We start from the raw sequence: 54248 nt of genomic DNA on the forward strand, positions 1-54248 counted from the left end.
ATGAATAGTGCTGCGGGCCAGGCACGCGGGGCAGCGCAAAAAAGGCCACGCCCGTGAAACACGGACGTGGCCTGCCGCTTGTGCTTGCGCTTGTGGCGCCAGTACGGTTTACTGCGGCACGGTCACCCTCGCGAAGGTGTCCAGCCCCGCGCCTGCCGCGCGCGAGAACAGACGCCCTTCCACCAAGGTCGGTTCCAGGCTGGTGCCGCCCAGAACCTGCACGGCGGCGCCATTGGCAATGACGGTGCCCTTGAAGGTGGAGCTCACGCCCAGCGTGGCCGCGCTGCCGGCCATCCACCACACATTCTTGGCCTGCGCACCACCGGCCAGCACCACCGCGCTGCGGGTGCCGGTGGTGATGGCGGCGCCGGTCTGGAAGATGAAGACCGCATCCGGATTGCCTTTCGCATCCAGGGTGATGGTGAAGTTGCTGCCTACCCCGATCGGGCTGGCGGTGCGATAGAGACCTGGTGCATACACAGGTCCGTTGGTCACGCCAGCGCAGGCGGCCTGCGCATTGGCAAGTTCGCCATCGACGATGGCACACGCATTAGTGGCGCGGTTGGCCGCGTCCACATAGGCGGCGCCAAAAGCAGCTTGCGCGTCGATGGCCGCCTGGTCGCCGTTGTGCACCACGCCGTTCAGAACCGTGACGCCGACCACGCAGTTGTTGCAGGCACCGGCCGGGTTCAAACCGACATCGCCTGTGACCGAGGAGTCCACGGCGAGCGTGACAGCTGCATTGCTGGCAAAGACGCCGTAGGTGGCCGCCGCCCCCAGGGTGGGAGAGGCGCCTGCCGGTCCGGCGCCAGATGTGGCACTGCCGCTCGAGCTGCTCCCGCCGCAGCCGGCCAGCACGGCGGCGGCCAAGAGGGCCGTGAGCCAGAGGCGGGCGGGCAGGTTGGCATGGTTGGATCTGTTCATTTTCTTCCCCTGGTGGGTTGAACCGGAAAGTCCCGGTAGACGGCGCGGTGGCATCCCGGGCTTGCTTGTCCAGGGTGCGTCCGGATGAACTGGGAACAAACCATTCATCGATAGCCCACTGTGCACCGTTTGCAAATGTTGATCTGTGCGCTGTCAAACATATCGCAACGACAGGCATGGCTTTCTTCGCGTCTGTGGTCCGGCAGACAGAGGAAATCCGCAGCATGCGGAAAGATAGACGGGACGCCATGCCATGGCGTTCACCTTGAAATTCTCTTCTCTCTCCAACCGAAAGCTCGACCATGAAACTCACACCCTATCAGACCCACGACACCCCCTCCGTACAGACGGTACAACAGCACCACGTGCAGGCCGCCGATCAACTCGAACAGGCCGCTCGGTGCCACAATGCCGCGGCCCGGCTGATAAGTGCGGGCGATCACAGGGGTGCGCAGGTCCATGCTGAAAGAGCCAAGGCCCATACCGCTCTGGCCAGCGAGCATGTGATCCAGGCCAACAAGAGGGGGGTGGGCCCGACCCAAGTCCCCGCCTGAGGTCCCGCCTGCCCCATGCCCTCAGCCCGGCTGGCGGCATGGCGTCATCGAAAAAAAGAGGGGCGTGAAAACGCTCCTCTTTTTTGTGCGTCGACGATCGACGCGGCAGGGTCCTTGCGATGCTCAGCGATCGACGAACTCGACCGCAGGGCATCCATCTTGCACAGGGATGGCTGTTCACACATCTCTCCTGATCCGGGGCGGATGAACAAGCTGCTGAAACATCGCGCCTAACGCACCCACTGGTTGAGCTGGATGATGGGCAAGAGCACCGCCAGCACGATCAGCATCACGACAGCCCCCATGGTCACGATCAGCAGCGGCTCCAGCAAGGTGGCCAGGTGCATGGCACGGCGCTGCACTTCGGTGCTGAGCTGCCGGGCGGCCCGCCCCAGCATCAGCGGCAACTGGCCGGTCTGCTCACCCAGACGGGCGAACATGGCCAGCAGGCCGGGAAAACGCTTTTTGCGCGCCAGCGCCGTGGCCAGTGGCGCGCCCTCGCGCACCAGCACGATGGCCTCCATCGCATCGGCCCGCATCGCATGGTTGTTCAGCGTGCCGGCTGCCGCCAGCAGCGCCTTGAGAATGGGTACCCCGGCCGCGGTAAGCATCGCCAGCGTGTTGGCAAAACGTGCCGCGTTGTAGCCGCGCGCCAGCCGGCCGATCAGCGGCAATTCGAGCCAGGCCGCATCGAAGGCCTGGCGGAACACCGCCTGGCTCAACAGGTACCGCAGGCCCAGCGCCAACCCTACCAGCAGCAATAGCGCAAGCCAGCCATAACTGCGCACCGCGCTGCTCAGCGCCAGCATGGCCAGTGTGAGCCAGGGCAGCGTGCGGTGGCTGCCGGCAAAGACCGTGGCCACCTGCGGCACCACATAACTCACCAGGAAGAGCACGATCGCGATGGCCACCAGCGTCACGATGAAGGGGTAGAGCGCTGCGCCGATCAGCCGTGAGCGCAAGGTCATGCGCTCTTCCAGATCGTCGGCCAGGCGCTCCAGTACCAGGTCCAGATGGCCGCTCTGCTCGCCGGCGCCGATGACGGCGGTGTAGATGGCGGAGAACTCCCGCGGATGCTGGCCCAGAGCCTTGGCGAAGGTCGCCCCCCCGTTGACCTCGGCGCGCAAGGTGGCCACCAGCCGGCCCTGGGCCGGGTCTTCGGCCTCCTCGCCCAGGGAGGCCAGGGCGCGCTCCAGCGGCAGGCCGGCCGCTACCAATCCGGCGAGCTGGCGCGTCCAGATCGCCAGCTGGGTGGCGCTGAAGACGCGGCCTGCGAAGAGCGCGCGCCGCGCAGGTTGGCCCGGCTGCTGCGCTGCCGATGCGCCCTGCACGGGCTCGACGCGCAAGGGCACCAGCGTCTGCGTGCGCAGCAGGCTGCGTGCGGACTTGGCGCTGTCGGCCTCCATCTGGCCCTTGCGGGTATGGCCCAATGCGTCGAGCGCTTCAAAAAAATAGGCAGCCATGGGTGTGTGACCTAGACGAGGGCGATTCAGTCCCGCGTCACGCGCACGAGCTCGGCGCGCGAGGTGATGCCGCCTTGCACCAGGCGCTCGCCGTCGTCACGCATCAGTACCATGCCGCTGCGCAGCGCCGCTGCGCGGATGTCGGCCTCCGAGGCGCGGTTGTGGATCTGCGCGCGGATGGCGTCGTCGGTCACCAGCAACTCGAACACCCCGGTGCGGCCCTGGTAGCCGGTCTGCCCGCAGTCCGCGCAGCCCTCGCCGCGGCAGGCTGTGCACAGCTTGCGCACCAGGCGCTGCGCCAGCACCCCGAGCAGGCTGGAACTCAGCAGGAAAGGCTCAATGCCCATGTCGATCAGGCGCGTCACCGCGCTGGCGGCATCGTTGGTGTGCAGGGTGGCCAGCACCAGGTGGCCCGTGAGCGAGGCCTGGATGGCAATCTGCGCAGTCTCGAAATCGCGGATCTCGCCGATCATGATGACGTCCGGGTCCTGCCGCAGGATGGCGCGCAGCGCCTTGGCGAAGCTCAGGTCGATCCTGGCGTTGACCTGGGTCTGCCCGATGCCCGGCAGCTCGTACTCGATCGGGTCTTCCACCGTCATGATATTGCAGGCCCCCGCGTCCAGGCGGCTCAGGGCCGCATACAGCGTGGTGGTCTTGCCCGAACCGGTCGGGCCGGTGACGAGGATGATGCCGTGCGGCTGCGCGATCAGCTGCTGCAGGCGCTCCAACGCCCCGCCCTGCAGGCCCACGGCCTCCAGGCTCAGGCGGTTCTCGCCCTTGTCCAGCAGACGCAGCACGGCGCGCTCGCCGTGCGCGCTGGGCAGGGTGCTGACGCGCACGTCCATGGCGCGGGTGCCGATGCGCAGGCTGATGCGGCCATCCTGCGGCAGGCGCTTTTCGGAGATGTCGAGCTCGGCCATGATCTTCAGGCGCGAAATCAGGGCCGCGTGCAGGGCTCGGTTGGGCTGCACCACCTCGCGCAGCGTGCCGTCGACGCGAAAGCGCACGCTGGAGTGGCGCTCGTAGGGTTCGATGTGGATGTCGCTGGCGCCGTCGCGCGCGGCCTGCGTGAGCAAGGCGTTGAGCATGCGGATGATGGGCGCGTCGTCCGAGGTCTCCAGCAGGTCCTCCACGGCCGGCAGCTCCTGCATCATGCGTTGCAGGTCGGCGTGGTTCTCCACCTCTCCCACGATGGTGGCGGCGCTCGATTCACCGAGCGCATAGGCCTCGCTGATGCGCTGCATCAGCGCCTGCGGCGCCTGCAGGGTCACCTGCTGCACCGCATGCCGGCGCATCACCTCGCCGATGCCGCCGCTGGGCGAATCGGGGTGCAGGAACAGCGTGAGCTGCGAACCGTCCTCCTGCAACAGCAGCAGCTGGTTGCGGGCAAAGGCGTAGGGCAAGGGGTAGCGCATGGCAACACCTCAGCGCAATGGCGCGGGAGCGGCCTGCGATTCCCCGGGGTAGGCGTCCGGGTCGTCGCGCGGAGGCAGCACCGGGCTGGCCTGATTCGGCAACACGGCGCTTGCGGCGGGCTGCGCCGCCTGCTGCGCGGCGCGCATCTGCTCATAACGCCCCATGGAGAGGGACTCGGCGGCAGCGGCGTCACGGATCACCACCGGGCGCAGGAAGACCATGAGATTGGTCTTCTTGCGCGCGCGCGTCTCGCTCCTGAACAGGGCACCGATGAGCGGCAGATCGGCCAGGCCCGGCACCCGATCCTGGTTGCCGGCGTATTCGTCCTGGAGCAGGCCGCCGAGTACCACGATGGCGCCGTCGTCGACCAGCACATTCGATTCGATGGAGCGTTTGTTCGTGATCAAGCCGCTGGGCGAATTCAGCGAGCTGGCCTGCACGCTGGAGACCTCCTGGAAGATCGCCAGCTTGATGGTGCCGTTCTCGCTGATCTGCGGCTTCACGCGCAGGGTCAAGCCGACGTCCTTGCGCTCGATGGTCTGGAAGGGATTGACGGTACCGCTCGCGCCGACATTGTTGTTGGTGTACTGGCCGGTGACGAAGGGCACGTTCTGCCCGATCACGATCTTGGCCTCTTCGTTGTCCAGGGTCAGCAGGTTAGGCGTGGACAGGATGTTGCCGTCGCCGTTCTGCTCCAGGAAGCGGGCCAGGAAACCCAGCACGTAGACGCCGTTGTGCTGCTGCGCCACGCCGACGTTGAGGCCCCGGCTGGGCATCACGCCACCGGTGGCAGCCTGGGTGGCCAGGGTGATGATGTTGCTGCCGCCGGCGCCGAAATTGGTACCGATCAGGCCGATGCTGGAGTCGCCGGCGCGCCCGATCGGGCCCTGCCACTGGATGCCGAACTCGGCTGCCTTGTCCGCGTTGACCTCGGCGATCAGGCTTTCCACGAAGACCTGGGCGCGACGCGCGTCGAGCTTGTCGATCACCGCGCGCAGTTGCCGGTACTGTGGCTCCGGCGCGGTGATGATCAGCGAATTGGTGGCCAGATCCGCCTGCACCTGCCCGCCCGTCGCCACACTCGCCTGCGTGGACAGCGGAGAGCCGGCGGGCGCGGCCGACGTGGCACTGGGGGTCGGCGCGCGCACCTCGCCGGCCAGCACTGCGCGCAGGGTCACGGCCAGCTTGCCGGCGTCCGCGTTGCGCAGATAGACCACATAGATGTTGCCGCTGCCGCCATCCTCCTGCTGCGTGGGCTGGTCCAGCTTGTCCACCAGGGCCTTGACCAATTGCACGCGTGCCGGGTTCGCGGCGCGCACGATCAGCGCGTTGCTGCGCGGCTCGGCCAGCACCACGGTCTTGTACAGGGTATCGACCTGACCCTGGCCGGTGGCCGCCACGGTGCCCGGTTCGAGCAGGCGCGTGACCAGCGGCGCCAGGTCGGTGGCGGTGGCGTGGCGCAGCACGATCATCTCGACCTGCGCGGCGCCGGCCACGTCGTTGGCCGCGATGATACGGCCCAGGCGCTGCAGGTTGTCGGCGTAGTCCGTGATGATGAGCGCGTTGGTGCCAGGGTTGACGTTGATCGTGTTGTTGGGGCTGATCAGCGGGCGCAGCACCGGCACCAGGTTGGCGGCCAGTTCATGGTTGAGCCGGAAGATCTGCGTCACGATCTGGTTGCCCGCCGGCGCCACCGGCCCGGCTGCCACCACGCTGCCCTGCAGCTTGGCTTCGGACTCGGGCACCACCTTGTAAAGCCCGGCCGATTCGACCACGGTGTATCCCTGCAGGCGCAAGGTGGCGAGAAACTGGTTGTAGGCCGCCATGGGCGGCAGGGGCACGTCGCTGCTCAGGTTCATGGTGCCCTTGACGCGCGGATCCACCACCAGTTGCCTCCCGGTGATGCTGGCCATGGCGCGCGCCACGGCCTCGATCTCGGCGTTGACGAAGTTCAGCGTGACCGGCGCATCGCGCCCCGCTGCGGGCTGCTGGGCGTGCAGCAGCATGGCGGGCCCACCCAGCCACAGGACCAGGACCAGCACACGGCAGAGACGAAAGACAGGGATGTGATACATGGCCTCAGCCAGCTTTCAGGATGGAACGTGGACCCTCGCGGCGTCCGATGATGTTGAGCAGGTTGGCCAGCTCGGCCTCATGGGCCGGCAGGGCACTGGCCACACCGTCGAAGTGCAGCTGCGAGCCCGTCCAGTGGCCCTGGCCGCTGAGCTGCAGACTGCCGCTCAGCGTTTCCAGTTGCAGGCGTGGGCGGGCGCCGCCATCGAGCGTGACGCGGTAGCTGCCCATGGGCTTGAGCGTGGACAGTGGCGAGTGCAGATCGCGGGCCTCCATCTGCAGCTCACCGTCCACCTGCAGTGGGCCGCCAGCCCACACGGCGCGCAGGCCCCGGCTGCGCAATTGCAACACGCCCTCGAGCTGCACCGTGTTCCAGGGGGTGCCCAGGCCGCTTAAAAGCGCCATGGGCCAGGTCGACTCGCTGTCGTCGACGATGAACTGCAGGCGACGGCCCTGCGGCAGCACGCGCAAGCTCAGGGCCTGCGGCATGCAGCAGTCGGCCTGCAAGGCCATGGTCAGGTGGTCCCAGGCCGCCTGCACACGCCATTGCACCCGGCCCGGCAGGCGCGTGGCGCCCAGGCTGCCCTGCGGGCCGGTCAACACCAGCTCGGCCGAGCCGGTCCAGACCGTGCCCTGCACCTGCCGCAGCTGCAGATGCCCGTCGCTGAACTGCTCCAGTCCCGCCGCGAGCCAGCGGGCCGGCGCCAGCAGCAGCAGAGCCGCGCCGACACCGAAGCACGCGCCCGCGCAGGCCCAAAGCCAGAGACCGCGAGCCGATCGGGTAGGGGGGGCTGTCATGGTGCTCATCCTGCGTCCGGGTCCGGCAGGGGCAGGCGGTAGACCAACACACCGTCCCAGACGGCTGCCGGTCCCTGCCCCTGGCGCGTCAGCCGCGCCTCCACCGCCTCCATGCCGGTCTGCACGCGTGACTCGACCAGCCAGTCCGCCAGCACGCCCGAGGGCACCTGCGTGAGCGTGAGCGTGAGCTGCGCCCCTGTCACACGCAGCTGCACGCCGGGCCCCAGGCTCTTGAGCGTGCCTGCCAGCGCCTGCACCCGCGCCGCAGGACTGGCGCGAGGCTGCGCCCGCAGTTGCACGAGAGTGGTTTGCAGGCGCTGCATTTTTTCCAGCTGACGGTCCAGCACCTGATGCCGGCGCGGCGCGTCCTGCACGGTGCGCCAGGCCGGTGCCAGCAGCAGGAACCCGAGCACGAGCGCGCCCGCCACAAAGACGACCCCACGCAGACGGTTCTTGTCCTGCAGCGCCAGGGCGTGCCAGCGATCCGGCAGCAGAGCATGCAGCGCTGTCATGGCTGGCCCTGCGGCTGGATCACCAGCAGATCGCGCTGCGCACGGGCCAGCCAGCCCTGTGCGGCCAGGCGGCTGGAGAGGGCGGCCACGACTTCGGGCGCGAGCGGCGGGCCTTGCAGGCGGAGTTCACCATCGCTCAGCTCGATGGCTGTCGGCGGCGTGTAGCCCGGGGCGGCCTCGGCGATCGTCATGAAGAGATCCACCAGGCCTGGCCCGCTGGCGAGCCCGGCCGCTTCCTGCAGCAACGCCACGGCGCGCTCCATCTGCCGCGGCGGATCGACGACCACGCTGACCTCGGGCAGGGCGCGGGTGAACATTGCATGTATCCATTGCCTTTTTTCATCCAGCAGGTCCTGTTCCTTCCAGGCCAGGACATTGAGCCCCAGGACCTGTGTCGTCAGCAGCAGGACCAGGCCCCAGCGCAGCGGGCGCCATTGCGGCGCCTGGAGCAGGCTGGCGCCAAGCAGCGCCAGTTCCTTGAGGACCCGATGGCCGCGTGTCGCACTGAAATCGAACTGGGCCAGGTTCCACGGCGAGTGCAGGGTGTGCAGCAGGCGCTGGCCACGTGTCTGCGCACGCACCGGTCGCCCCAGGACCTGCTCGGCCAGCGCGGCGACAGCGGGCTCCGCGTTAATCTCGACCGGCCCGGCCTGCTGCACCCAGGCTGCTGCAGCCGCTCCCAGGGGCAGCAGCGTCACGCCTTGCGGCGTGCACAGCACCAGCTGGGCCGGCGCCCCGTCGGCCGTCACATCGGCCGTGGGCACGCTGTCACCCCCCTGGAGCGGCGCGAACTCGGGAACGATGCGCAGGATGCGCTGCGGCAGCACCTCCAGCGCGCGCAGGGCCTCGATCAGCCAGGCCCGCTGGCAAACCGCCACCCAGACCGGCGCATCCCGTGTAGCACCGGGAAAGACCGCGAAATGCAATTGATCGGGTTCGTCGAGAAGCAACTCTTCCAGCAGGCCGACCAGCACCGCGCGCAAACGCGGCTGGCCCGCGAGCCGGCCGCGCAGGGAGCGAGCCATGGTGCCCGGCAAGGTGACCTGGTGCCAGGACATGGCACGTGCCGGCACGACCGCCACCACCGCGTTGCTGCGCCCCGGGCTGGCAGGCAGCAGGGCGGCCGGCGCATGGCCCTGGGCCGACAGGCTACTGCCGTCCGGCGACAGCACATAGTCGTATCCCGTGGCGGAGGTCGCCGCGGGGAACGCAAGGGTGACGATCAAGGTGGACATGTGGCGGCCCGGCCCCCGTCGCACCGCCATGACCGCACGGTGCAGGAGGCGCTCCCTTATTTCTTGAGCGTCATTTCGTTGGTGACGCTTTGCACGCCTTCGACACTGCGCACGATCGCGAGGACGCGATTGACCTGGTCGGCGCTGTCGATGAAGCCGCTGAGCTGGACCTCACCCTTGCGCGTCACGACGGCGATGTCAAAGCTCTTGACTTCCGGAACGGCAAACAGCGCCGACTTCACGCGTGTCGTGATGACGCTGTCGTCAACCGCATCGCCGAGGGTCGTCTGGCCTTCCTTCAGGGTCATGCCGTTCTCGACCCCCTTGACGCCTTCGACCTGGCGCACCACGGCGATGGCCTTGTCCATGCGTTCACGCGTATCGACGAAGCCGCTGAGCTGGACCTGGCCTTTGCGCGTCTCGACCTTGATGTCGAAACTCTTGACGTCATGGTCGGCCAGCAAGGCGGACTTGACGCGCGTGGTGACGACGCTGTCGTCGATCTGCGTTCCCACCGTGGTGCCACTCACAGGAGTGCTCACCGCATCCTCGCGCCGGTCGCATCCCACGACCCAGAGGGAAAGTGCGAAAACCAGCGCAAGGCCTGGCAGGCCGGGGTGGATGTGGAATTTCATGGCGGCTTTCGTGAGGATGGAATGACATCGAAGGCCAACGCTGTTGCAGCATCGCTTCGTCACAGCCTCACTATCGGACATCTGCGTCGCACAATCTGTACGGTATCGCACATACCCCGTCACCGCTTGTCGCTACGCTGATCCCATGTTGCCCGGCCCCGCCTCTGCGAAGCCGGTCGTGACCCAGGGTCCTGAGTGCCGCGGTGTGATGTCCTCTTGCGCCGGCTCAGCGTCTGCCGACAGGAGCATATTGATGAAGCGACCAGACCACCATCACCGCACGGGGAGTTTCATCTCCAGAGCCAGATCGACCGGCGCCTGCACATCGGCGGCCAGCAGGGCACGCCGCGGTGCCACCGCCTTGAGCACCAGGCCATCTGCGACAGCGCTGCCCACCGCATACGCACGGGCCGGCTTGCCATCCACCGAAATCAGGGCCACACCGCTGCCAGCCGCATTGGCCACCACCCCCGAGAGCACAAGGCGCGCCGCCAGGCCGGCCGGTGCCACGTCCAGCGCACGGCTACCGGCGCCCAGGACCTGCGCCAGCAGCCTGCGCTGTTCGGCCGGCGACACCAACTCGGCGGCGGCCCGGGGCACCTCCTGTGCAGCGCCAGCGTGCGGCTGCGTCACAGGCCAGCGCAGCACCCAGTACACCGCGCTGAAAGCGAGCAGCGCCGCCAGGCCGAAAGCCGTTAGGCGAGGCCACCAGAGGTTCGACGTGTTGGATTCCATGCGGACCATTATCACGTCGTCCCTCTTCAATGGGAAGCCCTCATGCTGATGAACGGTACCCATCCTGTGGCCAGTCATCACCGGCGGGGCTTCACACTGATCGAGCTGATGGTGGTGCTCGCCATCATCGGCGTGCTGGCCGCGTTGATCGTGCCCAATGTGCTGGACCGTGCCGCCGATGCGCGTGTGACGGCGGCGCGCACCGACATCGGCAACCTGGTGCAGGCGCTCAAGCTCTACAGGCTGGACAACCAGCGCTACCCGAGCGCAGCACAGGGCTTGTCGGCGCTGGTGGTCAAACCCGGCACGCCGCCGCCGGCCTTCAACTGGCGACCCTATCTGGACAAGCTGCCCAACGACCCCTGGGGCCAGCCTTACCAGTACCTCAACCCGGGCCTGCAGGGTGAGATCGATGTGCTCTCGTTCGGCGCTGATGGCAAGCCTGGCGGCGAGGGAAGGGACGCCGATGTGGGCAGTTGGCAATAGACAGGGATACGCCCCGGCACGACGCCCGCGGGGCCTGACCCTGCTGGAGCTGCTGGTCGTGGTGGCCATCATTGCGATGGCCACCGTCAGCGTCGCCATGAGCATGCGCGACAACTCGCAGGTGCAACTCGAACGCGAAGCGCAGCGGCTGGCCGCCCTGCTGGAATCGGCGCGCAGCATCTCGCGTGCGCACGGCGTGCCGGTGCGCTGGCAAGCCACGGCGCTAGGCTTCCGTTTCGAAGGGCTGCCCGGCAGCGCGCTGCCCGAACACTGGCTCGATGCCGACACCGCGGTCAGCGGCCACGCTGCGCTGAGCCTGGGGCCTGAGCCGCTGATCGAGCGCCAGAGCGTCACCTTGGTTTCCCGGCGACAAGCCGGCCAGAGCTGGCGCATCCTCACCGACGGCTTGCGTCCCTTTGCCGTGGAACCCGCCCGGCTTGCCGCGGGAAGCTGATGGGCTGCCGTCACCGCAAGGCCAGGGGCTTCACCCTGATCGAGGTGCTGGTGGCGCTGGCCATCGTCGCGCTGGCGCTGCTGACGGGTTTGCGTGCCATGGCCGCCCTGAGCCAACTGGCCCAGCGCCAGTCCGATGTGATGCTGGCGCAGCTCTGCGCCGAGAACGCGCTGATCCGCCTGCGCCTGGCGCGCCAGATGCCCGGCACCGGCGACGAGCAGTTCGCCTGCGAGCAGGGGGGGCAGCAGTTTGAGGTGCAGTTGTCGACACGTCCCACCCCCAATCCCAATTTCCTTCGCGTCGAGGCCCGGATCGACAAGCAGGGTGTCCCCATGCTGCAGCTCATCACCGTGCTGGGGCGTTACTGATGCGCCGCCGACACGCCACCGGTTTCACGCTGGTCGAACTGCTGGTGGCCCTCTCGATCATGGCCCTGATGACCGTGCTGAGCTGGCGCGGTCTCGACGGCATGTGGCGCGTGCAGAATCAGACCCGCGAACGTTCCGACGAACTGCTGGCGCTGCAGACCGGATTGGCGCAGTGGAGCGCCGACCTGGATGCCCTGGCCAACCTGCCCGTAGCGCAAGCAGCCTTGGTCGATGCGCCCCGGCCGCTGGACTGGAACGGCCAGGTTCTGCGCATGACGCGTTACAGCGCGGCCCCGGCGCCATCGGGCTGGCGGGTGGTGGCCTGGACCCGGCGTGAGCAGGCCGGCGCCGGTCACTGGCTGCGCTGGCAGTCGGCCGTGCTGCGCACCCAAGGGGAATGGCAGACGGCCTGGGAACAGGCCGGGCGCTGGGCTCAGAGTCCGGGTGACGAAGAAAGAAAAAACGAGGTGCTCATCACACCGCTGACCCGCTGGCAGATCTACTTCTACCGGGACAACAGCTGGAGCCACCCTTTGTCCAGCGCGACCGCCATCACCGGCGCCGCCGGAGCCAACCCGGCGATACCTGCACCAGGCAGCACCCTCCCCGATGGCGTGCGCCTTGTGCTGAGCCTGCCCCCCGGCCCGTCGGTGACGGGGGATGTCACGCGCGACTGGCTGCGTCCGACCCTGGCGGGCAATAAATCATGAGACGACGTCCAACACAACAAGGCGCGGCTCTGCTCACGGCCATGCTGACCGTCACGCTGGTGGCGACTTATGCGGCCGCATCGCTGTGGCAGCAATCGCGCGGCCTGGAGGTGGAAGCCGCCGAGCGCGCGCGCTCGCAACAGGCCTGGGTGCTCATTGGTGCGCTGGACTGGGCCCGGCTCATCCTGCGGGAAGACGCACGCAGCGGCTCGATCGATCACCTGTCCGAACCCTGGGCGCTGCCGCTGCAGGAGTCGCGCCTCTCCAGCTTCCTGTCGCTCGACAGCGGCGAGGCGGAACAGGCGGACGAGGTCTATCTCTCGGGGCAGATCAGCGATCTGCAGGCGCGCCTGAACGTCAACAACCTGGTGCTTGGCAGACAGATCTCGGAAGCGGACCTGCAGGCCTGGCGCCGGCTGTATGTCCAGCTGAACCTGCCCGAAGCCGAACTGAGCGCCTTCGCCGCCAATCTGCTGCGCGCCAGTGACACGGAGCACGCCGCGGCCGCGTCGCCCCTGCCGGCACAACGTGTCGAGCATCTGGTCTGGCTGGGCCTGTCCGCTCGCAGCCTCGCCATCCTCAAGCCCTACATCACGCTGCTGCCCGTGCGCACGGCGGTGAACCTGAACACTGCCAGTGCCGAAGTCATCCATGCCAGCCTGCCGCGCCTGGACATGACTCAGGCCCGGCGTCTGGTCGAGCTGCGCGGCACGGCGGCCTTTCGCAGCGTGGCCGATGCCCTGCGCGAGACCGGCCAACCCTCCGACCGATTGCCGGTCGGCGCGTTAGGGGTCGCCTCACGCTACTTCGAGATCCAGGGTCGCCTGCGCCTGGGCTCGACAACGGTGCGCGAACTCAGTCTGGTGGAACGCCAGGAGCAGGAGGTCCGCGTGCTGTGGCGTCAACGCGAAGTCATCGAAGCAACGGCGTCGACCCTGGTGAGGACCGACGCCGTGCCGATGCGTTAGGACCTGTTCACACCCATCTCTCAAGTGCGAACAAAGGCCTTAGGCCCTGGTTTTAGCGCGTGCCGTTCACCTCGATGTCGACGCGGCGATCCGGCTGCAGACAATAGATCATCTTGGCCGTGGCGCGCTCGCCTACGCAATCGCTCGGCACAGTACGGTGATCCGATTCGCCGGCACCGGTGGCCACGATCTTGCTGGCCGGAACGGCACCGCTCACGATCAGGTAGTTTTTGACCGTTTCGGCGCGACGCTCCGAGAGCTTCATGTTGTAGGACTCGGTGCCGAAGCGGTCGGTGTTGCCGATGACGGTGATGCGCTCGTACTGCAGGCCTTTGAGGTCTCTCGCAAAGCCGTCCAGCGTGCGCTTGCCGGAGGCGCTCAGGCTCACCTTGTCGAAGTCGAAGTCGTTGTCCACGGCGATCACCACACGCTTGAGAACGCGCGGCGGCGGTACAGGAACGGGCACCGGGGCTGCTACCGGTTGAGGCTGGGCGGCCACGGCCACCGGTGCCGGCGCGGGTGCAGGTGGCGCGGGCTCCTGCTGTTTTCCGCCGAAGCGGAACAGGAGGCCGACGGTGAGCAGATCGATATCCCCCCGGTTGCCCACCGCGTCGTTGATGCGGTAACGCTCGGCCTCAAGGCGTAGTGCCAAGGCCTGGGTCAGTTCGTACTGGAGCCCGAGCCCGACCTTGTAGCTACCCTCGCGCTTGCTGGGGCTGGGGTCTGCCACCGTGACGGCTCCGGTGCTGCTGAACCGGTCCACCGTGTCCACATAGGTCAGGCCCGCGCGGCCGATGGCGGAAAACCGCTCGGTGAAGGGCAGCCGGCCGACGACATCCATGTTCAGGCCCTTGAGCCGGATATCACCGCGCAGCGTCCCCGCAGGCGTCGTGGTCGCGTTGAAACTGAAACGCCCCAGGTCGAAGTAACCGCCCTCGACCGAGAAATGGGGGCCGAACTGGTAACCGCCGTACAGCTTGTAACCGATGTCGTTGTTATCCTCTTCGAGGGCTGTTGTCGTCAGGCCAGCACCGAGCAGGGTGCTGGTGATGCTTGTGCCATCGATGTTCGATCGTGTCGGGCCCACGCCCAAACCACCGTACCAGCCTGGCGCCGGCATCGGTGCCTGCGCCTGCGCCATGGCAAGCGGACTGACGGCGAGGACTAAGGTCAGCAGGCTGTATCGGCCCGTAGCTCTTGCAAGTTTCATCATGTTCTCCAGTGAGATGGGTGGGGGGCGTGGCAGGCGGGTTCAATGCAGGCACGCATCAGGTGCAACCGGGAGGCGCACTGGAATGGCCCGGCACGGACACCACATTGCTGTCGAAGATGAAGGCACCGCTGGCGGTCACGGCACCGGCCAGCAAGCGGCCGCAGGAGGTGGCGTTGGTGCCCAGGGAGATGGTGGTGTCGGCCAGGATGTTGCCCTTGAAGTCGGCGTAGGTCCCCACCGTGGCGCTGCTACCGACCTGCCACCAGACGTTGGAGGCCTTGGCGCCATTGGTCAGTACGATCTGACTGCCCGGCACGCCCGGAGCGCCCGCGGCAGTGGTCAGCGTCGAAGGCGCCTGGAAGACGAAGCGGGCGTTGGCGTCGCCCCCACCGTCCAGCGTGAGCACACCCGTCACGCCGATCGACGAGGAGGTGGCCGAGATGTAGACGCCCGGCCGCAGCGTGGCATTGCCGGCACAGCCGACGCCGGCACCAGCACCGCCACCGGTGCCGATGGTCCCGCAGCCCAGCACGGTGGCGCCGGGCAGGTTGGCCGGCGTCAGGCTGGTGTAGGTGGCATTCAGGTCCGACTTGATCGCGCCGGAAGTCACGCCGGCATCCGGGAACAGCGGGCTGCTCACGGTGCCGGTCAAGGTGGGCGCGAAGCCGCCGCAGGCCCCGAAGTCCCCGGCTGCGCCGATGGACGCGGCATTGCAGGTCGCGGTCGGGTCCAGCACGGCATCGCCGTTGAGGTGTGTCAGGGGCAGGGTCGCCGTGTTGCTGACCCCGGCGGCCGAGGCGATCGCCAGTGGTGTGGCCAGGCCAAGGTTGACGGGTCCGACACCGGAGGAGGCCGGAGTGGACGTCTTGAAGTTCCAGGCATAGCTGCAGGCCGGCGGCACACCGCCGGCTGCGGTCTGGACGCCAACGGTGATCACGGCCGTGTAGGACGTATCGGGCAGCAGTGCGGCACTGGTGGTCAGTGTGGCCACGCGGGTGGAGCTGTTGTAGGTCACCGAGGCTGGCGTCAGCGCCATGCCGCCCACCGGCGTGAGCGTGAACGTGGTCGCGTTGATCGTGCCCGCGTTCATGGGCAGGCTGAAGGTCGCCGTCACCCGCTTGCCGCCGCCGGCCACACCGGTGGTGCTGGTCGGCACGAACTGGTTCCCGTTGGTGGGGTCCGAGGCGGTGACCGTGGGGATGGTCGGACCTGCACCCTGCGTACAGGTCGCGCCCGGAAGGATGGCCCCCGGAGGAGCACCGGGAATGCCGCCCCCCCCGATCCCGCCACTGCCAAAAATGGAGTCGCGCCCGCCGTCACCACCGCCGCAGGCGGCCAAGAGGATGGCCAGCACGGGCGCGAGGAGCCAATGGGTCGCGCGATAATTACCGTCAAGTATCTTCATGAACTCACCTCTTAGTCTGATCTCAACAAGCATCGAAGTCAGCAGACCCTGCGTTGACGCAGGTTCCGCTGACGTTGCGCACCCGCTTGTATGTGCGGTGCATTACATCGTCAGTGTTGGCCAGCGCAGCCGCGGGGTCTGTTCGCTGCCACACAAAGATGCGGCGATATGTGCGCTTGAATACAGATGTGTGCCAAGGTGGGTGCGCCACGCAGTTCTACGGAAGTTCAGATCCGCCCCATGAGCAGAAACACCAGGATCACCAGCACGACAACGCTCAGGACCGTGCTGGGCATATAGCCCCAGCTCCGGCTGTGCGGCCAGGTGGGGATGACGCCGATCAGCATCAGGATCAGGATGATCAGCAGGATGGTGCCGAGACTCATGGTGTGTACTCCAGGTGGTTGACGGCCCCAGCCTAGACACCCGCGCGCAAACCTTCGGTGCGCTTGCGCACACAGGCGCGATGCGCTCCCTGAATCCAACACCCCGGCCGGGGTTCAGGGCAGCAGCCTGTCGTAGACCGCGGCATCCTCGGCGTAGCAGCTGCAGGCGGCGGCCTCCAGACCGGGGCGATCCAGCACCGACATGAACCCGTGGCGGTACTCGATCAGCCCGTCACGCTGCAGGCTGCCAGCGGCCTTGGTGATGCCGACACGGCGCACGCCGAGCAGATAGGCCATGAACTCATGCGTCATGTGAAAGCTGTCGGCATGCGAGCGATCCTGGCTCATGAGCAGCCAGCGCGCCAGTCGCGGATTGACCTGGTGGAAATGCACGCAAACCGCCAGTTGGCCCAGCTGCAGAAATCGCACGTGCAGATAACGCTTCAGCACCCGCTGCAAGGGCAGGCTCTCGCGCAGCTGCCGCAGAAAGAGACTGCTCTTCATCCTCCAAGCCCTGCCAGGTCCCTGCACCAACGCGTGAAAAGGCGCCGCCCGCTCGCCGAGCAGCAGTTGCTCACCCAGCATGCCCTCGCTGCCCACCATGCCGATCTCCAGGCTGGGCATGCCTTCATTGAGGGCGACAAAGGAGAAGAAACAGTCGACCGGGAAGTAGACGTGGCGTATCGGTTCGCCGGACTCGCAAAGCACCTCCGCGAGTTTCATCTCGACCGACTGGCATTCGGCCAGAAGATGGGCCCGATCCTTACGCGGCAGGGATTGAAGCAGATGGTTTCCGGAGCTTGTCATGCTGACTTTCGTGAGGTTGAAAACCCGGCGAGGGTCATCGACACGCGCACCGTCGAACGCCCCATCCAAGACCCTGGCTCAGCAGCACAGTTTGCAGGCCGATCTGGCGGGTGACTGTCTTGCAGCACACATAGGCCGGCGATTTATGGCGCCTGCCTTCGGGCGGGCAGCGCCCTGCGGACCGTCAGATCGCCACCACGGAGGGCAGCAGACGGTCGTATTCCTTCTTGACGACGCTGTAGCACTCGCAGACGACCTGCTCCAACCCGGGGCGGTCCAGCACCTCGATATGACCGCGTGAGTAGCGGATCAGGCCTGCCTGCTGCAGCTTGTTGGCGTTTTCGGTCACGCCCTCGCGCCGCACGCCCAGCATGTTGGAGATCAGCTCCTGGGTCATGCGCAGGTCGTTGCCCGGCAAGCGGTCCAGACTCATCAGCAGCCAGCGGCACAGCTGCTGCTGCACCGAGTGGTGCCGGTTGCAGACCGCAGTCTGGGAGATCTGGGTGATGAGCGCCTGGGCATAGCGCAGCAACAGATACATGACGGGCAGGGAACTACCGAACTCTTCCTTGATGACGTGGGCCCGGAGGCGAAAGCCCTGTCCCGCGCTCTGCACCACGGCCCGGCTCGGCGACGTCTCGCCGCCCAGGAACAGCGCAATGCCGACGATACCCTCGAAGCCTACGATGGCGATTTCGGCCGACGAGCCGTTCTCCGTCACGTACAGCAAGGAGACGATAGCCGAGGTCGGGAAGTACACATAACGCTGCGCGCTGCCAGACTCGAACAGCACCTGCCCAAGCTTCAGCTCCACAGGCTCAAGCTGCGGCAACCAGCGCTGCCATTCCTCCACGGGCAGAGCAGCCAGTAGCTGATTGCATCGCGGGTCATGCGGGTTCTTGATCAAGCGTTCACCTTCCCTGCTATCCTCAAACCTCAGACTCGGAGCCGAAACGGTTTACAGTATAGACAGGGTGTGGCGTTCACTCTGTGCGCTACAGCACATAAGAGTATGCAGGGAAACCAAGAGGCCGGCCTACTTTTTCCCCCTATCGATCCACGACTCGCTGGCCTTGCGTCGCCAGTCGGCCAGTTCCTTTTCCGCCACGTCCGAGGCGAGTCCATACTGTTCCTGGATTTTCCCGGCCAGTTGCTCGCGCCGGCCGGCGATCACGTCCAGATCGTCGTCGGTTAGTTTTCCCCATTGTTCCTTGACTTTGCCACTGAGTTGCTTCCAGTTGCCTTCAATACGATCCCAGTTCATATCAACTCCTTGCTGTGTGACAAAAATTTCTCTGCATGCCGACGAAAACTCAGGGCCGGACGACGATCTCGTTACGGACCGAGGTCACGCCTTTGACGCTGCGAGCAATGCTCTCTGCGGTGGACTTTTCTGTCGCATTCTTGGCGAAACCCGAGAGCTGGACAGTGCCATTCAGGGTTTCAACCCGGATGCTCGATGCATCGACCTGCTTGTTGTCGACAAAACGCGTCTTGATGGACGAGGTGATGGCCGAGTCGTCGATGTAAGCTCCGACCGTCTGCTGATCCCGGGTGACGGCACAACCGGAGGCCAGCAGCATAGCCAGAGTGGTCGCGACAATCTTGACAGCCACCGTGTTCTGATGTTTCATAAAAATTTCCTTCGATGATGAGATGAGAGATCTCGCAAGGCGTTGCCGGATCTCAGTTGACGAGCCAGGACATCAGCTCTTCGGCATGCTCGCGCTCTTCTTTCACGATGCCTTCCAGCATGTGACGTGTGGCGATGTCCTGCATGTCGATCTGCGACATGATTTCGTTGTACCTGAAGATGATCCGGCACTGCGAGCTCAGATTGGCCGAGATCATAGATGTGAGGTCCTTGTGGTGATCGTGGGTCGCACGCCCCATGCGCATCAGCAGACGGGGCGAATACTCCAGCTCGCCGCCCAGCTCGACGATATGGTGGGCCAGCCTGTATGCATGGGCCAGCTCCTCGTGCGCATGGAGCAGAAACTCGGCGCTCAGCAGGGGCTGCATGCAGGTGTCAGCCGAGAGGTGGTTGTAGCGCACCACGCACAACAGCTCCTTGATGAGTGAGTCCTTGAGCAGGCTGATGACCTGCTTGCGCCATGGCACACCCTCTGCCGCCTTGTGGGCGAGAGGCTGATTGCCCTGCCGGGGGAACAAGGCGGATTCCTGGCTGACGGCGGACAGGGCACCGACGACGGTTGATTCGAAACTGGCATGCATGTGCATCGCTTCCTTTCCTCGGAGGTCGACCGGCGTGATCGACCGAGGCCCGACCTTAAGGTGCAGGCCCGACGGGGTCAGTTCGCCAGCGCACATTTGGCACCGAGCGCAGCAAGGCAGCACCTGTGTTCGCTGGCGCACGGACCCGCCAGGGCATGGCCCGCATGCTGTGCCATCCCCCGATCCCCAGGGTGGGGACCCGCTCGATTCTTCTCCACATGCATGACAGGACCCACCATGAATCTTTTTTTGACGCCCAAGCCCACGACTCCCAAGCCGTGGCCCGGCCTGACCCTCTGGATGGCCGGCGCGGTGCTGCTGCTTGCCGCCTGCGCTTCGGGCCCACCGCCGCCGACCGCGCAGATGGCCGTTGCCGCGGCTGCGATCGACCAGGCCGTGAGCGCAGGCGCCGCGGAACTGGCACCGGCCGAGCTGGGGGCGGCCCGCGAGAAGCTGGACCGCGCCCGCGTGGCGATGAGTGCCCATGACCACTCGCAAGCCCTGATGCTGTCCGAGCAGGCACAGGCCGATGCCCAGCTGGCCGTGACCCGCACGCGCGCCGCCAAGGCAGAGAAGGCGGCTGCCGCATTGCAGGAAGACCATCGCATCCTGCGTGAAGAAATCCGGCGCAATCAACGTTGATCCCCACCCTCAAGGCTCCCTATGAAGCACCTCCTCTCCTTTCCCCTGGCTGCAATCGCCCTGGCCGGCCTGAGCGCCTGCAGCACGCTGCCACCCGACAAGACCCCGCTAGCCCTGGCCCGCAGCGAGCACCAAGCCGCTCGCGACAACCCGCAAACCGCGTCCCTGGCCGCCAGCGAACTGCAGCTTGCGGATACCGCCATGCAACGCGCCAACCAGGCCGAGGCGGCTCGCGAGCCTGAGGCCACCGTCAACCACCTGGCTTACCTGGCCGGCCAGCGCGCGACCATCGCGCAGGAGGTCGGTCGGCAAAAGGCGGCCGAGCAACGCGTGAACGAAGCCAATGCCGTGCGCGACCGCATCCAGCTCGAAGCCCGTACCCGCGAAGCGGATGCCGCCCGGCAACAGACCCTGGCGGCGCAGGACCAGACGCGGAATGCCCAGGACCAGGCGCGGACGGCAGAAGAGCAGACCCGGGCCGCCGATCTGCGCAACCGCGAACTCCAGGAACAAGTCAAGGAACTGAATGCCCAAGCCACACCGCGCGGCTGGGTCATTACCCTAGGCGATGTGCTGTTCGGCAGCGGCCAGGCCACCCTCAAAGCCGATAACCTGCGCAACGTCGACAAGCTGGCGGACTTCCTCCAGCGCTACCCGCAGCGTCATGTGCTGATCGAGGGTTACACCGACAGCACCGGCAGCGAGGCCGGCAACCTGGATCTCTCCAGTCGACGCAGCGAGGCGGTGCGCGCGGCCCTGGTCGACCAGGGTGTCAATCCCCAGCGCATCGCCACCCGCGGGTATGGTGAGTCCCATCCGGTCGCGGCCAACACCTCGGTCAGTGGCCGACAGCTGAACCGGCGCGTGGAGATCATCCTCTCCAACGACAGCCGTCCGATCCCCGCGCGTTGAGTCGAAGCCGCATGCGTTGAGGCCTGCAACCGGCAGGCCCCAAGCACCGCGCGCCAGGCCGGGGCCAGCGCCCCGGCCTACCTAGCCTCCCACCGGAGCGTGCAGCAGGCGGTCGTACTCCTTCTTGACCACGAGATAGCACTCGCAGACGCGCTGCTCCAGCCCCACGCGGTCCAGCACCTCGATGTGTCCACGTGCGTAGCGGATGAGGCCGACGCTCTGCAGCTTGTGCGCATGCTCGGTCACCCCTTCGCGGCGCACCCCCAGCATGCTGGAAATCTGCGCCTGCGTCACCTGGATGTGCTGGCCCGGCAGGCGGTCCAGCCGCATCAGCAGCCAACGGCAGAGCTGCTCGTCCAGACTGTGGTGGCGATTGCAGACCGCCGTCTGGGACACCTGTGTCATCAGGGCCTGCGCATAGCGCAGCAGCAGTCGCCGGCCGACCAGGGAGTTGCTGAACAGCTCCTTGAGCGCATGGGCCCGAAGGCGACAACCCCACCCGGCACTCTGGACCACCGCCTGGTTGGGTAAGCTCCCCCCCCCATGAACATTGAAACGCCGACGATGCCCTCCGAGCCGACGACCGCGCTTTCGGCGGATGATCCGTCCATCGTTACGTGCAGCAGCGAGACGATCGCCGTGGTGGGAAAGTAGATGTAAGGCTGGGCCCGGCCCGGCTCGTGCAGGACCTGGCCCAGCGGCATGTCGACCAGGTCCAGCTCGGACAGCCAGGGATGGCAGGTCTCCAGCGGCAAGGCCGCCAGCAGGTGATTGCGTGCACTCGGTGCAAGATTTGCAGGTGTGCCGCGCGGCATCGCCCCGGGAAATGATGTCTCCGTCCTTGGACTCAGCGTGATCATCGAACTTCCTCACCTTCCCTGCCGGCGCTCGAGCCCGCGATCTGTTTTTCCAATGGTTTGCTGTCCTGTCCGCCGGCAGATCCATTGCGGCCTGGAACGAGCATCCCGCGAAACAGCACGATAAGGGCATACCAATGGTGGTTCCTGTTCGCTACCGCACATTAGCCGCCTGCGATTAGCCGCCTGCGCGAGGGGCTCAACAGCACACCAACCCTCACCAGCGCGCCTGGCCCGGTTGAAAGCATGAGATGCCCGCTGCCTGCGCAAGCTGTCTGTGTCCTGGCGCACAGGCGTACGGACCGGGTCGAAAAACGACAGCAGAGGCCGGAAATGAAGGTTTGGTGCGTCTACAGGCCCTATGTGCGTCTGCGCACCGTCACGGGGCCCTCCCGGCCCTAAGGTCAGGCCTGCATGACAGCCGGGATGGCCCGGCTGTCATGCAGGCCCCGCGGGACATCCACCCGGACCATCGGCTGATCAACCCAAGGATTCACCATGAACCCAGCACGCATTCTTCTCTCCAGCCTGGCCCTGGCCTCACTGGCCCTGGCCACCGGTGCCTCGGCGCAGAACAGCGCCTACAACGCTGGCAACAGCTACCTCGGCGTGAACGTCGGTCGAACAGACTTCAAGCTCGACAACGGCACCGGCCTCTATGGCTCGGATCACCGCAACAGGGCGTACGGCATCGCCATGGGCAGCTATTTCCGCGACAGCAACCTGGGCATGGAGTTGGGCTACATCAACTTCGGCGATGTCGAGCGGGGCGGCGGCGGCACCAAGGCCCACGGCATCCATCTGAACCTGATCGGCCGCATGCCGATCGGCAGCTCCTTCAACCTTCTGGGCAAGGTGGGCGGGATCTATGCCCGCACCGATGTGTCCTCAGGGCCGGGCTCCGGCATCACCAGCGGCAACGAGAGCGGACTGGACTGGACCTATGGCGCGGGGTTGGAATTTGCCTTCGCCCGCCAGTGGTCTGCCGTGCTTCAGTACGACGACTACAACCTGAAGTTCGCCGGCGGCGACCGGAACCGGATCAACAACCTTTCACTGGGTGTGCGCTACCTCTACTGACCGAACCGCAGCCCCGTACAGACCATGGGTCGGATACCCTGACCCGCTTCAAGGAATATAGATATGCCTAAAACCATCGTCCCCAAAAAAGATGGATTGATCGATGATCTCCGGCAGGTGATCACCGATGCCGAAGAGTTGCTGCACGTGACGGCCGACGGGGCCAGCGACAGCGTCGCCGAGGTCCGTCGACGGATCCAGGGCCGCCTGCAGGCCGCACAGGTCGAGCTGGGCAAGCTGCAGGAGGCCACCCTCATTCGGGTCAAGGCGGCCGGCGATGCCACCGACGAGTTCGTGCATCAGAACCCCTGGGCGTCGATCGGCGTCAGCGCCGCCCTGGGGCTGATCCTGGGCCTGGTGATCGCCCGCCGTCACTGAGCGCGCGACATGAGCGACACCGGAAAGAGCCAGGGTCTGTTCGCCTCCGTACGTCAGTTGCTGGACACGGTGCTGGCGTCGGTGCAGAACCGGCTTGCCCTGATCAGCAACGAGATCGAGCAGGAAAAGCTGCGCCTCTTCGATGGCCTGCTCTGGGCCGGCCTGGCCTTGATGCTGCTGGGCCTGGCGGCGCTGCTGCTGGTGACATTCATCGTCGTGCTGTTCTGGGACAGCTACCGCCTGCAGGCGCTGGGCGGACTGAGCCTGCTGCTGCTGGGCGCCGGGGGCGGGCTGCTGTCCGTGGCCCACACGCGTCTACGTCAACCCGGGGGCCTGTTCAGCAGCAGCGTAGCCGAGCTCGGCCGCGATCGCCCCGGGCTGGGCGCTGGAGAGTAAGGATGCATCGCCGCCATCGCAAGGTGCTGCTGCGCCGACAGCAGCAACTTCTACTGCGCAGCGCCGCCTTGCGCATCACTCTGACGGCTCAGGGCCAGGTGCTCCGGTCGCCGCTGGCATGGGTCGATCGGCTGCGCGCCGGTGCGCTGTGGTTGGGCCGGCATCCGGTCTCGCTGCTGGCCGCCCTGGCACTGCTGGTCGGCTATGGTCCACGCCCGGTGCTGCACAGCCTACCGCGTTTGCTTGCCGTATCGCAGCTGATACCACGGGCTTGGCACTGGCTCGGCCGGCGCTCGCCCCGGCCCGCGTGACGCCACCGTCACCCGCCATGCCGGCGCCCTCAGCCTCCAGCAAGGCTGCGCAGACCGCCCGGGTCCAGCACATGGAGCACGCGCCCCTTGCCGCTGATCAGGCTGCGTTCGCGCAGATGCCGCAGCACGCGCGACAGCGTCTCGGGGGCGATGCCCAGTTGCGCGGCGATGAGGCGCTTGCGCTGTTCGAGCGGCACGGCCAGCGCGCCCTGCTCGCCGGGCTGCGCGTGGCGCAGCAGCCATTCGGCGCAGCGCGCCTCGGCGCCCTTGGCCAGGCGGCTCACGGCCAGTTCGGTCTGGCGCCGGTGCGCGCTGGCCACGTCCTGCAGCACGGTGCGTGCGGCGGCCGGCATGGCCGCCAGCGACTGCCGGAAACGCGCCAGGGGAATACGACGCAGCTGGACATCGGTTTCAGCCACGGCATCCACCGCGCTGGACAGGCCCAGCACCGCCCCCGTGACCTCCAGCCAGGAAGGGCCCTGGATCTCGCCGAGCTGGTGCGCGAGGCTCTGGTCCTCCAGCACCCCCAGCGCCACCCGGCCGGACTCCACATAGATCACGGCGGCTGGCGTGCTGCCGCGCTTGAGCAGCACCGTGCCGGCCGCAGCCTTGCGGCGTTCGGCACTCGAGGCCATGAATTCGGGTGGCAGCATGGCAGCCACTGTGCCGCCCCCGACCGCTGCCGGTCTTGAGCCAAGTCAAAGACCGCGCACGAAAACCGATCGCCCAGACCTACACAACAAGCAGGGCCCGGAAATCGTTCACATTGGTGTGGGTGGGCCCGGTCACCACCAGATCGCCCAGGGCCTGGAAGTAGCCATAGGCGTCGTTGCGGTCCAGGTAACGCTCCACCTTCATGCCCTGCGCCTGGGCCCGCGCCAGCGTGCCGGGTTCGACCCAGGCGCCGGCGTTCTCTTCCATGCCATCGATGCCGTCCGTATCTGCCGCCAGGGCCCAGACACCGGCCTGGCCCTGCAAGGCCAGGGCCAGGCCCAGGCAGAACTCGCCGGCACGGCCACCCTTGCCGCGTTGCTCGCCGTCCGGCACCGGGCGCACCGTCACCGTGGTCTCGCCGCCGCTGAGGATGACGCAGGGTTTGGCAAAGGGTTGCCCACGGCGGGCCACGGCACGCGCCAGGGCCGCATGCACCTTGCCCACCTCGCGCGACTCGCCTTCGAGTTCGTCACTGAGGATGTAGGCGTTCAGGCCCGCGGCGCGCGCCGCCTCGGCCGCGGCCTCCAGCGACTGCTGGGGCGTGGCAACCATGTGCACGGGCTGGCCCTTGAAGATGGGGCTGCCGGGCTTGGGCGTTTCCAGCTCACCCCGTTCCAGCGCGGCCAGGACGGGCGCGGGTACGTCGATCCTGTAGCGCTTCAGGATGGACAGGGCATCGGCGCAGGTGGTGGCGTCGGGCACGGTGGGGCCGCTGGCAATCACCGAGGGGTCGTCGCCCGGCACGTCGCTGATGGTCAGCGTCACCACCTGGGCCGGCGCGCAGGCCGCGGCCAGGCGCCCGCCCTTGATGCGCGAGAGGTGCTTGCGCACGCAGTTCATCTCGCCGATATTGGCGCCGCTGGCCAGCAGGGCCTTGTTGATGCGTTGTTTGTCCTCCAGCGCCAGGCCTTCGGCCGGCAGGGTCAGCAGGGCCGAGCCGCCACCCGAGATCAGGCAGAGCACGAGGTCGTCCTTCGTCAGGCCCTGCACGAGCCGCAGGATGCGCTGCGAAGCGAGCAGGCCGGCCGCATCAGGAACCGGATGCGAGGCCTCGATCACCTCGATGCGTTGCGACAGACCGGCCGGGCGCGGCGGCGTGTGGTGGTAACGCGTGACGACCAGGCCCGAGAGCGGCGCTTCGATGGGCCACAGGGTCTCTACCGCCTGCGCCATGGCGCCGCCCGCCTTGCCGGCGCCGATGACAACGGTGCGGCCCTTGGGCGGTGGGGGCAGGAAGGCTGCCGTGTTGTGCAGGGGCAGGGCGCGTCGCACGGCGGCCTGGTACAGATGCGTGAGGAATTCGCGGGGCTGGGTGCGGGGATCGGGGTGGCTCATGCTTGTCTCCAGCCGCCATTGTGACGCCGTAACCCGGCGGTAACCGGGCCGCCGTGGCGGGCAGAGTTGTTGCACGGCCGGCACAAAGCCGGGCAGGCCGGCCTGGAAACGGGCGTCGGCAGCCCCGGACCCGTAACAGTTGCTCACATTTGTGGCACAGTTGCCGCATCACTGCCTGCAGACCAGGACCCGTTGGAAAAACGGGTCCGGTCGGACCCCATTTCATGCGCCTGAACCAGAACTTTCGCCATTTCCTGCCCGCCATCGGCGCGCTTGTGCTGACGGCCCTGCTGGCCGGCTGCGTCACGGCACCTCCCCCCACGGCCAGCGCACCGGCCCCCGTCGCCCCCGTGATCACCCAGCCGGTGCGTCCCCCCCTGCCCATGGGCCCCGTCTCCACGGCCGACAGCCCCATCGACTACCGGCTCGACGCGGCCTACCACCTCTACGACAAGAACACCGCGCGCATCTTCAAGGGCGTGATGCCGCACTTCCTCTACGCCATCGGCGTGCTGGAGATCCAGGTGGACAGCCGCGGCAACCTGCAAGCGCTGAACTGGATGCGCGCGCCCGAACATGCCCCCGAGGTCGTGGCCGAGATCGAGCGCACCGTGCGCCAGGCCGCGCCCTTCCCGGCGCCCGTGCGCATGGGCAGTGCGACCTATATCGAAACCTGGCTGTGGGACGTCAGCGGCAACTTCCAGCTGCACACCCTGAGCGAAGGCCAGGGCCCCGAGGGTCAGCCGCGCCGCCCCATGCCGCCGCACCCGCACTCCGTGCGACTGGTTTCCGGCCCCTCTGCTGCAGGCAGCCAGTAAGCCAATTTCAGGCCTTGGGGAGGTTGTCCCACCACCGCTCCCCCAGGCGCGACTGCAGGTAGGCGATGAAGGCCATCACCTTGCCGGGCACCAGCTTGGGTGAGGGAAACACGGCGTGGATCTCCTGCTCGGGCAGGCCATGCCCCTTGAGCACTTCCACCACATGGCCCGATTTCAGCGAGTCGCTGGCCACGTAGCGCGGCATGGCCGCGATGCCGTAACCATTGCGCGCTGCCGCCAGCACCGCCGAGAGGTTGTTGGAGCGCAGACGCCCGGCCACCGGCACCGTCACCGCATCGCCCTTGGGCGTGGTCATGCGCCAGACGTCGTCACCGAGCACGCTGCTGTAGATCAGGGCCGGGTGGCGACTCAGGTCGGCGGCCTGCTTCGGGCTGCCCTGCCTGCGCAGGTATTTGGGTGAGGCCACCATGAGCCAGGGGTTGATGCCCAGGAAACGCGCGCCCAGCGTGGAATCGGCCAGCTTGCCCATGCGAATCGCCAGGTCGATGCCGTGGGCCACCAGGTCGGTGTAGCGGTCCTCGAAGCTCAGGTCGATCTGCACCTGCGGGTGCTTGGCCATGAACTCGAGCGCCAGCGGCGTGACCACACGCCGCCCGAAAGCCACCGAGGTGCCGATGCGCAGCAGGCCCTGGGCCTGGGTCTGGCGCAGGCGCACGATGTTGTCGGCTTCGTCCGACTCGCGCACGATGACCTTGCACTTTTCGTAGTAGAGCGCCCCCGACTCGGTGACGCTGACACCGCGCGTGTTGCGGTTGAGCAGGCGCACCTTGAGGCGCTCCTCGATCGCCGCAACCAGCTTGGTCACCGTGGGCTGGGTGATGGAAAACTCCTTGGCCGCCTTCGAGAAGCTGCCGGTTTCCACCACCCGCACATACACCTCCATCGCCTGCAATCGATCCATCGCTTTCGCCTTATCCATTCCGATATGGAATAGATGTTATGGACTCCAGCCGTCTTCCGCAAGTGCCCGGGAATTTTTACAGTCCGTCATCGATTTTGATATTCAAGGAGAACTCCCCATGGCCAAAATGAAAGCCATCGAAGCCGCCGTCTGGGTGCTGGAGAAGGAAGGCATCACGCAGGCCTTCGGTGTCCCCGGCGCCGCCATCAACCCGCTCTATGCCGCGCTGCGCAAGCAGGGCACCATCGGCCACATCCTGGCGCGCCACGTGGAAGGCGCCTCGCACATGGCCGAGGGCTACACCCGCGCCAACCCCGGCAACATCGGCGTGTGCATCGGCACCTCGGGCCCGGCCGGCACCGACATGATCACCGGCCTGTACTCGGCCCAGGCCGACTCGATCCCGATCCTGTGCATCACCGGCCAGGCCCCGCGCGCCCGTCTGTACAAGGAAGACTTCCAGGCCGTGGACATCGAGTCGATCTCCAAGCCCGTGACCAAGTGGTCCGTCACCGTGCGCGAGCCGGCCCAGGTGCCGCGCACCTTCCAGCAGGCCTTCCACCTGATGCGCTCGGGCCGCCCGGGCCCGGTGCTGATCGACCTGCCCTTCGACGTGCAGATGGCCGAGATCGAATTCGATCCCGACACCTACGCCCCGCTGCCGGTCTACAAGCCGGCCGCCACGCGCGCCCAGGCCGAGAAGGCCCTGACCATGCTCAATGAATCGGCCCGCCCGCTGATCGTGGCCGGTGGCGGCATCATCAACGCCGACGCCTCCGACCTGCTGGTGCAGTTCGCCGAGATCACCGGCGTACCCGTCATCCCCACCCTGATGGGCTGGGGCGCCATTCCCGACGACCACCCGCTGATGGCCGGCATGTGCGGACTGCAGACCAGCCACCGCTACGGCAACGCCACCATGCTGGCTTCCGATTTCGTGCTGGGCATCGGCAACCGCTGGGCCAACCGCCACACCGGTTCGGTCGAGGTCTACACCAAGGGCCGCAAGTTCGTACATGTGGATATCGAGCCCACCCAGATCGGCCGCGTCTTCTCGCCCGACTACGGCATCGCCTCCGACGCCAAGATCGCGCTGGAACTCTTCGTGCAGGTTGCCAAGGAATGGAAGGCCGCCGGCAAGCTGGCCGACCGCAGGACCTGGTCCGACGAATGCCTGGAGCGCAAGGCCACCCTGCACCGCAAGACCGACTTCGACAACGTGCCCATGAAACCGCAACGCGTCTACCAGGGCATGGTCGAGGCCTTCGGCAAGGACGTCTGCTACGTGAGCACCATCGGCCTGTCGCAGATCGCCGGCGCGCAGATGCTGCACGTCTACAAGCCCCGCCACTGGATCAACTGCGGCCAGGCCGGCCCGCTGGGCTGGACCGTGCCCGCCGCCCTGGGCGTGCGCGCCGCCGACCCGAGCCGCAAGATCGTGGCCCTGTCGGGTGACTACGACTTCCAGTTCATGATCGAAGAGCTGGCCGTGGGCGCGCAGTTCAAGCTGCCCTACATCCACGTCGTTGTGAACAACTCCTACCTCGGCCTGATCCGCCAGGCCCAGCGCGGTTTCGAGATGGACTACTGCGTGCAGCTGGCCTTCGAGAACATCAACACCCAGGGCGACCCGGTGGCCCAGGGTTATGGTGTGGACCACGTCAAGGTGGTCGAGGGCCTGGGCTGCAAGGCCATCCGCGTGCACAGCCCGGCCGAACTGGCCCCGGCCATCGCGCAGGCGGAAGAGCTGATGGCGCAGTTCAGCGTGCCGGTGGTGATCGAGGTCATCCTGGAGCGCGTGACGAACATTGCCATGGGCACCGAGATTGACAATATCATCGAGTTCGAGGAAACGGAAAACCGTCGCGTCGGCGCGCCGGCCTGAACCTGAGAGCCTGAGAACCCGGGGCCGGCAATGCCGGCCCTCTTTGATATGGATGGAGTAAAAAGATGCCCAAATTTGCAGCCAACCTGACCATGCTGTTCAACGAAGTGCCCTTCCTGGAGCGCTTCGCGGCAGCCAAGGCGGCCGGCTTCGAGGCGGTGGAATACCTGTTCCCCTACGCCTACGACAAGAACGAACTGGCCGGCCTGCTCAAGACCCACGGCCTCAAGCAGGTGCTGCACAACCTGCCGGCCGGCAACTGGGACGGCGGCGAGCGCGGCATCGCCTGCCACCCTGACCGTGTGGAGGAATTCCGCAAAGGCGTGGACCAGGCCATAGCGTACGCACAGGCCCTGGGCTGCCCGCAGGTCAACTGCCTGGCCGGCAAGCTGCCCGCGGGCGTGAGCCGCGAGCAGGCTCTGGCCACCTTCGTGGCCAACCTGAAGTTCGCCGCCGACCAGCTCAAGGCCGCCGGCCTGCGCCTGCTGATCGAGCCGATCAACAGCTACGACATCCCCGGCTTCTTCCTGAACACCACGGCCCAGGCCGCGGCCGTCCTGGACGCCGTGGGCAGCGACAACCTCTGGATCCAGTACGACATCTACCACGCCCAGCGCATGGAAGGCGAACTGGCCGCCACCGCGCAGGCCTACCTGCCGCGCATCGGCCACATCCAGCTGGCCGACAACCCGGGCCGCAACGAACCGGGCACCGGCGAAATCAACTATCCTTTCCTGTTCCGCCACCTCGACGCCATCGGCTACACCGGCTGGATCGGCTGCGAGTACAAGCCCCGCACCAAGACGGCGGAAGGCCTGGGCTGGATCAAGGCCTTGACTTAAGAAAATCACCGTTCAGGCTGAGCCTGTCGAAGCTCTTCGACAGGCTCAGGGCGAACGGATCAAAGGAATCTGAACATGAACAAATCCGGACTGAAACTCGGCTTCATCGGCCTGGGCATCATGGGCACCCCCATGGTGATGAACCTCATCAAGGGCGGCCACGTGCTGTTCGTCAACACCCGCAGCAAGGTGCCGCAGGAGTTGGTGGACGCCGGCGCCACCGTGTGCACCACGCCTACCGGCGTGGCCGAACGCGCCGACATCGTCTTCACCATGGTGCCCGACACCCCCGACGTGGAGAAGGTGCTGTTCGGCGAGAACGGCATCGCCAAGGGCCTGTCCAAGGGCAAGGTGGTGGTGGACATGAGTTCCATCGACCCGATGGCCACCAAGGGTTTCGCCAGGAAGATCAACGAACTCGGCTGCGACTACCTCGACGCGCCGGTGTCCGGCGGTGAAGTAGGCGCCAAGGCCGCCAGCCTGACCATCATGGTCGGCGGCGAACCCGCCGTGTTCGAACGCGTCAAGCCCCTGTTCGACCTGATGGGCAAGAACATCAACCTGATCGGCGGCAACGGCGACGGCCAGACCACCAAGGTGGCCAATCAGATCATCGTGGCGCTGAACATCGCGGCCGTCAGCGAAGCCCTGGTGTTCGCGTCGAAGGCCGGCGCCGATCCGGCCAAGGTGCGTGCGGCCCTGATGGGCGGCTTCGCCGCCTCGCGCATTCTCGAAGTGCACGGCGAGCGCATGGTCAAGCGCACCTTCAACCCGGGCTTCCGCATCGCGCTGCACCAGAAGGACCTGAACCTGGCCCTGCAGGGCGCCAAGTCGCTCAAGATGGCCCTGCCACAGACCGCCAACGCCGCACAGCTGATGCAGGCCTGCGCCGCCCTGGGCCACGACCAGGCCGACCACTCGGCCCTGGTGAAAGCCATCGAGGCCCTGGCCAACCACAAGGTTGCACCCGACGCCTGAAACTGAAGCGGGGCTGAACCCCGCCCCCATGAACACCAGCCCCGGCACGCCCAAGCGCGCCGGGGCTGCTTGCTTGTGGCCATCAGGGCTATCATCCCCGCATTCCTTCCCCGAGACCGGCCTGCGCATGGCGCTGCATGACGACGATCTTTCCAACACCCGGGCGCTGGTCGTTGACGGCAACCCCACCTCGCGTGCCATCCTGGTCAACCAGCTGCGTGAGTTTGGTGTGGGTTATGTGGAGCAGGCCACACGCACCATGGACGCGCGCAAGGCGCTGGAGTTCAAGAACTTCGACATCGTGCTGTGCGAGCAGTACTTCCAGCCCGGCACCCCCACCGGCCAGGACCTGCTGGACGATCTGCGGCGCAACCAGCTGCTGCCCTTCGCCACGGTCTTCATCATGGTCACCGGTGAAGCCACCTACGCCAGGGTGGCCGAAGCCGCCGAGTCGGCCCTGGACGGCTACCTGATCAAGCCGCACACCGCCACGCGCCTGGCCGGGCGCCTGCACCAGGCCCGTCAGCGCAAGGCCGCGCTGGCCGACATTTTCGCCGCCATCGAGGCCGAGGACTATGCACGAGGCGCCGAACTGTGCCTGCAACGCTTCGAGGAGCGCGGTGCCTACTGGCTCTATGCCGCGCGCATCGGCGCCGAGCTGCTGATGCGCGTCGACCGCTACAACGACGCCCAGCGCCTCTATGAGACCGTGATCGCCGCCAAGACCCTGCCCTGGGCCAGGCTGGGCGTGGCACGCGCGCAGCTGGACAAGGGCGAACCCATGCGCGCCATCGGCACGCTGGAGAACCTGATCAGCGAAGACCCGCGCTACGCCGACGCCTACGACGTGCTGGGCCGTGCCCAGTTCGAGCTGGGCAACCACGAGCAGACCCTGGCGGCCTACCGCATGGCCTGCGCGGTCACGCCCTTCTCCATCACACGCCTGCAGAACCTGGGGCTGATGATGTACTGCAGCGGCAACCGCGTGGAGGCCGAGAAGATCCTGAGCCAGTGCGCGCGCCTGGGGCTGGACTCCAAGATGTTCGACTGCCAGACCCTGGTGCTGCTGGCCTTCACACGGCTGGAATGCGCCGACCGCAAGGGCCTGCAGCACTGCCGCGACGATTTCGTCAAGCTGATCGACCGCGACGAGAAAAACCCGCGCCTGCGGCGCCAGGCCAGCATCGTCGAGGCGCTCATCCTCATCATGGACCGCCAGTTCGCGCGCGCGGTGGAGGCCGTGCGCGGCCTGGCCGGGAAGGTCAAGGACCCGGCCTTCGACATCGAATCAGCCACCAACCTGCTGGCCCTGATGGCCCAGCTGGCCAACAAGGCCATCCAGCTCGACGACATGGAGCCCGCGGTGGACGCCATCGGCATGCGCTTCTCCACTGGCCGCTCGATGAACGAGCTGCTGGCCGGCGCAGCCGGCATCCACCCGCCCTACGCAGAGCGCCTGCGCGCGGCCGGCAGCCATGTGCTCAAGCTGGCCGAGACGGCTCTCACGCTGAGCCTGGGCGGCAACCCCTCGGGGGCCGTGCGCGACCTGCTGGCCCACGGCAACAAGACCCTCAACGCCAAGCTCATCGAGACCGCGCGCCTGGTGCTCCAGCGATACGAGGGCCGTATCGCCGAGGCGCTGGCATTCGAGCACGCGGTGCAGGAATGGCGCCGGCAGTACGGCAACCCCAGCCTGCGCCCCGCGCTCACCGAACAGGGCCGCGCCGCGGGCGCCCTGAACCTGCGCACGGCGGTCAGGGCCGACGGCTCGCCCGCAGCCATCTTCGCTGCCGCGCCGCTAGTAGACTGAATCTGTGAGATCGCCGGCAAGCGGCTGACCAGCGCTGCGGCAGGCAAGGCGCAAAGCACAGACGGGCCCGTAGGCCCGGCGAGCATTTGCAACGCCGCATGGCACAGCGAGGGGCAGACGAGTGCCAGTGAATCTCACGGATTCAGTCTACTAGGGCACGATGAGGCTGCGGAAATCGCGACGGGGACCCCTGCTCCCCTTCCAAACGATGACTTCCCTGCAACCGGGTTTGTCACCGCACAGGCCAGGAGGAACAAGGGGGATGCCTCCCGTTGAGACCGTGCGCTGAGCAGGCTGCAACGTTTTTGCAACGCCGACGCCCACTGTCTGCCCGAGCCCCCCCCGCGGACCTCAGGCTCTTCACCCTTGCGGAGCGGGGTGCAGATCCAGTCGCCGCCCGGCCTTCACAATCTGGCTGGGAATGTCGTGACCGATGAGACCCGGCAAGCGTTTGGCAGCTTGCAGCAGCTGCGCCAGATCCACGCCGGTGTCATAGCCCATCAGCTCCAGGGCATGGACGATCTCCTCGGTGCACACATTCCCCGTAGCGCCCGGCGCATAGGGGCAGCCGCCGATACCTCCCACCGATGCATCGAACCGGTCGGCCCCTGCGTCGATCGATGCCAGCACATTGGCCAGGCCCATGCCACGCGTATTGTGAAAGTGCAGCGTCAGCTCGGTCTGCGGCCAGCGTGAGCGGAATGCGGCCACCAGTTCCGCCACCTGCGGCGGGTATGCCATGCCCGTCGTGTCACACAGCGTCACACCGTGGGCACCCATCTCGTCCACATACCTTGCGCACCAGTCCAGCACCGTCGCGGAATCGACGTCGCCCTCCATCGGACAGCCAAAGCTGCATGACAGCGACACGTTGACCGCCACTGACGTCTGAAGCGCGAGGCGTGCAACCTCCGACAGAGCGGCGTAGGATGCCTCGCGAGACATGCGCAGGTTGGAACGGTTGTGGCTTTCGCTGGCCGACATGACCAGGTTCAGCTCATCAGCGTTCGACTCGATGGCGCGCTCGGCGCCGCGCCTGTTGGGCACCAGCGCGCTGTACACCACCCCCGGTTGACGCCGGATCTCGCGCAGCACCACCTCTGCGTCGCGCAATGCGGGGATGGCCTTGGGCGAAACAAAGGCGGTGACCTCGATCTTGGCCAGGCCGGTCCCGGACAGGGCGTTGACGAGGGCGATCTTGTCCTCTGTCGGCACAAAGATCTCCTCGGCCTGCAGTCCGTCACGCGTGCCGACTTCCTGCAGGTGCAAGCGCCGGCCGGCGCCTTGCCAGACCGCATCCGCTTTCAATGTTGTCACACTCATGCCACCACCTTTTTTTCACGCAGCGCCCTGATCCGCGCTGCGTCCAGCCCCAGTTGCTCCAGAACACCATCTGTATCTTCGCCCAGACGCGGCGCGGAAGAGCGAACCGAACCGGGCGTTCCCATCAGCTTGGGAACGATGCCCGGCACTTCCAGCTCATGGCCGTCGCGCGTGGTCTGATGCAGGATCATGTCGCGCGCCCGATAGTGCGGGTCCTCAACGATGTCCTTGGCCGTGTACACACGACCGGCAGGCACCTTGGCATCGCCCAGTACCTGCAGCACCTCGTCGACAGACCGCAGGGAGGTCCATGCCCCGATGGCGCGGTCAAGCTCCTCCACGCGCGCCACGCGGCCCGCGTTGTCGGCCAACGCGGGATCGACACCGAGGTCCGGACGCCCGATGGCATCCATCAGGCGCTTGAAAATGCTGTCGCCGTTTCCGGCGATCAACACCACGCCATCGGCGCAGCGGTAGGCGTTGGAAGGCGCTATGCCCGGCAGGGCCGAGCCGGCGGGATCGCGCACCACACCAAAGGCGCTGTACTCCGGCACCAGGCTTTCCATCACGTTGAACACGGCTTCGTGAAGCGCCACGTCCACCACCTGCCCCTTGCCGCCATTGACCTTGCGGTGGTAGAGGGCGGTGAGCACACCGATGACGCCGTGCAGCGCCGCGAGGGTATCACCGATCGAGATGCCGCAGCGAACCGGCACCCGGCCAGGCTCACCCGTGAGGTGGCGCAGCCCGCCCATGGCTTCGCCGATGGCGCCGAAACCCGGCAGGTCCCGATAGGGCCCCGTCTGCCCGTAGCCGGAGATGCGAAGCATCACCAGGCCAGGATTGTCGCGCGAGAGTTCCTCGTAGCTCATGCCCCAGCCCTCCAGCGTGCCGGGGCGGAAGTTTTCGATCAATACATCGGCCTGGGCGATGAGCTGACGGGCCATGTCCTGGCCCTCGCGGCTGCGCAGGTCCAGCGCGATTGAACGCTTGTTCCGGGACTGCACCTGCCACCAGACGGACGTACCGTCCTGCAGCAAGCGCCAGTTGCGCAGGGGGTCGCCCGCGCCGGGCGGCTCGATCTTGACCACGTCGGCGCCGAAGTCGCCCAGCGTCTTGCCCGCGAACGGACCGGCGATCAGCTGACCCATTTCAACGACGCGCAGGCCGGCCAGCGCACCCGGCTGCAGGGAGGAAATCATGGGGGACATTGGCTATCCTCAGTCGATGGTGGCGCCAGACTCCTTGACGATACGTTCCCACTTGGGCAGATCGTCGCGGATCAGTGCGGCGAATTGTTCGGGCGTGCTCTTGAACGGCTCGCAGCCGACGCCGGCGAGACGCTCAAGGACATCCGACGAATCCAGCGCCCTGGCCACCTCCTGCTGCAATTTGTTGACAACGGCGCGCGGCGTGCCGGCCGGGGCCAGCAGGCCATACCAGGGGGTGGAGCCAAATCCCTTGACGGTTTCGCCGATGGTCGGGACTTCCGGGAGGGCCGAGACACGCTTCTCGTTGACCACGCCCAGGACCTTGAGCTTGCCGGACTTGATGAAGGCGATCGACGAGGGCAGGCTCTGAACCGAGACCTGCACCTGGCCGCCGATCAGGTCGGTCACCGCAGCCGATGCGCCCTTGTACGGCACGTGCGTCATTTCTATGCCCGTGGCCTTGCCCAGCATCTCCCCGACCAGGTGATTGAGCGTGCCGTTGCCCGCTGAGCCGATGTAGATCTTGCCGGGCTGCGCCTTGGCTGCAGCGACCAGTTCCGTCACATTGCGCGGCGCAAAGGCATTGTTGGCCACGAGCACATAGCCAGCCGTGGCGACCGGCGTGATCGGCTCAAAGTCCTTGATGGGGTCAAATCCGGTGTTCCGGTAGAGCGACGGGTTGATCACATGCGAACTGTTGACCGTGAGCAGTAGCGTGTAGCCGTCCGGGCGGGCCTTGGCGGCGGCTGCGGTGCCGATGTTGCCGCCCGCACCAGGACGGTTGTCGACAATGAATTGCTGGCCGGTCTGTTCCATGAGCTTCTGCGCAATGATGCGCGCAATCGCATCATTGGCGCCGCCGGGGGCCTGCGGCACGACCAGGGTCACGGGTTTGAGAGGGTACTTGTCGTCAGCCAGCGCGGGACCCGCCAGGGCGGCGAGCAGGGCGGTCGCAAGCAGAATGCATCGATTGATTGACATATCAGTCTCCAGGAGTTGAGTGGGAAGTCAGGTAAAAAGCCAGGGTTCGGTGCCGGCGCGACGCGCCTCGTAGGCGCGGATGCGATCGGCCTTTTGCAGCGTCAGACCGATTTCGTCCAGGCCCAGCAACAGGCGTTGTTTGCGCTCGGGGTCGATGTCGAACGCAATGGGATCGCCTTGCGGCGGCGCCAGCCTCTGTTGCGGCAGATCAATACGCAGCGTGTAGCCGGGCTGGCGTCGCACATCGTCGAAGAACCGGTCAATCACCTCCTTGGGCAACCGCACCGGCAGCAGTCCGTTCTTGAAGCAGTTGCCGTAGAAGATATCCGCAAAGCTGGGCGCGAGCAACGCACGAAAGCCATGGTCGCGCAGCGCCCATGGGGCGTGTTCGCGACTGGAGCCGCAACCGAAGTTTTCGCGCGTGAGCAAAATCTGCGCTCCCGCATAGCGCGGCTGGTTCAGAGGAAAGTCCGGGTTGCGCGGTCGACGCGAGACATCCTGGCCCGGCTCGCCGCGGTCGAGGTATCGCCACTCATCGAACAGGTTGTCGCCGAACCCCGTGCGACGGATCGACTTCATGAACTGTTTCGGGATGATGGCGTCGGTGTCCACGTTGGCCCGATCCAGCGGAAGCACCAGCGATTCCAGGGTGGTGAAGGCCTGCATCAGAGAGCCTCCTCGGGAACGTCGGTAAAGTGGCCGGCAATCGCCGCAGCGGCGGCCATCGCCGGGCTGACCAGATGGCTGCGCCCGCCCGCACCCTGACGCCCCTCGAAGTTGCGGTTGGACGTCGAGGCGCAACGCTCGCCGGATTCCAGGCGGTCATCGTTCATGCCCAGGCACATGGAACAACCCGGCTCGCGCCATTCGAAGCCGGCGGTGGTGAACACTTGGTCCAGCCCCTCGGCCTCGGCCTGCGCCTTCACCAGACCCGAGCCCGGAACAACCAGCGCCTGCCGGATGCCGGCTGCCACGCGGCGCCCCCGCAGCACAGCGGCCGCGGCGCGCAGGTCCTCGATGCGCGCGTTGGTGCACGAGCCTATGAACACCTTGTCAACGCTGATGTCCCTCATCGCAATACCGGCTTGCAGGCCCATGTAGTCGAGTGCACGGACCATGCTTGCGCGGCGCACCGGGTCGGGCTCGGCTTGCGGGTCGGGGACATGTCCGTCCAAGGGAACCACCATCTCGGGCGAGGTGCCCCAGGTGACCATCGGACTCAACGCCAGCGCGTCCACATGCACGGTGCGATCGAAGCAGGCCCCCGGATCGCTTGTGAGCGTGCGCCAGTCGGCAACAGCCGCGTCCCATTGCGCGCCCTTCGGCGCATAGGGGCGGCCGCGCAGATAGTCGATCGTCTTGTCGTCCACGGCAACCAGGCCCACCCGGGCCCCGGCTTCGATCGCCATATTGCACAGCGTCATGCGGCCCTCCATGGACAGGGCGCGAATCGCGCTGCCCGTGAACTCGATCGCGTAGCCCGTGGCGCCGGCGGTGCCCAGCGCGCCGATGATGTGCAGGATCAGGTCCTTGGCCGCCACGCCGGGGCGCAGGGCGCCGGCCACCTCCACGCGCATGCGCTGCATGGGCGGCAAGGCCAGGCACTGCGTCGCGAGCACGTGCTCCACGTCGGAGGTGCCCACGCCAAAGGCCAGTGCGCCGAACGCACCGTGGGTGCTGGTATGCGAATCACCGGCCACCACGGTCATGCCCGGCAGCGTGGCGCCCTGCTCGGGCCCCACCACGTGGATGATGCCCTGCTCGATGCGACCCAGTCCGAACTCCGTGATGCCGAACTCGCGGCAGTTCACGCCGAGCTGGCGGACCTGCGCGCGCGACAGCGGGTCCTGGATATGCTCCACGCTGACACGCTGCTCCTTCGTGGTCGGCACGTTGTGGTCGGCGGCCGCGAGCACGGTGGAGGCGCGCCAGGGGCGGCGACCGCGCAGGCGCAGACCCTCGAACGCCTGCGGGCTGGTGACTTCGTACACCAGATGGCGATCGACATACAGCAACGCCTCGCCATTGGGGCTCACATCAACGAGATGACGCATCCACAGCTTGTCGAACAGCGTCAGCGCTTCAGGAGAGCTTGCTTGCATTGTTCATGCTCCAGTCCACCAGAGGAGAGTAATCTGGCATCAGTCTAGGCAGCGCCCGCCCGAAACGGAATGCCGAAATGGTGAAGCGAGCTTTCTTCGAATGAGAAAGCGGACGAGGGCTCAGCGCCTGGGCGTGGCCATCGTCGGACTCACCAGCAGGTGGTCCATCAACGTACGCGCTGGGCGCGCCAGCGCAGCAGCATCGCGCGCGCACAACAGCAGGCAACGCTCGGCCCAGCTGCCGCGCAGTGCGATCCTGCGCAACGCCATCGAGCGCAGATGCGGCTGCACCGCCAGGTCGGGCAGTACGGCGATGCCCAGGCCCGCCGCGACCATCTGGCACATCGCGTCGAAACTGCGTACGTGGATGCGTACGCGCAGGCCCAGGCCGAGCTGGGTCGTCTCCCTTGCCAGTCGCTGGGCGAGCGAAGTCCCCTGCGCGAGACTGACGAAGTCGTAGGCCGTCGCGTCAGCGAGATCGACCTCACGCCGCCGCGCGAGCGGGTGTCTCTGCGGCACCACCAACACCAGCCGGTCCTGCCGGTAGGGCCAGGTCCTGAGGCCCGGCGTTGGCGTGCGGTCGGCCACGACGCCGAGGTCGGCGCGACCGTCCAGCACCGCCATGGCCACCGCCGGGCTGTCGTGCTCATGCAGCTCGATGCGTATGCCGGGATGCGCCTTTGCAAACGCTGCCAGTTCGCCCGGGAGGAACTGGGTGATGGCTGAGGTATTGGCCCACAGGCGCACCACACCGAGCACGCCCTGCGCATGGTCCGACATATCCGCTGCCAGCTGGTCAACATCGTGCAGGATGCGCTGCGCATGGCGCAGCAACTCCTGCCCGGCCAGTGTCGGAACGACCCCGCGGGAATGACGTTCCAGCAGCGTCGCCCCAAGCGCGGCCTCCAGATCGGTGATGCGCTTGCTCGCTGCACCGACAGCCAGATTCGCCAGCTCCGCCCCCTTGCTGATGCTGCCGGTGCGTGCCACCAGCGTGAACAGCGAGAGCGAGACCAGATCAAGGCGGTGCAGGTTCATAGGATCGAATCATTGTAGGGCGGCACGTCCCCTGAATTCCAAAGGCTGACCGATGGCGCCTGACGACACATTTTTCAGCGAAATCACCCTGGCCACACCCTGAGACGCGGGGCATTAGAATTGCACCATCGGAGGCGTGGCAGAGTGGTCGATTGCACCGGTCTTGAAAACCGGCAACGGGCAACCGTTCGTGAGTTCGAATCTCACCGCCTCCGCCAAATCAAAAAGGCCCCATCGGGGCCTTTTTCTTTTTTTCCTGAGCCACAAAAAAAAGAGCCCGACGAATCGAGTTCTTAAGTATTTGCTGAAAAGCCGGCGCTTTCGCCCAATCCCCTTCAACTCCACAAATCCAGCGGCGGATCGTGCACCACAGCCTTCAGGATGTCGCTGCGCGAGATGAAGCCGGCGAGTTGCCCCTCTTCGCTCACCACGGGCAGGCCGGGCAGGCGCGTGTCCAGCAGCACACGCGCCACACGGCGCAGATCCGTGTCTTCGCTGACGGCCGGCACAGGGCTGAGCATCACGGCTGAGACGGGCTCCAGGAGCAGGGCGCGCCAGACCAGGGCCGGGGCGTCGGGCCGGGGCAGGCGCTCCAGATTCAGCAACTCGGCGCGCGTGAGCAGGCCCACGAGTTCACCGACCTGGGACAGCACCGGCGCCTGGCCTATGCCCTGCTGCCCCAGCAGTTGCCAGGCCTGCAGCACCGTCATCTCGGGACCCACGGTCGTGACCTGTCGACTCATGACATCGGCCACACGGCTCAGGGGATGGCGTTCGCCCCCCAGGTGACCGGCCTGGGCGTAGGCGCTGAGGGCGGCACCGGCGGCATGACTGCGGGCTGACACAGGCAACACGGCCTGCTCGGCGCCGCCCAGCACCCCGGTGGCCGGCTCATGCGCCTGCAGGCGGCGCGTGCGCATGGCCGCACGCAGCGCCTCGACGCGCCAGAGGTCTTCCATCGCACCGCGAAAGATACGCCCGCTTTCACCGTAGATCGAGAACATGCGCCTGCCTCCTGCCCTGTCTGTGCGGACTATAGCGGGCAGCGGCCTGCATGACCATCAGGCCGGATCGGGCAGGAACAGGCTTTGCAGGTCGCTCAGAAAGTCGAAGCCCAGCTCGGTCGGCTGCACGCGCTGCAAGTCGCGCGTGATCCAGCCCTTGCGTTCGGCCTCCTCGAGCTGGCGCGCGATGGCCGTGATGGCCAGGCCGGTGCGTTCGCCGAACTCGCCCAGGGCAAAACCCTGGCGCAGGCGCAGGGCGTTGAGCATGAACTCGAAGGGCAGGTCGGTGCGCTTGACTTCTTCTTCCTGCGCGACGGCGTTGCCGGCCAGGGCGCGTTCCATGTACAGACGCGGCTCACGCGTGCGCACCTGGCGCACGATGCGGTGCGCAAAACTGATCTTGCCGTGCGCCCCGGCGCCGATGCCCAGGTAGTCACCGTACTGCCAGTAGTTGAGGTTGTGCCGGCAGTGATGCCCGGCGCGCGCATAGGCCGAGACCTCGTAGCGCTGCAGGCCGGCGGCGGCCGTGCGCTCGGTGATCAGGTCCAGCATGGCGTAGGCCGTGTCGTCCTCGGGAATCTGGGGCGGGTGCTTGGCGAACCAGGTGTTGGGCTCGATGGTCAGGTGGTAGATCGAGAGGTGGGGCGGCGCGAAGGCCAGGGCCTGGTCGACTTCCTGCCGCAGGTCTGCCAGGCTCTGGCCCGGCAGCGCATACATCAGGTCCAGGTTCCAGGTGTCGAAGCTGCGCGCGGCTTCTTCCAGCGCCGCGATGGCCTGGGCGCTGTCGTGCACCCGGCCGATGCGCTGCAGGTGCTCGTCCTTGAAGCTCTGCACGCCCACCGACAGGCGCGTCACACCCGCATCGCGGAAGGCGCGGAAGCGCTCTTTCTCGAAGGTGCCGGGGTTGGCCTCCAGCGTGATCTCGCAGTCGGCCGAAAGCTTGAGGCGCGCGCGGATGTCGGACAGCAGACGTGCGATGGATTCGGGCGCGAACAGGCTGGGTGTGCCGCCGCCCAGGAAGATGCTGTGCACGCTGCGGCCCCAGATCAGCGGCAGCGCACTTTCCAGATCGGCCACCAGGGCGTCGAGGTAACGTTGCTCGGGCAATTCCCCTGCGCGCATCTCATGCGAGTTGAAATCGCAGTAGGGGCACTTCTTCAGACACCAGGGCAGGTGCACGTACAGCGACAACGGCGGCAGGCTGGTGAGCTGCAGCATGCCGGGGCGCAGGTAGTGCTGGATGTCGTGCATGGCTACAGCCAACGCTCCTGCATCAAGGCCACCATGGCCTGGGCGGCGCGGCCACGGTGGCTGTTGGCGTTCTTGACCTCGGTGGGCAACTGGGCGAAGGTTTTCCCGAATTCGGGGAGGTACATCACCGGGTCGAAACCGAAGCCATTTGTGCCCAGGCGTTCACGCGCGATCTCGCCGCTCACGCGGCCCACGGCCACCAGGGGCTCGGGATCGTCCGCCGAACGCAGGGCGACCAGGGTGCTGACCATGGCGGCGCGGCGGTTGCTCACCCCCTGCATCTGCTCAAGCAAAGCGCTCACATTGTTATCGTCACCCTTGGGGTAACCGAACTGCGTGGCGTAGTAGGCCGTGTCCACACCGGGCAGGCCGCCGAAGGCGTCCACGCACAGACCGGCATCGTCGGCCAGGGCCGGCAGGCCGCTGAGTTGGGCGGCATGGCGCGCCTTCGTCAGCGCGTTTTCCAGAAAGGTGCGGTAGGGTTCCTCGGCCTCGGGGATGTTCAGTTCCCCCTGACGCACGAGCTCCAGGCCCAGCGGGGCCAGCATCTCCTGCAGCTCGCGCAGCTTGCCCGGATTGTTGGAGGCGAGGACGATCTTTTTCATCAGGATTTCAGGGCCGCGTCCTGCAATTGCACCAGTTCCTTGACACCCTTCTCGGCCAGGGCCAGCAGGCTGTCCATCTCCCGGCGGCTGAAGGCTGCGCCCTCGGCCGTGCCCTGCACCTCGATGTAATGGCCCGCACCCGTCATCACCACGTTCATGTCGGTGTCGCAGGCCGAGTCTTCGGTGTATTCCAGGTCCAGCAGGGGTGTGCCCTGCACCATGCCGACCGAGATGGCGGCCACGTGGCCGGTGATGGGCGTAGCGGCGAGCTTGCCTGCCGCCAGCAGCTTGCTGATCGCGTCCTGCGCGGCGACAAAGGCCCCCGTGATGGCCGCGGTGCGGGTGCCGCCGTCGGCCTGCAGCACGTCGCAGTCCAGGGTGATGGTGCGCTCGCCCAGCTTCTTCAGGTCGAAGACGGCGCGAAGGGAGCGGCCGATCAGGCGCTGGATTTCCTGCGTGCGGCCGGTCTGCTTGCCGCGCGCGGCCTCGCGGTCGCTGCGGGTGTGGGTGGCGCGCGGCAGCATGCCGTACTCGGCCGTGACCCAGCCCTCGCCGCTGCCCTTCTTGTGCGGCGGCACCCGCTCTTCCACCGAGGCGGTGCACAGCACACGGGTCTGGCCGAACTCGATCAGCACCGAGCCTTCGGCGTGCACGGTGTAGCTGCGCGTGATGCGGACCGGACGCAACTGGTCGGCGGCGCGGCCGCCGCTACGGGAATAAGCACTCATGTTTCGGATCCGGAAAAAGGGAAGAAACAACCGCCGGCGCCAGGCCGCTCAGTTGCTGCGTCGGGCGGCCGTGCGGCGTATGGCTTCGTTGATCTCGGCGATCGAGCGCTCGATGGCCTCGTCGTCCAGGTCTTCGACGAGGGTGTCCACGCCGCTGGCCTGCACGGTGGAGGCAAAGACGCCGTCGTTGATGCTGTCGGTGGTGACGCTGCCGCGGGTTTCCTCGAAGCTGTCGGGGGTTTCCCACTCCATGGCGATCACGGTCACGTTGTCGCTGCCGGCGCCGGCCTTCTCCAGCGCCTTGTCGACCAGGTCGGGCACGGCACGCCCCACCGGCTTGAGGCCGAGGTCATAGGTGATTTCGATGTCGGACAGCGCGCTCCACAGGCCGTCCGAACACAGCAGGATGCGGTCGCTCTGCTGCAGGTTGATCGGCCCCATGACGTCGAAGACCGGGTTGGCGGGGGAACCCAGGCAGGTGAAGAGCACGTTGCGGTTGGTCTTCTCGCCGGTCTTGGCGCCGGGCGGCACCTCGTCCTGGCGCTGTTCCGCATAGGAGTGATCGCGCGTGCGCGCCAGCATCTCGCCGTCGCGCACCATGTACAGGCGCGAGTCGCCGCAATGCACCCAGCACACGCTGTCCCCCTGGACCAGGGCGGCCACGAAGGTGGTGCGCGGCGTGTCCAGCATGTTCTTGCTGGCCGCATAAGACAGGATCTGGCGGTGCGCCAGCAGGATGGACGAGGCCAGGAAGGCCCGCGGGTCCTTGATGCCGACCTTGGTTTCCTGCTGGAAGGCGGCCGAGACCACCTGCAGCGCCAGCTGGGCCGCCACTTCGCCCTCCGGGTGTCCGCCCATGCCGTCGGCCAGCAGGAACAGGGCCGCATCGCGCGTGTAGCAGTAGCCCATGCGGTCTTCGTTGGTGCCGCGTCCGCCCCTGCGACTGACCTGAAAAACGGAGAATTTCATTTGGGTTTGACGGCAACCGCGCCGGTCACGCTTTTGACGCTCTTCTTGGTGTCCGCCACCATGGTGTCGAACTGCAGGCGCATCTTCTCGGCCATGCTGAGCTTGGTGTAACGGCGCTCGCCCTCGCGACTGAGTTCTTTTTGCAGCGCAAAGACAGACTGCGGACGCGACAGGGGGTCGAGCGCCATGGTCCATTCCACCACCTCGATCAGGTTGTCGGAGTAGACGCCGCGCAGGCGCGCCAGCGCGGTGGTCAGGCGGTCCTTTTCCAGGCGCTGCGGCGCCTCGTTGGGCGGGTAACCCTGCATGGCGGCGTAGATGCAGGCGCCGATGGCGTAGATGTCGGTCCAGGGGCCCATGGCGGCATCGCGCCGGTACATCTCGGGCGCGGCGAAGCCGGGCGTGTACATGGGACGGATGAAATTGCCCTCCTTGCTCAGCACTTCGCGCGCGGCGCCGAAGTCGATCAGCACCGAGCGGTTGTCGTCGGTGATGAAGATGTTGGCCGGCTTGATGTCCAGGTGTAGCATCTTGTGCTGGTGCACGATGCGCAGGCCGCGCAGGATCTCGTCGAACAGGGAGCGGATGGTGGACTCGCGGAACACCTTCTGCTGTTTCTGGTCGCGCGCGGTGATGATGAAATCCTGCAGGGACGCCCCTTCCAGGTAGTTCATCACCATGTAGACGGTCTCGTTCTCGCGGAAGAAGTTCAGCACGCTGACCACGGAAGGGTGCGAGATCTGCGCCAGCGAACGGCCTTCCTCGAAGAAGCTCTTGAGGCCCAGACGGTACAGGGACAGTTTTTCGGTACTGACCTGGGGCAGCAACTCGCCGGGCCCTCGGGCCACCAGGGAAGCGGGCAGGTACTCCTTGATGGCGACCTGCTGGCCCTCGGGGTCGATGGCCAGATACACCACACCAAAGCCGCCGGCCGCCACCTTGCGCACGATGCGGTAGCCACCAATCACGGTTTCCGGAGACAGGGGTGCTGGTTTGACCTTGGACATCATTCTGGTGGGGCTACCCCGATGACCGGGCCCAATCCGGTTATTCTCGGGGTCGTTATACAGATCAAGAAATCGCCATGCCAGTTTACAGCATGACCGGCTACGCCAGCGCCCAACAGGGCGCAGGCACCGGCACCGACAGCACCACGGCGCCGGTGCGCCTCGGCCTGGAGATCCGCTCCGTCAACGGCCGCTTCCTGGACTTCAGCCTGCGCCTGTCCGAGGAACTGCGCACCCACGAACCGGCCTTGCGCGAGCTGGTCCAGGGACGGCTCAAGCGCGGCAAGGTCGAGCTGCGTGCCTTCGTCGAATCCACCGTGGCCGGCAACGTGGCCGAGCCCAGCCCGCGCCTGCTGCAGCGCCTCAACGCGCTGCAGGACGGCGTCCAGGCCTGGCTGCCCGATGCCCGAGCCCTGAGCGTGGCCGACATCCTCAAGCTGGCCGCCAGCGAGCAGGGCGGCGCCGGCCAGAACTGGGGCCCGGCCCTTCAGGCCCTGGCGACCCAGGCTCTGGACGAGCTGGTGCAAGCCCGCGCGCGCGAAGGCGCGCGCCTGGCCACCATGCTGCTGGGCCACATCGCCCAGCTGCGCCAACTGGCCACCCAGGCCGGCCCCCTGCTGCCGCAACTGGTGGAGCAGCAACGGCAGCGCTTCCTGGAGCGCTGGCAGGAGGCCATGGCCCTGACCGACGGCGCCACGCCGCCCCAGGCCGCCCAGGAGCGGGCGCTGACCGAGGCCACCGCCTACGCCATCCGCATCGATGTGGCCGAGGAGCTCACGCGCCTGGCCTCGCACCTCGACGAGATCGAACGCCTGATCAGGAAGGGCGGCGAGGTCGGCAAACGCCTGGACTTCCTGATCCAGGAGCTGCACCGCGAGGCCAACACCCTGGGCTCCAAGTCGGCGGCGCTCGACCTGACCCGCATTTCGGTGGACATGAAGGTGCTGATCGAGCAGATGCGCGAACAGGTGCAGAACCTCGAATGACGCCCTGGTCACGCCTGCCGGCATGAACCCGCCGCCCCCCTCCTCCGTGCAGCGCGCCGCCCTGGCGCTCGTGCAGGCCCGTTCGGCATCGACCTTGGTCGATGCCGCCGGCGTGACCTTGTCAGACCCCTTGGAGGCCTATGCCGTGCAGGATGCGGTGGCACAGGCCCTGCGGTGGTTTGCCCCGCGTGCGGCCCCCCACCACTGGAAGTCGGGGGGAGCCCACCGGAACGCCCTCCTCACCCATGCCCCCCTGCCGCCTGCCGGGGTGTGGGCCAGTCCGGCGGATGCCCGCAGCTGGCCGTTTCACCTGCGCGGCATCGAGGCCGAGATCGCCCTGCGCCTGGGCGAGGACGTGGACACCGCGCGCGCGGCCACGTTGGAGGTGGTCTCGGCCACGCGGCTGGTGGACGCGATGACGGTCTCCATCGAACTGGTCGATTCCCGCTGGCAGCAGGGACTGGACGCACCCGCGTTGCACAAGCTGGCCGATCTGCAGTCGCACGCCGCGCTGGTGCTGGGCGAGTGGGTGCCCCTGCATGCGCGCGACTGGCGCACGCAGCGCTGCACGGTGCAGATCGGTGACACGGTGCATCACTTCCAGGGCAGCCACGCCATGAACGATCCGGCTTTCGTGCTCCCGGTCTGGCTGCGCCATGCCACCCGTGCGGGCGCGGTGCTGCCGGCCGGTACGGTCGTCACCACCGGCACCTGGTGCGGCATTCTGTACGCGCAGCCGGGCGACCGGGTCAGCGCGGCGTTCGAGGGTGTCGGTCAGGCCTCGGTGAGGCTCTGAGGCACGGGGTTCACAGGGCCGGCCAGCGGTCGGCCCAGGGCGCGGCCGCCTCGTAGGCGGCGCCCAGGTCCAGCAGCAGATCGTCGCTGCCATAAGCGCCCACCATCTGCATGCCGATGGGCAGGCCCTCCTGCGAGGGCGCCGTGGGCAGGGCCAGCGCGGGCAGGCCGGCGGCGTTGACCCAGCCGGTGTAGATGGCGTGGCCGCGCGGCCCCACCGCCTGACCGTCGATGCGCCGGGGATAAGCCTCGCCCCTGGGCCAGGGCAGCGCCGCCGCCGAGGGCATCACCACCACGTCGAAACGCTCGAACAGCGCCACGCTCTCGCGCCGCAGCTGGCGCACGCGCTCCAGGGTCTGCCACAAGAGCGCCGCGGGCAGTTGACGGCCCTGCTCGGCCATGTCGCGGTATTTCGGGGAAGCCTGGGCCGCCCAGTCCGGATGTTGTTCGAACAGACTGGCCAGGCCGATCTGGCCGATCTGCGGCCAGGCCGTGCTGAAGAAATCCAGGTCCAGCGGCAAAGGGCCGCTTTCGACCGCGTGCCCCAGGGCCGCGAGCCGCGCCGCGCCCGCCGCCACGCTGGCGGCGATCTGCGGGTCCAGCGGCGCGGCGCCCAGGCGCTCCACGTACAACAGCCGCAGGGGGCCGGCACGCCGGGGCTGCGCGGCGGCGTGGGCCGCGGCCAGCGAAAGCCGGTCGGCGGCGGCGGGGCCGCGCATCACCTCGAACAGCAGCCGCGCGTCGGCCACGGTGCGCGCGATCGGGCCGATGATCTCGAAGTCCAGCAGCAGCGAGGGCAGCACATGCTGGCGCGGCACCGCGCCGAGCGTCGGCTTGAGCCCGACCAGCCCGGTATGCGACACCGGCCGGCGGATGGAGCCGCCACCGTCCTGCGCAATGGCCAGCGGCGCGATGCCGGAGGCCACCGCCGCCACCGCGCCGCCGCTGGAGCCCCCGGGCGTCAGCTCGGGGTTCCAGGGGTTGCCGGTGGGGCCGTAGAGGGGGTTGTCGGTGTAGCCCTCGAGCGCGAACTCGGGCACATTGGTCTTGCCCGCGATCAGGGCGCCAGCGGCGCGCGCGCGCGCCACCGCCAGCTCGTCCTCGCCGGTGCGGTGCGCGCGCAGCGCGCGCGTGCCCCAGCTGGTGGGCAGGTCCGCGGTGTAGAGGCTGTCCTTCACCGTCAGCGGGATGCCGTCCAGCGCGGACCGGGGCTCGCCGGCCTGGAAGCGGCGCGTGGCCGCCTGCGCCTCCTGCAGGAAATCCGCGTCGCGTCGCTGCACCACCGCGTTGAGCCTGGGGTTCACCGCCTCCAGCCGCGCCAGGCAGGCCTGCGCCGCCGCCAGCGGCGTGAGGCTGCCGTCGCGGTAGCGCCGCTGCAGTTCCGTGGCGGACAGTTGCCAGAGCATCGGATCCACGGCGCCGGCTTACTTGATGCCGACCACCGGACCCACCACCTGCTTCCAGATGGCCGAGCACTTGTCGTAGGACTTGTCGCACAGTTCGCTCCAGGTCGGCAGCGCCACGGTGGTCAGCGCATCGTGCACCAGCTGGATGTCGGTCGCCTTCACCGGCACGTCCTTCATGGCGTATTTCTTGCCGGTCTTGCAGGGCTCCTTGCCGACGTTGCAGCGCGAAGCGTCCTCGAACAATTCGCGTGAATAAGCCCAGACCTCACCCTCGTATTTCTTGAAGGCGTCGGTGATCTTGCTGCGCTGCTCAGGCGTCAAGGCATTCCACTTGCCCAGATTGATGGCGTAGGCGTTCAAGGCGATCTGGAAGCCGATCGGCATGAAATGCGTCGTCACCTCCGGCCAGCCCGCGGAATTGGCCGAGCTGGGGCCGGTGATGGCGCAGTCGGTCACGCCGCGCTCCAGCGCCTGCTGCGTCTCGCCGAAGGAGATGGTCACGGGGATGCCGCCCAGCTTCTCGATGAACTTGGCCAGCGACTGGTCGTACACGCGCACCTTGAGGCCCTTGAGATCGGCCAGGCCGTTGATCGGCGTCTTGCAGAAGACGACCTGCGGGCCGAAGGGGTAGATGCCCAGCAGCTTGCCGCCGTAGCGGTCCTGCAGGCGCTTGTCGAAGACCTCGCGGTAGGCATCGACCACCTTGCGCGCGGTGTCGTAATCGGTCGACAGGCCCACGATGTCCGGGCCGAGGAAGAAAGGCTCGTCGCGCGACACCTGGGCCAGGCGCAGCGTGACGATGTCGAACAGGCCGGACTTCAGCACCCGCAGGCCGTCGGCGTCCTTCACGCCCAGCACGTCCATGGGTTTGTAGTCGACGTCGATCGAGGTGCCGGTGTTCTTCGCAAAGTTCTCGAAGAAGGGCTGTTCCCGGGTCTGCTGGATCAGGCCGGTGGCAACCAGGTTGCCGGCAGCGCGCAGCTTGAGGTTCTGCGCCTGGGCGCCAAGCGCCAGGCCCAGGGCCGTGGCGCAGAGAACGAACTTGAGGATCTTCATGGCGGATTTCCTTTCGGTGGGAGGGGGGACGGGGGTGAGCATGGCTAGCCGCGGCTGCCGAACATCAGGTTGGGCAGGAAGGTGGCGATCGAGGGGAAATGGATCAGGATGGCGGTCATCAGGATCATGGCCACGAGGAAGGGCAGGGTGCCCTGGAACACCTCGTTGATGCTGCCTTCGCCGCGCACGCCCTGGATCACGTACAGCGTCATGCCGATCGGCGGGCTGAGCAGCGAGAGCTCGCACATCAGCACCATGAAGACGCCGAAGAAGACCGGGTCGATGCCGGCGGCCTGGGTGATGGGGAACACCACCGGCAGCGTGCCCACCATCATCGGCATCGTTTCCAGCGCCACGCCGAGGACCACGTACATGACCGCCAACACCCACAGCAGGAGCAGCGGCGACACGTCCATCGACTTGATCAGGCTGGCCAGCGACTGCGGCACGCCCAGCATGGACAGCACGAAGTTCAGGTACAGCGCCGCGACCAGGATCAGCGCCGTCATGGCCGTCAGGCGCAGGGTCGAGCGGAAGCATTCATGCAGCATGGGGATGCTGAGCTTGCGGTAGGCGGCGGCGACCGGCAGACAGACGATCACGCCCAGGGCGGCGCTCTCGGTCACCGTGGCCCAGCCGGTGTAGATGCCGCCCATCACCACGCCGAACACCCCCAGCGGGCCCAGCAGGTGCACCGAGTGCTTGAGACGCTGACTCCAGCTGACGCTGCCCTCGGGCTTGCCGGCCATGGCCGGGCGCCAGACGCAGACCGCCAGGATGGTCAGCAGAAACAGCACGGTCATGATGGCGCCCGGCACGATGCCCGCCATGTACAGGCGCGAGGCCGAGGTGTTGGTCATCGAGCCGTAGATGATGAAGGCCACCCCGGGCGGGATCAGGTTGCCCAGGCTGGCGCCGGCGGCAATCGACCCCAGCACCATGCGCTGGTCATAACCACGGTTCTTGAAGGCCGGCAGCGCCACCGTGGAAATGGTGGCGGCGGTCGCCACCGAGGAGCCCGACACCGCCGAGAACAGCGCGGAGGCGCCGATGTTGGTGTGCAGCAGGCCGCCCGGCAGGCGCTTGAGCCAGTCGGCCAGCGACTGGTACATCTTGTCGGTGGCGCCGCCGCGCATCAGGATCTCGCCCAGCAGGATGTACAGCGGGATCGACAGCAGCAGGTAGTCATCGCCGGCGGCCCAGAGCTGCTCGCCCAGGGCGTTGAAGGCCGGCATGCCGAAATACGACAGCGCGCCCACCATGCCCACCACCAGCATGGTGGTGGCCACGTGCACGCCAACGAACATCAGGCCCAGCATCAGGGCCAGGCCGGCCAGAATTTCCCAGGGGCTGATCATGATGGCGCTCCCGCCGCATGCGGCTGCAGGTGAAGTTCGGTCTCGGCCTCGATCTCTTCTTCCAGCGTCTGCGGGCCGAAGCGTGCGTTCAGTTCGTCCCGATCGCCGCGCAGGAACAGCCGCAGCGCATCCCAGGCGGCCCAGGCGGCCACCACGGCAAACAGCACATAACCGGCCAGCCAGACCGACTGCGGCAGCCACATCGGCGTGGCCAGCGGGGTCGAGGCGGTGGCCTTGAAGTCGATGCTTTCCAGCACCACATGCAGGCCGCGCCACAGGCACACCCCGGCCAAGGCCGCCAGGCTCAGGATGGCCACCAGGTTCAGCAGCGACTGCAGGCGCGGCGAAAAGCGCGACAGCAGGAAATCGACCCGGGTGTGGCTGCGGCTGACCAGCGCATGCGCGAAGCCCACGCTGCCGACCACCGCGTAGGTGTAGGAGCCGACCTCGTCGACGCCCTGCAGGCTGAAACCCAGGACCTTGCGGCCCAGCATCTCGATGCAGGTGACGATGCTCAGCCCGATCAGCCACCAGCCGCAGGCCAGCGCGGCGGTGTCGGTGAGGCCTGCCATGGTGCGGCTGACCCGGCCCGGGGGCAGCAGCGTCTTCATGAGGCACCGCCTGCCGACGCGCCGGGCCGTCGGGTAGGGGCACGGAGACAAGGGGTGTTCATGGTGATGGCTCCTGGTGTTGGTTGAAAGAGTGGGGAGAAATCGGTCGAAAAAAATCGGAGGGGCCGCTCAGGTGTCGATCGAGACCTTGGCGTCCTTCGCCACCTTGGCCCATTTGGCGATCTCGACGCGGATGAACTCGCCGTAGCGCTCGACCGAGCCGCCACCGTCCTCGACGCCGAAGGTGTCGAACTTTTCGTCCACGTCGGGCATGGCCAGCACCTTGTTCACGTCCTCGTTGATGCGCCGCGCCAGTGCCGCGGGCAGCTTGGCCGGGCCCGAGATGCCGTACCAGTTCATGGTCTCGAACTCCGGGAAGCCCTGCTCCTGCATGGTCGGCAGGCCGGGATAGGCCTTGGAGCGCTTGGCACGGGTCTGCGCCAGCGCCACGACCCGGCCGTTCTTCAGGTGCGGCGTGGCCGCCGTCATGGTCTCGAAGGTGAAGTGGATCTGGCCGCCGATCAGGTCGGTCAGCAAGGGGCCGCTGCCCTTGTAGGGCACGTGCAGCGCATCGACCCCCGCCTGCAGCTTGAACTTCTCGATCGCGAAGTGCTGGATCGTGCCGGGACCGGCCGAGCCGAAGCTGATGGCCCCGGGCCGGGCCTTGCACAGCGCGACCACCTCCTTGACCGACTTGGTCGGACTGGCCGCGCTGGTGATCAGCACATTGGGCGTGACGCCGAGCAGCACCACCGGCGTGAAGTCGCGCTCGGGGTGGTAGCGCAGCTTGGGCTGCACGGCCGGTGCCAGCGCCTGGCTGTTGATGGTGCTCAGGAACAGCGTGGTGCCGTCACCCGACTGCTGGGCCACATACTCGGCCGCCAGGGTGCTGGAGGCACCGGGACGGTTCTCGACGATGACCTGCTGGTTCCACAGCGTGCCGAGTTTTTGCGCGACCACGCGGCCCAGCGCGTCGGCGCCGCCACCGGGCGGAAAGCCGACCACCAGGCGGATCGGACCGCCGGGCAGGGACTGTGCCCGCAGGCTCGGCGCGCCCAGCGCGGCCACGGTGGCTGCGCCGGCAGCCTGGATCAATTGACGTCTTTGCATGGTATATCTCCGTTGGGTTCGAGGTTGTTTGGGAAGCAGGCTTCAGCGCGGCCGCAGCAGCGCCTCGATCGCGGGCGGCAGGCCGCGCTGGGGTTTCTCGGGCGGCGGGGCGAAGCTGCCGCGCCGCGCCTGGCCGGGCTGCAGGGCCACCAGGGTCTCGGCATGGCGCACGGCGCTGGACACGCCGTCCACCACCGGCACCGGCAGCTGGCCCTTGAGCGAGCGCGCCAGGCCTGCCAGCGGCGCGCCGGCCAGCACGATCACCTCGGCGCCGTCCTCGTCGACGGCACGCTCGGCCAGCGCCTTGAGCGCCTGTGCATGCTCGTCCTGCACGCCGCCGATGCTGGCCAGCGGCCGATCCAGCGCACGGATGCTGGCCAGGCGCGAGCCGAAGCCGTAGCTGTCCACCACTTCGCGGTACCAGGCCTGGATGCGCTGCGAGATGGCGATGATGGAAATGCGGTGGCCCAGCAGATGCGCGCTGGCCAAGGCCGCTTCGGTCAGGCCCGTCACCGGCACCGGCAGCGCCTCGCGCAGGCCGCCCAGGCCGGGGTCGCCGAAGGCCGCCACCACGACGGCGTCGAAACGCGCGTGGTGTTCGGCCGCCAGCTGGGCTGTCGCATAGGCGCCGATCAGGGATTCGAAGCGGGTCTCGATATAGGCCACACCGAAGGGCGCGGTCAGCACTTCGATCTCGGTGCCCGGCGCGGCGCTGCGCCGGGCTTCCGCGCGGATGAGCTCGGACACGCTGTCCGAAATGTTCGGATTGATCAGCAGGAGCTTCATGCGGACCTCCTGGGCAACAGGGAAGGCGGGCCGCAGCGCAGGAAACGGCCCCGGCCGGCGCGCGGATGGAAGTTCTGGCCGTCCCACACCACCTCGCCGCCGATCAGCGTCATGGCGGGCCAGGCCCGCAGACGCATGCCTTCGTAAGGCGTGTAATCCACGGCATGGTGCAGGTCGGCGTTGCGCAGCACGCGCTCGCCCTCCCCCCAGATCACCAGGTCGGCGTCGGCGCCGATGGAAATGCTGCCCTTGCGCGGGTGCAGGCCGTAGGCCTTGGCCGGCTGGGTCGCCGTCAGCTCCACGAACTTCTCCAGCGTGATGCGCCCGCCCAGCACCCCTTCGGAATACAGCAGGGGCATGCGGGTCTCGATGCCCGGGATCCCGTTGGGGATGTGGCGAAAGGCCACCTCCTCGCCGCCGGGCTTCTTGCCTTCGGGCGAGTCGTATTTGAAGGGCGCATGGTCGGACGAGAAGACGGTGAACAGCCCGTCGTTGAGCGCGTCCCAGATCACCTGCTGATTGGAGGCATCACGCGGCGGCGGGCTGCACACGCAGCGCGCGCCCTGGTAGCTGTCGTCGATGCCCAGGTCGGCCGCAGTGAGGAAGAGGTACTGCGGGCAGGTCTCGGCAAACACCTTGAGCCCGTGCGCGCGCGCCCAGCGGA

General features: G+C 67.1%; 58 protein-coding genes, 1 tRNA gene and 1 pseudogene (1 of these 60 running past the window's edge). 20 read left to right on the forward strand and 40 right to left on the reverse strand.

Going from position 1 to position 54248, the window contains the following annotated elements; genetic code table 11:
- Window positions 1–108: 108 nt before the first annotated feature.
- Window positions 109–924, reverse strand: a complete 816-nt coding sequence (locus ACYVH8_RS04045) for an ice-binding family protein (protein WP_460487602.1) — start codon at window positions 922–924, stop codon at window positions 109–111.
- 302 nt (window positions 925–1226) lie between these two features.
- Between ACYVH8_RS04045 and ACYVH8_RS04050 the strand changes: the two genes are divergently transcribed.
- A complete protein-coding gene (locus ACYVH8_RS04050) occupies window positions 1227–1478 on the forward strand; it encodes a hypothetical protein (RefSeq protein ID WP_460487603.1) in 252 nt (83 codons plus the stop codon).
- Window positions 1479–1708: 230 nt separating this feature from the next.
- On the opposite strand, the gene gspF is transcribed toward ACYVH8_RS04050, so the two are convergent.
- The 8 genes from gspF to ACYVH8_RS04090 form a co-directional block, all read right to left on the reverse strand.
- A complete protein-coding gene (gene gspF / locus ACYVH8_RS04055; RefSeq protein ID WP_460487604.1) occupies window positions 1709–2941 on the reverse strand; it encodes a type II secretion system inner membrane protein GspF in 1233 nt (410 codons plus the stop codon).
- 26 nt (window positions 2942–2967) lie between these two features.
- A complete protein-coding gene (locus ACYVH8_RS04060; protein WP_460487605.1) occupies window positions 2968–4356 on the reverse strand; it encodes a GspE/PulE family protein in 1389 nt (462 codons plus the stop codon).
- Window positions 4357–4365: 9 nt separating this feature from the next.
- The gene (gene gspD, locus ACYVH8_RS04065) at window positions 4366–6432 is read right to left on the reverse strand and encodes a type II secretion system secretin GspD (protein ID WP_460487606.1); all 2067 of its coding nucleotides are present in this window, start codon (window positions 6430–6432) and stop codon (window positions 4366–4368) included.
- Window positions 6433–6436: 4 nt separating this feature from the next.
- On the reverse strand, window positions 6437–7228 hold the full coding sequence (gene gspN / locus ACYVH8_RS04070; protein ID WP_460487607.1) for a type II secretion system protein N: 792 nt from the start codon (window positions 7226–7228) through the stop codon (window positions 6437–6439).
- 5 nt (window positions 7229–7233) lie between these two features.
- On the reverse strand, window positions 7234–7740 hold the full coding sequence (gspM, locus tag ACYVH8_RS04075) for a type II secretion system protein GspM (RefSeq protein WP_460487608.1): 507 nt from the start codon (window positions 7738–7740) through the stop codon (window positions 7234–7236).
- Entirely contained in the window at window positions 7737–8975 is a 1239-nt protein-coding gene (gspL, locus tag ACYVH8_RS04080) for a type II secretion system protein GspL (protein WP_460487609.1), read from the reverse strand. The genes gspM and gspL overlap by 4 nt, the downstream gene beginning before the upstream one ends.
- A gap of 56 nt (window positions 8976–9031) precedes the next feature.
- On the reverse strand, window positions 9032–9610 hold the full coding sequence (locus ACYVH8_RS04085; protein WP_460487610.1) for a BON domain-containing protein: 579 nt from the start codon (window positions 9608–9610) through the stop codon (window positions 9032–9034).
- Window positions 9611–9883: 273 nt separating this feature from the next.
- Entirely contained in the window at window positions 9884–10345 is a 462-nt protein-coding gene (locus ACYVH8_RS04090) for a type II secretion system protein N (RefSeq protein WP_460487611.1), read from the reverse strand.
- Window positions 10346–10387: 42 nt separating this feature from the next.
- On the opposite strand from ACYVH8_RS04090, the gene gspG reads away from it, so the two are divergent.
- From gspG to gspK, 5 genes are read left to right on the forward strand one after another with little or no spacing between them, the layout of a single operon-like run.
- Window positions 10388–10831 carry a type II secretion system major pseudopilin GspG gene (gene gspG / locus ACYVH8_RS04095; RefSeq protein WP_460487612.1) on the forward strand — a complete coding sequence of 148 codons (444 nt, stop codon included), beginning with the start codon at window positions 10388–10390 and terminating at the stop codon, window positions 10829–10831.
- Complete coding sequence (locus tag ACYVH8_RS04100; protein WP_460487613.1) at window positions 10812–11285, forward strand: prepilin-type N-terminal cleavage/methylation domain-containing protein; 474 nt, start codon at window positions 10812–10814, stop codon at window positions 11283–11285. Before gspG ends, ACYVH8_RS04100 begins: the two co-directional genes overlap by 20 nt.
- Window positions 11285–11653 (forward strand): type II secretion system minor pseudopilin GspI, encoded by a 369-nt coding sequence (gspI, locus tag ACYVH8_RS04105; protein ID WP_460487614.1) that lies wholly within the window; start codon window positions 11285–11287, stop codon window positions 11651–11653. The genes ACYVH8_RS04100 and gspI overlap by 1 nt, the downstream gene beginning before the upstream one ends.
- Entirely contained in the window at window positions 11653–12363 is a 711-nt protein-coding gene (locus tag ACYVH8_RS04110) for a PulJ/GspJ family protein (RefSeq protein ID WP_460487615.1), read from the forward strand. Before gspI ends, ACYVH8_RS04110 begins: the two co-directional genes overlap by 1 nt.
- Window positions 12360–13331, forward strand: coding sequence for a type II secretion system minor pseudopilin GspK (gene gspK / locus ACYVH8_RS04115; protein WP_460487616.1), 972 nt, complete (start codon window positions 12360–12362; stop codon window positions 13329–13331). The genes ACYVH8_RS04110 and gspK overlap by 4 nt, the downstream gene beginning before the upstream one ends.
- A gap of 52 nt (window positions 13332–13383) precedes the next feature.
- Here gspK and ACYVH8_RS04120 read toward each other — a convergent pair whose 3' ends face one another.
- The 8 genes from ACYVH8_RS04120 to ACYVH8_RS04155 all read right to left on the reverse strand — a co-directional run bounded on the left by ACYVH8_RS04120 (window position 13384) and on the right by ACYVH8_RS04155 (window position 19383).
- Window positions 13384–14544 carry an outer membrane beta-barrel protein gene (locus ACYVH8_RS04120; protein ID WP_460487617.1) on the reverse strand — a complete coding sequence of 387 codons (1161 nt, stop codon included), beginning with the start codon at window positions 14542–14544 and terminating at the stop codon, window positions 13384–13386.
- Between the two features lie 55 nt (window positions 14545–14599).
- Complete coding sequence (locus ACYVH8_RS04125) at window positions 14600–15949, reverse strand: ice-binding family protein (protein WP_460487618.1); 1350 nt, start codon at window positions 15947–15949, stop codon at window positions 14600–14602.
- A gap of 227 nt (window positions 15950–16176) precedes the next feature.
- Window positions 16177–16335: a DUF3309 family protein gene (locus tag ACYVH8_RS04130; protein WP_460487619.1), complete on the reverse strand. Its 159-nt coding sequence runs from the start codon at window positions 16333–16335 to the stop codon at window positions 16177–16179.
- 114 nt (window positions 16336–16449) lie between these two features.
- Window positions 16450–17142 (reverse strand): Crp/Fnr family transcriptional regulator, encoded by a 693-nt coding sequence (locus ACYVH8_RS04135; protein ID WP_460487620.1) that lies wholly within the window; start codon window positions 17140–17142, stop codon window positions 16450–16452.
- Window positions 17143–17326: 184 nt separating this feature from the next.
- Window positions 17327–18001 (reverse strand): Crp/Fnr family transcriptional regulator, encoded by a 675-nt coding sequence (locus ACYVH8_RS04140; RefSeq protein ID WP_460487738.1) that lies wholly within the window; start codon window positions 17999–18001, stop codon window positions 17327–17329.
- Between the two features lie 177 nt (window positions 18002–18178).
- Window positions 18179–18406: a CsbD family protein gene (locus tag ACYVH8_RS04145; RefSeq protein ID WP_460487621.1), complete on the reverse strand. Its 228-nt coding sequence runs from the start codon at window positions 18404–18406 to the stop codon at window positions 18179–18181.
- 49 nt (window positions 18407–18455) lie between these two features.
- Window positions 18456–18776, reverse strand: a complete 321-nt coding sequence (locus ACYVH8_RS04150; protein WP_460487622.1) for a BON domain-containing protein — start codon at window positions 18774–18776, stop codon at window positions 18456–18458.
- A gap of 52 nt (window positions 18777–18828) precedes the next feature.
- Window positions 18829–19383 carry a ferritin-like domain-containing protein gene (locus ACYVH8_RS04155; protein ID WP_460487623.1) on the reverse strand — a complete coding sequence of 185 codons (555 nt, stop codon included), beginning with the start codon at window positions 19381–19383 and terminating at the stop codon, window positions 18829–18831.
- A 231-nt stretch (window positions 19384–19614) separates the two neighbouring features.
- On the opposite strand from ACYVH8_RS04155, the gene ACYVH8_RS04160 reads away from it, so the two are divergent.
- Together ACYVH8_RS04160 and ACYVH8_RS04165 are read left to right on the forward strand one after the other, a co-directional pair.
- Window positions 19615–20019: a DUF4398 domain-containing protein gene (locus tag ACYVH8_RS04160; protein ID WP_460487624.1), complete on the forward strand. Its 405-nt coding sequence runs from the start codon at window positions 19615–19617 to the stop codon at window positions 20017–20019.
- A gap of 21 nt (window positions 20020–20040) precedes the next feature.
- Window positions 20041–20931: an OmpA family protein gene (locus ACYVH8_RS04165; RefSeq protein ID WP_460487625.1), complete on the forward strand. Its 891-nt coding sequence runs from the start codon at window positions 20041–20043 to the stop codon at window positions 20929–20931.
- Between the two features lie 81 nt (window positions 20932–21012).
- Here the strand turns inward: ACYVH8_RS04165 and ACYVH8_RS04170 are convergent.
- A pseudogene (locus ACYVH8_RS04170) lies at window positions 21013–21746 on the reverse strand (Crp/Fnr family transcriptional regulator).
- A gap of 540 nt (window positions 21747–22286) precedes the next feature.
- Between ACYVH8_RS04170 and ACYVH8_RS04175 the strand changes: the two are divergent.
- The 4 genes from ACYVH8_RS04175 (at window position 22287) to ACYVH8_RS04190 (ending at window position 23953) form a co-directional block, all read left to right on the forward strand.
- Window positions 22287–22868: an outer membrane beta-barrel protein gene (locus ACYVH8_RS04175; RefSeq protein WP_460487626.1), complete on the forward strand. Its 582-nt coding sequence runs from the start codon at window positions 22287–22289 to the stop codon at window positions 22866–22868.
- 63 nt (window positions 22869–22931) lie between these two features.
- Window positions 22932–23246, forward strand: a complete 315-nt coding sequence (locus tag ACYVH8_RS04180; protein ID WP_460487627.1) for an ElaB/YgaM/YqjD family protein — start codon at window positions 22932–22934, stop codon at window positions 23244–23246.
- 9 nt (window positions 23247–23255) lie between these two features.
- A complete protein-coding gene (locus tag ACYVH8_RS04185) occupies window positions 23256–23642 on the forward strand; it encodes a phage holin family protein (RefSeq protein ID WP_460487628.1) in 387 nt (128 codons plus the stop codon).
- A 2-nt stretch (window positions 23643–23644) separates the two neighbouring features.
- Window positions 23645–23953: a YqjK family protein gene (locus ACYVH8_RS04190; RefSeq protein ID WP_460487629.1), complete on the forward strand. Its 309-nt coding sequence runs from the start codon at window positions 23645–23647 to the stop codon at window positions 23951–23953.
- A gap of 29 nt (window positions 23954–23982) precedes the next feature.
- Here ACYVH8_RS04190 and ACYVH8_RS04195 read toward each other — a convergent pair whose 3' ends face one another.
- A complete protein-coding gene (locus tag ACYVH8_RS04195; protein ID WP_460487630.1) occupies window positions 23983–24606 on the reverse strand; it encodes a Crp/Fnr family transcriptional regulator in 624 nt (207 codons plus the stop codon).
- A 79-nt stretch (window positions 24607–24685) separates the two neighbouring features.
- Window positions 24686–26002 carry a glycerate kinase type-2 family protein gene (locus ACYVH8_RS04200; RefSeq protein ID WP_460487631.1) on the reverse strand — a complete coding sequence of 439 codons (1317 nt, stop codon included), beginning with the start codon at window positions 26000–26002 and terminating at the stop codon, window positions 24686–24688.
- Between the two features lie 224 nt (window positions 26003–26226).
- Between ACYVH8_RS04200 and ACYVH8_RS04205 the strand changes: the two genes are divergently transcribed.
- Window positions 26227–26820, forward strand: coding sequence for a hypothetical protein (locus ACYVH8_RS04205; RefSeq protein WP_460487632.1), 594 nt, complete (start codon window positions 26227–26229; stop codon window positions 26818–26820).
- A 7-nt stretch (window positions 26821–26827) separates the two neighbouring features.
- Here ACYVH8_RS04205 and ACYVH8_RS04210 read toward each other — a convergent pair whose 3' ends face one another.
- A complete protein-coding gene (locus tag ACYVH8_RS04210) occupies window positions 26828–27742 on the reverse strand; it encodes a LysR family transcriptional regulator (protein ID WP_460487633.1) in 915 nt (304 codons plus the stop codon).
- 118 nt (window positions 27743–27860) lie between these two features.
- Between ACYVH8_RS04210 and gcl the strand changes: the two genes are divergently transcribed.
- The 4 genes from gcl to ACYVH8_RS04230 all read left to right on the forward strand — a co-directional run bounded on the left by gcl (window position 27861) and on the right by ACYVH8_RS04230 (window position 33257).
- Window positions 27861–29627, forward strand: coding sequence for a glyoxylate carboligase (gene gcl / locus ACYVH8_RS04215; protein WP_460487634.1), 1767 nt, complete (start codon window positions 27861–27863; stop codon window positions 29625–29627).
- Between the two features lie 65 nt (window positions 29628–29692).
- Window positions 29693–30469: a hydroxypyruvate isomerase gene (gene hyi, locus ACYVH8_RS04220; RefSeq protein ID WP_460487635.1), complete on the forward strand. Its 777-nt coding sequence runs from the start codon at window positions 29693–29695 to the stop codon at window positions 30467–30469.
- A 75-nt stretch (window positions 30470–30544) separates the two neighbouring features.
- Window positions 30545–31447 carry a 2-hydroxy-3-oxopropionate reductase gene (gene glxR, locus ACYVH8_RS04225; RefSeq protein ID WP_460487636.1) on the forward strand — a complete coding sequence of 301 codons (903 nt, stop codon included), beginning with the start codon at window positions 30545–30547 and terminating at the stop codon, window positions 31445–31447.
- 28 nt (window positions 31448–31475) lie between these two features.
- Entirely contained in the window at window positions 31476–33257 is a 1782-nt protein-coding gene (locus ACYVH8_RS04230; protein WP_460487637.1) for a response regulator, read from the forward strand.
- Between the two features lie 360 nt (window positions 33258–33617).
- On the opposite strand, the gene ACYVH8_RS04235 is transcribed toward ACYVH8_RS04230, so the two are convergent.
- The 6 genes from ACYVH8_RS04235 to ACYVH8_RS04260 form a co-directional block, all read right to left on the reverse strand.
- Window positions 33618–34580 carry a hydroxymethylglutaryl-CoA lyase gene (locus tag ACYVH8_RS04235; RefSeq protein WP_460487638.1) on the reverse strand — a complete coding sequence of 321 codons (963 nt, stop codon included), beginning with the start codon at window positions 34578–34580 and terminating at the stop codon, window positions 33618–33620.
- On the reverse strand, window positions 34577–35791 hold the full coding sequence (locus ACYVH8_RS04240; protein ID WP_460487639.1) for a CaiB/BaiF CoA transferase family protein: 1215 nt from the start codon (window positions 35789–35791) through the stop codon (window positions 34577–34579). The genes ACYVH8_RS04235 and ACYVH8_RS04240 overlap by 4 nt, the downstream gene beginning before the upstream one ends.
- A gap of 9 nt (window positions 35792–35800) precedes the next feature.
- Entirely contained in the window at window positions 35801–36772 is a 972-nt protein-coding gene (locus tag ACYVH8_RS04245) for a Bug family tripartite tricarboxylate transporter substrate binding protein (protein WP_460487640.1), read from the reverse strand.
- Between the two features lie 27 nt (window positions 36773–36799).
- Complete coding sequence (leuD, locus tag ACYVH8_RS04250; RefSeq protein WP_460487641.1) at window positions 36800–37438, reverse strand: 3-isopropylmalate dehydratase small subunit; 639 nt, start codon at window positions 37436–37438, stop codon at window positions 36800–36802.
- On the reverse strand, window positions 37438–38874 hold the full coding sequence (leuC, locus tag ACYVH8_RS04255) for a 3-isopropylmalate dehydratase large subunit (protein WP_460487642.1): 1437 nt from the start codon (window positions 38872–38874) through the stop codon (window positions 37438–37440). Before leuC ends, leuD begins: the two co-directional genes overlap by 1 nt.
- A gap of 120 nt (window positions 38875–38994) precedes the next feature.
- Entirely contained in the window at window positions 38995–39912 is a 918-nt protein-coding gene (locus ACYVH8_RS04260) for a LysR family transcriptional regulator (RefSeq protein WP_460487643.1), read from the reverse strand.
- 130 nt (window positions 39913–40042) lie between these two features.
- Here ACYVH8_RS04260 and ACYVH8_RS04265 point away from each other — a divergent pair.
- A tRNA-Ser gene (locus ACYVH8_RS04265) sits at window positions 40043–40130 on the forward strand.
- A gap of 117 nt (window positions 40131–40247) precedes the next feature.
- Here ACYVH8_RS04265 and ACYVH8_RS04270 read toward each other — a convergent pair.
- Genes ACYVH8_RS04270 through ACYVH8_RS04295 form a run of 6 tightly spaced genes read right to left on the reverse strand, consistent with a single transcriptional unit; the run spans window position 40248 to window position 45476 of the window.
- Complete coding sequence (locus ACYVH8_RS04270) at window positions 40248–40916, reverse strand: CBS domain-containing protein (protein WP_460487644.1); 669 nt, start codon at window positions 40914–40916, stop codon at window positions 40248–40250.
- Window positions 40917–40973: 57 nt separating this feature from the next.
- Entirely contained in the window at window positions 40974–42167 is a 1194-nt protein-coding gene (gene hemW, locus ACYVH8_RS04275) for a radical SAM family heme chaperone HemW (RefSeq protein WP_460487645.1), read from the reverse strand.
- Window positions 42168–42169: 2 nt separating this feature from the next.
- Window positions 42170–42772: an RdgB/HAM1 family non-canonical purine NTP pyrophosphatase gene (gene rdgB / locus ACYVH8_RS04280; protein ID WP_460487646.1), complete on the reverse strand. Its 603-nt coding sequence runs from the start codon at window positions 42770–42772 to the stop codon at window positions 42170–42172.
- Window positions 42772–43500: a ribonuclease PH gene (rph, locus tag ACYVH8_RS04285; RefSeq protein WP_460487647.1), complete on the reverse strand. Its 729-nt coding sequence runs from the start codon at window positions 43498–43500 to the stop codon at window positions 42772–42774. The genes rdgB and rph overlap by 1 nt, the downstream gene beginning before the upstream one ends.
- 48 nt (window positions 43501–43548) lie before the next feature.
- A complete protein-coding gene (locus ACYVH8_RS04290; protein ID WP_460487648.1) occupies window positions 43549–44469 on the reverse strand; it encodes a PP2C family protein-serine/threonine phosphatase in 921 nt (306 codons plus the stop codon).
- The gene (locus ACYVH8_RS04295; protein WP_460487649.1) at window positions 44466–45476 is read right to left on the reverse strand and encodes a serine/threonine protein kinase; all 1011 of its coding nucleotides are present in this window, start codon (window positions 45474–45476) and stop codon (window positions 44466–44468) included. Before ACYVH8_RS04295 ends, ACYVH8_RS04290 begins: the two co-directional genes overlap by 4 nt.
- Window positions 45477–45553: 77 nt before the next feature.
- Here ACYVH8_RS04295 and ACYVH8_RS04300 point away from each other — a divergent pair, with 77 nt between their 5' ends.
- Both ACYVH8_RS04300 and ACYVH8_RS04305 read left to right on the forward strand, forming a co-directional pair.
- Window positions 45554–46462 carry a YicC/YloC family endoribonuclease gene (locus ACYVH8_RS04300; RefSeq protein ID WP_460487650.1) on the forward strand — a complete coding sequence of 303 codons (909 nt, stop codon included), beginning with the start codon at window positions 45554–45556 and terminating at the stop codon, window positions 46460–46462.
- Between the two features lie 22 nt (window positions 46463–46484).
- On the forward strand, window positions 46485–47258 hold the full coding sequence (locus ACYVH8_RS04305) for a fumarylacetoacetate hydrolase family protein (RefSeq protein WP_460487651.1): 774 nt from the start codon (window positions 46485–46487) through the stop codon (window positions 47256–47258).
- A 10-nt stretch (window positions 47259–47268) separates the two neighbouring features.
- Here ACYVH8_RS04305 and ACYVH8_RS04310 read toward each other — a convergent pair whose 3' ends face one another.
- The 7 genes from ACYVH8_RS04310 to hydA form a co-directional block, all read right to left on the reverse strand.
- The gene (locus ACYVH8_RS04310) at window positions 47269–48663 is read right to left on the reverse strand and encodes an amidase (protein WP_460487739.1); all 1395 of its coding nucleotides are present in this window, start codon (window positions 48661–48663) and stop codon (window positions 47269–47271) included.
- An 18-nt stretch (window positions 48664–48681) separates the two neighbouring features.
- The gene (locus tag ACYVH8_RS04315) at window positions 48682–49719 is read right to left on the reverse strand and encodes a TRAP transporter substrate-binding protein (RefSeq protein WP_460487652.1); all 1038 of its coding nucleotides are present in this window, start codon (window positions 49717–49719) and stop codon (window positions 48682–48684) included.
- Window positions 49720–49763: 44 nt separating this feature from the next.
- The gene (locus ACYVH8_RS04320) at window positions 49764–51077 is read right to left on the reverse strand and encodes a TRAP transporter large permease (protein WP_460487653.1); all 1314 of its coding nucleotides are present in this window, start codon (window positions 51075–51077) and stop codon (window positions 49764–49766) included.
- Window positions 51074–51688: a TRAP transporter small permease subunit gene (locus tag ACYVH8_RS04325; RefSeq protein WP_460487654.1), complete on the reverse strand. Its 615-nt coding sequence runs from the start codon at window positions 51686–51688 to the stop codon at window positions 51074–51076. Before ACYVH8_RS04325 ends, ACYVH8_RS04320 begins: the two co-directional genes overlap by 4 nt.
- A 129-nt stretch (window positions 51689–51817) precedes the next feature.
- Window positions 51818–52798 (reverse strand): Bug family tripartite tricarboxylate transporter substrate binding protein, encoded by a 981-nt coding sequence (locus ACYVH8_RS04330; RefSeq protein WP_460487655.1) that lies wholly within the window; start codon window positions 52796–52798, stop codon window positions 51818–51820.
- Window positions 52799–52840: 42 nt separating this feature from the next.
- Window positions 52841–53584 carry an aspartate/glutamate racemase family protein gene (locus ACYVH8_RS04335; RefSeq protein WP_460487656.1) on the reverse strand — a complete coding sequence of 248 codons (744 nt, stop codon included), beginning with the start codon at window positions 53582–53584 and terminating at the stop codon, window positions 52841–52843.
- Window positions 53581–54248: the 3' portion of a dihydropyrimidinase gene (gene hydA, locus ACYVH8_RS04340; protein ID WP_460487657.1), read on the reverse strand. 754 nt of this gene lie beyond the right edge of the window; 668 of the gene's 1422 nt are visible here — the last part of the coding sequence; the start codon falls outside the window, past its right edge — the gene reads right to left on this strand; the stop codon is at window positions 53581–53583. Before hydA ends, ACYVH8_RS04335 begins: the two co-directional genes overlap by 4 nt.

The sequence above is a fragment of the Curvibacter fontanus genome (assembly GCF_054780335.1).

Excerpts from the sequence above, each read along its gene's own strand:
- ACYVH8_RS04045 (WP_460487602.1), bottom strand. The coding sequence starts at position 924 with ATGAACAGATCCAACCATGCCAACCTGCCCGCCCGCCTCTGGCTCACG.
- ACYVH8_RS04050 (WP_460487603.1), top strand. The coding sequence starts at position 1,227 with ATGAAACTCACACCCTATCAGACCCACGACACCCCCTCCGTACAGACG.
- gspF (WP_460487604.1), bottom strand. The coding sequence starts at position 2,941 with ATGGCTGCCTATTTTTTTGAAGCGCTCGACGCATTGGGCCATACCCGC.
- ACYVH8_RS04060 (WP_460487605.1), bottom strand. The coding sequence starts at position 4,356 with ATGCGCTACCCCTTGCCCTACGCCTTTGCCCGCAACCAGCTGCTGCTG.
- gspD (WP_460487606.1), bottom strand. The coding sequence starts at position 6,432 with ATGTATCACATCCCTGTCTTTCGTCTCTGCCGTGTGCTGGTCCTGGTC.
- gspN (WP_460487607.1), bottom strand. The coding sequence starts at position 7,228 with ATGACAGCCCCCCCTACCCGATCGGCTCGCGGTCTCTGGCTTTGGGCC.
- gspM (WP_460487608.1), bottom strand. The coding sequence starts at position 7,740 with ATGACAGCGCTGCATGCTCTGCTGCCGGATCGCTGGCACGCCCTGGCG.
- gspL (WP_460487609.1), bottom strand. The coding sequence starts at position 8,975 with ATGTCCACCTTGATCGTCACCCTTGCGTTCCCCGCGGCGACCTCCGCC.
- ACYVH8_RS04085 (WP_460487610.1), bottom strand. The coding sequence starts at position 9,610 with ATGAAATTCCACATCCACCCCGGCCTGCCAGGCCTTGCGCTGGTTTTC.
- ACYVH8_RS04090 (WP_460487611.1), bottom strand. The coding sequence starts at position 10,345 with ATGGAATCCAACACGTCGAACCTCTGGTGGCCTCGCCTAACGGCTTTC.
- gspG (WP_460487612.1), top strand. The coding sequence starts at position 10,388 with ATGCTGATGAACGGTACCCATCCTGTGGCCAGTCATCACCGGCGGGGC.
- ACYVH8_RS04100 (WP_460487613.1), top strand. The coding sequence starts at position 10,812 with ATGTGGGCAGTTGGCAATAGACAGGGATACGCCCCGGCACGACGCCCG.
- gspI (WP_460487614.1), top strand. The coding sequence starts at position 11,285 with ATGGGCTGCCGTCACCGCAAGGCCAGGGGCTTCACCCTGATCGAGGTG.
- ACYVH8_RS04110 (WP_460487615.1), top strand. The coding sequence starts at position 11,653 with ATGCGCCGCCGACACGCCACCGGTTTCACGCTGGTCGAACTGCTGGTG.
- gspK (WP_460487616.1), top strand. The coding sequence starts at position 12,360 with ATGAGACGACGTCCAACACAACAAGGCGCGGCTCTGCTCACGGCCATG.
- ACYVH8_RS04120 (WP_460487617.1), bottom strand. The coding sequence starts at position 14,544 with ATGATGAAACTTGCAAGAGCTACGGGCCGATACAGCCTGCTGACCTTA.
- ACYVH8_RS04125 (WP_460487618.1), bottom strand. The coding sequence starts at position 15,949 with ATGAAGATACTTGACGGTAATTATCGCGCGACCCATTGGCTCCTCGCG.
- ACYVH8_RS04130 (WP_460487619.1), bottom strand. The coding sequence starts at position 16,335 with ATGAGTCTCGGCACCATCCTGCTGATCATCCTGATCCTGATGCTGATC.
- ACYVH8_RS04135 (WP_460487620.1), bottom strand. The coding sequence starts at position 17,142 with ATGACAAGCTCCGGAAACCATCTGCTTCAATCCCTGCCGCGTAAGGAT.
- ACYVH8_RS04145 (WP_460487621.1), bottom strand. The coding sequence starts at position 18,406 with ATGAACTGGGATCGTATTGAAGGCAACTGGAAGCAACTCAGTGGCAAA.
- ACYVH8_RS04150 (WP_460487622.1), bottom strand. The coding sequence starts at position 18,776 with ATGAAACATCAGAACACGGTGGCTGTCAAGATTGTCGCGACCACTCTG.
- ACYVH8_RS04155 (WP_460487623.1), bottom strand. The coding sequence starts at position 19,383 with ATGCACATGCATGCCAGTTTCGAATCAACCGTCGTCGGTGCCCTGTCC.
- ACYVH8_RS04160 (WP_460487624.1), top strand. The coding sequence starts at position 19,615 with ATGAATCTTTTTTTGACGCCCAAGCCCACGACTCCCAAGCCGTGGCCC.
- ACYVH8_RS04165 (WP_460487625.1), top strand. The coding sequence starts at position 20,041 with ATGAAGCACCTCCTCTCCTTTCCCCTGGCTGCAATCGCCCTGGCCGGC.
- ACYVH8_RS04175 (WP_460487626.1), top strand. The coding sequence starts at position 22,287 with ATGAACCCAGCACGCATTCTTCTCTCCAGCCTGGCCCTGGCCTCACTG.
- ACYVH8_RS04180 (WP_460487627.1), top strand. The coding sequence starts at position 22,932 with ATGCCTAAAACCATCGTCCCCAAAAAAGATGGATTGATCGATGATCTC.
- ACYVH8_RS04185 (WP_460487628.1), top strand. The coding sequence starts at position 23,256 with ATGAGCGACACCGGAAAGAGCCAGGGTCTGTTCGCCTCCGTACGTCAG.
- ACYVH8_RS04190 (WP_460487629.1), top strand. The coding sequence starts at position 23,645 with ATGCATCGCCGCCATCGCAAGGTGCTGCTGCGCCGACAGCAGCAACTT.
- ACYVH8_RS04195 (WP_460487630.1), bottom strand. The coding sequence starts at position 24,606 with ATGCTGCCACCCGAATTCATGGCCTCGAGTGCCGAACGCCGCAAGGCT.
- ACYVH8_RS04200 (WP_460487631.1), bottom strand. The coding sequence starts at position 26,002 with ATGAGCCACCCCGATCCCCGCACCCAGCCCCGCGAATTCCTCACGCAT.
- ACYVH8_RS04205 (WP_460487632.1), top strand. The coding sequence starts at position 26,227 with ATGCGCCTGAACCAGAACTTTCGCCATTTCCTGCCCGCCATCGGCGCG.
- ACYVH8_RS04210 (WP_460487633.1), bottom strand. The coding sequence starts at position 27,742 with ATGGATCGATTGCAGGCGATGGAGGTGTATGTGCGGGTGGTGGAAACC.
- gcl (WP_460487634.1), top strand. The coding sequence starts at position 27,861 with ATGGCCAAAATGAAAGCCATCGAAGCCGCCGTCTGGGTGCTGGAGAAG.
- hyi (WP_460487635.1), top strand. The coding sequence starts at position 29,693 with ATGCCCAAATTTGCAGCCAACCTGACCATGCTGTTCAACGAAGTGCCC.
- glxR (WP_460487636.1), top strand. The coding sequence starts at position 30,545 with ATGAACAAATCCGGACTGAAACTCGGCTTCATCGGCCTGGGCATCATG.
- ACYVH8_RS04230 (WP_460487637.1), top strand. The coding sequence starts at position 31,476 with ATGAACACCAGCCCCGGCACGCCCAAGCGCGCCGGGGCTGCTTGCTTG.
- ACYVH8_RS04235 (WP_460487638.1), bottom strand. The coding sequence starts at position 34,580 with ATGAGTGTGACAACATTGAAAGCGGATGCGGTCTGGCAAGGCGCCGGC.
- ACYVH8_RS04240 (WP_460487639.1), bottom strand. The coding sequence starts at position 35,791 with ATGTCCCCCATGATTTCCTCCCTGCAGCCGGGTGCGCTGGCCGGCCTG.
- ACYVH8_RS04245 (WP_460487640.1), bottom strand. The coding sequence starts at position 36,772 with ATGTCAATCAATCGATGCATTCTGCTTGCGACCGCCCTGCTCGCCGCC.
- leuD (WP_460487641.1), bottom strand. The coding sequence starts at position 37,438 with ATGCAGGCCTTCACCACCCTGGAATCGCTGGTGCTTCCGCTGGATCGG.
- leuC (WP_460487642.1), bottom strand. The coding sequence starts at position 38,874 with ATGCAAGCAAGCTCTCCTGAAGCGCTGACGCTGTTCGACAAGCTGTGG.
- ACYVH8_RS04260 (WP_460487643.1), bottom strand. The coding sequence starts at position 39,912 with ATGAACCTGCACCGCCTTGATCTGGTCTCGCTCTCGCTGTTCACGCTG.
- ACYVH8_RS04270 (WP_460487644.1), bottom strand. The coding sequence starts at position 40,916 with ATGTTCTCGATCTACGGTGAAAGCGGGCGTATCTTTCGCGGTGCGATG.
- hemW (WP_460487645.1), bottom strand. The coding sequence starts at position 42,167 with ATGCACGACATCCAGCACTACCTGCGCCCCGGCATGCTGCAGCTCACC.
- rdgB (WP_460487646.1), bottom strand. The coding sequence starts at position 42,772 with ATGAAAAAGATCGTCCTCGCCTCCAACAATCCGGGCAAGCTGCGCGAG.
- rph (WP_460487647.1), bottom strand. The coding sequence starts at position 43,500 with ATGAGTGCTTATTCCCGTAGCGGCGGCCGCGCCGCCGACCAGTTGCGT.
- ACYVH8_RS04290 (WP_460487648.1), bottom strand. The coding sequence starts at position 44,469 with ATGAAATTCTCCGTTTTTCAGGTCAGTCGCAGGGGCGGACGCGGCACC.
- ACYVH8_RS04295 (WP_460487649.1), bottom strand. The coding sequence starts at position 45,476 with ATGTCCAAGGTCAAACCAGCACCCCTGTCTCCGGAAACCGTGATTGGT.
- ACYVH8_RS04300 (WP_460487650.1), top strand. The coding sequence starts at position 45,554 with ATGCCAGTTTACAGCATGACCGGCTACGCCAGCGCCCAACAGGGCGCA.
- ACYVH8_RS04305 (WP_460487651.1), top strand. The coding sequence starts at position 46,485 with ATGAACCCGCCGCCCCCCTCCTCCGTGCAGCGCGCCGCCCTGGCGCTC.
- ACYVH8_RS04310 (WP_460487739.1), bottom strand. The coding sequence starts at position 48,663 with ATGCTCTGGCAACTGTCCGCCACGGAACTGCAGCGGCGCTACCGCGAC.
- ACYVH8_RS04315 (WP_460487652.1), bottom strand. The coding sequence starts at position 49,719 with ATGAAGATCCTCAAGTTCGTTCTCTGCGCCACGGCCCTGGGCCTGGCG.
- ACYVH8_RS04320 (WP_460487653.1), bottom strand. The coding sequence starts at position 51,077 with ATGATCAGCCCCTGGGAAATTCTGGCCGGCCTGGCCCTGATGCTGGGC.
- ACYVH8_RS04325 (WP_460487654.1), bottom strand. The coding sequence starts at position 51,688 with ATGAAGACGCTGCTGCCCCCGGGCCGGGTCAGCCGCACCATGGCAGGC.
- ACYVH8_RS04330 (WP_460487655.1), bottom strand. The coding sequence starts at position 52,798 with ATGCAAAGACGTCAATTGATCCAGGCTGCCGGCGCAGCCACCGTGGCC.
- ACYVH8_RS04335 (WP_460487656.1), bottom strand. The coding sequence starts at position 53,584 with ATGAAGCTCCTGCTGATCAATCCGAACATTTCGGACAGCGTGTCCGAG.